Source organism: Streptococcus vulneris, from assembly GCF_019218685.1.
Lineage (GTDB): Bacteria > Bacillota > Bacilli > Lactobacillales > Streptococcaceae > Streptococcus > Streptococcus vulneris.
This window is the reverse complement of record NZ_JAHUZC010000012.1, coordinates 1-57671: the sequence shown is the minus strand read 5'-3', so window position 1 is coordinate 57671 and position 57671 is coordinate 1. Positions and strand designations below refer to the sequence as shown.

General features: G+C 39.3%; 58 protein-coding genes, 3 pseudogenes and 3 riboswitches (1 of these 64 running past the window's edge). Of the genes and pseudogenes, 52 read left to right on the top strand and 9 right to left on the bottom strand.

Annotation, left to right across the window (positions count from 1 at the left end; translation table 11 throughout):
• Positions 1-221, bottom strand: partial view of an amino acid ABC transporter permease gene (locus tag KUA57_RS08310; RefSeq protein ID WP_218494054.1) — the beginning only. Its footprint begins 460 nt before the window's first position; only the first 221 of its 681 coding nucleotides appear in the window; it begins with the start codon at positions 219-221; its stop codon lies off the left edge, out of view.
• A gap of 215 nt (positions 222-436) precedes the next feature.
• On the opposite strand from KUA57_RS08310, the gene lctO reads away from it, so the two are divergent.
• The 11 genes from lctO (at position 437) to thiE (KUA57_RS08255) (ending at position 10054) form a co-directional block, all read left to right on the top strand.
• The gene (lctO, locus tag KUA57_RS08305) at positions 437-1573 is read left to right on the top strand and encodes an L-lactate oxidase (RefSeq protein WP_000120723.1); all 1137 of its coding nucleotides are present in this window, start codon (positions 437-439) and stop codon (positions 1571-1573) included.
• Positions 1574-1720: 147 nt separating this feature from the next.
• A riboswitch (TPP riboswitch) is annotated at positions 1721-1809 on the top strand.
• A gap of 215 nt (positions 1810-2024) precedes the next feature.
• Complete coding sequence (locus KUA57_RS08300) at positions 2025-2693, top strand: TenA family protein (protein WP_218494053.1); 669 nt, start codon at positions 2025-2027, stop codon at positions 2691-2693.
• A gap of 231 nt (positions 2694-2924) precedes the next feature.
• Positions 2925-3707 carry a hydroxyethylthiazole kinase gene (gene thiM / locus KUA57_RS08295; protein ID WP_192855415.1) on the top strand — a complete coding sequence of 261 codons (783 nt, stop codon included), beginning with the start codon at positions 2925-2927 and terminating at the stop codon, positions 3705-3707.
• A 1-nt stretch (position 3708) separates the two neighbouring features.
• Positions 3709-4338, top strand: coding sequence for a thiamine phosphate synthase (gene thiE / locus KUA57_RS08290; protein WP_061864268.1), 630 nt, complete (start codon positions 3709-3711; stop codon positions 4336-4338).
• Between the two features lie 209 nt (positions 4339-4547).
• A riboswitch (TPP riboswitch) is annotated at positions 4548-4636 on the top strand.
• Between the two features lie 159 nt (positions 4637-4795).
• Entirely contained in the window at positions 4796-5356 is a 561-nt protein-coding gene (locus KUA57_RS08285; protein ID WP_049510473.1) for an ECF transporter S component, read from the top strand.
• Positions 5357-6742, top strand: coding sequence for an ATP-binding cassette domain-containing protein (locus tag KUA57_RS08280; RefSeq protein ID WP_218494052.1), 1386 nt, complete (start codon positions 5357-5359; stop codon positions 6740-6742).
• A gap of 1 nt (position 6743) precedes the next feature.
• Positions 6744-7394: an energy-coupling factor transporter transmembrane component T gene (locus tag KUA57_RS08275; RefSeq protein WP_125448129.1), complete on the top strand. Its 651-nt coding sequence runs from the start codon at positions 6744-6746 to the stop codon at positions 7392-7394.
• 10 nt (positions 7395-7404) lie between these two features.
• Positions 7405-8097: a thiaminase II gene (gene tenA / locus KUA57_RS08270; protein ID WP_218494051.1), complete on the top strand. Its 693-nt coding sequence runs from the start codon at positions 7405-7407 to the stop codon at positions 8095-8097.
• Positions 8098-8101: 4 nt separating this feature from the next.
• The gene (gene thiW, locus KUA57_RS08265) at positions 8102-8626 is read left to right on the top strand and encodes an energy coupling factor transporter S component ThiW (RefSeq protein WP_218494050.1); all 525 of its coding nucleotides are present in this window, start codon (positions 8102-8104) and stop codon (positions 8624-8626) included.
• Positions 8626-9429: a hydroxyethylthiazole kinase gene (gene thiM, locus KUA57_RS08260; protein ID WP_218494049.1), complete on the top strand. Its 804-nt coding sequence runs from the start codon at positions 8626-8628 to the stop codon at positions 9427-9429. The genes thiW and thiM (KUA57_RS08260) overlap by 1 nt, the downstream gene beginning before the upstream one ends.
• Positions 9422-10054, top strand: a complete 633-nt coding sequence (gene thiE, locus KUA57_RS08255) for a thiamine phosphate synthase (protein WP_218494048.1) — start codon at positions 9422-9424, stop codon at positions 10052-10054. Before thiM (KUA57_RS08260) ends, thiE (KUA57_RS08255) begins: the two co-directional genes overlap by 8 nt.
• Positions 10055-10213: 159 nt before the next feature.
• Here thiE (KUA57_RS08255) and thiD read toward each other — a convergent pair whose 3' ends face one another.
• Positions 10214-11005: a bifunctional hydroxymethylpyrimidine kinase/phosphomethylpyrimidine kinase gene (thiD, locus tag KUA57_RS08250; protein WP_218494047.1), complete on the bottom strand. Its 792-nt coding sequence runs from the start codon at positions 11003-11005 to the stop codon at positions 10214-10216.
• An 83-nt stretch (positions 11006-11088) separates the two neighbouring features.
• Positions 11089-11186: riboswitch (TPP riboswitch) on the bottom strand.
• Positions 11187-11369: 183 nt separating this feature from the next.
• Between thiD and KUA57_RS08245 the strand changes: the two genes are divergently transcribed.
• From KUA57_RS08245 to KUA57_RS08225, 5 genes are all read left to right on the top strand, one after another.
• A complete protein-coding gene (locus tag KUA57_RS08245; protein WP_125386100.1) occupies positions 11370-11765 on the top strand; it encodes a CopY/TcrY family copper transport repressor in 396 nt (131 codons plus the stop codon).
• 10 nt (positions 11766-11775) lie between these two features.
• Positions 11776-12147, top strand: a complete 372-nt coding sequence (locus KUA57_RS08240) for a cupredoxin domain-containing protein (protein ID WP_125386099.1) — start codon at positions 11776-11778, stop codon at positions 12145-12147.
• 9 nt (positions 12148-12156) lie between these two features.
• A complete protein-coding gene (locus KUA57_RS08235) occupies positions 12157-14400 on the top strand; it encodes a heavy metal translocating P-type ATPase (RefSeq protein ID WP_125386098.1) in 2244 nt (747 codons plus the stop codon).
• A gap of 212 nt (positions 14401-14612) precedes the next feature.
• Entirely contained in the window at positions 14613-16388 is a 1776-nt protein-coding gene (gene spxB, locus KUA57_RS08230) for a pyruvate oxidase (protein WP_000191819.1), read from the top strand.
• Between the two features lie 58 nt (positions 16389-16446).
• Positions 16447-16794 carry a VOC family protein gene (locus tag KUA57_RS08225; RefSeq protein WP_001052638.1) on the top strand — a complete coding sequence of 116 codons (348 nt, stop codon included), beginning with the start codon at positions 16447-16449 and terminating at the stop codon, positions 16792-16794.
• Positions 16795-16959: 165 nt separating this feature from the next.
• Here KUA57_RS08225 and KUA57_RS08220 read toward each other — a convergent pair whose 3' ends face one another.
• Positions 16960-17304 carry a lipopolysaccharide assembly protein LapA domain-containing protein gene (locus KUA57_RS08220; protein WP_000913393.1) on the bottom strand — a complete coding sequence of 115 codons (345 nt, stop codon included), beginning with the start codon at positions 17302-17304 and terminating at the stop codon, positions 16960-16962.
• Positions 17305-17630: 326 nt separating this feature from the next.
• On the opposite strand from KUA57_RS08220, the gene KUA57_RS08215 reads away from it, so the two are divergent.
• From KUA57_RS08215 to manA, 3 genes are all read left to right on the top strand, one after another.
• Positions 17631-17891 (top strand): SemiSWEET family transporter, encoded by a 261-nt coding sequence (locus KUA57_RS08215; RefSeq protein ID WP_001291472.1) that lies wholly within the window; start codon positions 17631-17633, stop codon positions 17889-17891.
• A 208-nt stretch (positions 17892-18099) separates the two neighbouring features.
• On the top strand, positions 18100-19539 hold the full coding sequence (locus tag KUA57_RS08210) for a 6-phospho-beta-glucosidase (protein ID WP_218494046.1): 1440 nt from the start codon (positions 18100-18102) through the stop codon (positions 19537-19539).
• Positions 19540-19659: 120 nt separating this feature from the next.
• Complete coding sequence (manA, locus tag KUA57_RS08205; RefSeq protein ID WP_218494045.1) at positions 19660-20604, top strand: mannose-6-phosphate isomerase, class I; 945 nt, start codon at positions 19660-19662, stop codon at positions 20602-20604.
• A 40-nt stretch (positions 20605-20644) separates the two neighbouring features.
• Here manA and KUA57_RS08200 read toward each other — a convergent pair whose 3' ends face one another.
• Positions 20645-21985, bottom strand: a complete 1341-nt coding sequence (locus tag KUA57_RS08200; RefSeq protein ID WP_218494044.1) for a sodium-dependent transporter — start codon at positions 21983-21985, stop codon at positions 20645-20647.
• Positions 21986-22220: 235 nt separating this feature from the next.
• Between KUA57_RS08200 and KUA57_RS08195 the strand changes: the two genes are divergently transcribed.
• The gene (locus KUA57_RS08195) at positions 22221-22961 is read left to right on the top strand and encodes a MerR family transcriptional regulator (protein ID WP_000274780.1); all 741 of its coding nucleotides are present in this window, start codon (positions 22221-22223) and stop codon (positions 22959-22961) included.
• 41 nt (positions 22962-23002) lie between these two features.
• Here KUA57_RS08195 and KUA57_RS08190 read toward each other — a convergent pair whose 3' ends face one another.
• The 3 genes from KUA57_RS08190 to KUA57_RS08180 are packed head-to-tail and all read right to left on the bottom strand — an operon-like array spanning position 23003 to position 25648.
• A complete protein-coding gene (locus KUA57_RS08190; RefSeq protein ID WP_218494043.1) occupies positions 23003-23524 on the bottom strand; it encodes a DUF1697 domain-containing protein in 522 nt (173 codons plus the stop codon).
• 48 nt (positions 23525-23572) lie between these two features.
• Positions 23573-24745, bottom strand: a complete 1173-nt coding sequence (gene aao / locus KUA57_RS08185) for an aminoacetone oxidase (protein ID WP_218494042.1) — start codon at positions 24743-24745, stop codon at positions 23573-23575.
• Between the two features lie 57 nt (positions 24746-24802).
• A complete protein-coding gene (locus KUA57_RS08180) occupies positions 24803-25648 on the bottom strand; it encodes a DegV family protein (RefSeq protein WP_004256807.1) in 846 nt (281 codons plus the stop codon).
• A 124-nt stretch (positions 25649-25772) separates the two neighbouring features.
• Between KUA57_RS08180 and KUA57_RS08175 the strand changes: the two genes are divergently transcribed.
• The 10 genes from KUA57_RS08175 to KUA57_RS08130 all read left to right on the top strand — a co-directional run bounded on the left by KUA57_RS08175 (position 25773) and on the right by KUA57_RS08130 (position 33311).
• Complete coding sequence (locus KUA57_RS08175) at positions 25773-26330, top strand: TetR/AcrR family transcriptional regulator (protein ID WP_000004136.1); 558 nt, start codon at positions 25773-25775, stop codon at positions 26328-26330.
• Positions 26331-26348: 18 nt separating this feature from the next.
• Entirely contained in the window at positions 26349-26816 is a 468-nt protein-coding gene (locus tag KUA57_RS08170; RefSeq protein ID WP_023947240.1) for a deoxycytidylate deaminase, read from the top strand.
• Positions 26817-26905: 89 nt separating this feature from the next.
• A complete protein-coding gene (upp, locus tag KUA57_RS08165) occupies positions 26906-27535 on the top strand; it encodes a uracil phosphoribosyltransferase (protein ID WP_000515974.1) in 630 nt (209 codons plus the stop codon).
• Positions 27536-27708: 173 nt separating this feature from the next.
• Complete coding sequence (clpP, locus tag KUA57_RS08160; RefSeq protein ID WP_000613475.1) at positions 27709-28299, top strand: ATP-dependent Clp protease proteolytic subunit ClpP; 591 nt, start codon at positions 27709-27711, stop codon at positions 28297-28299.
• A 78-nt stretch (positions 28300-28377) separates the two neighbouring features.
• The gene (locus tag KUA57_RS08155) at positions 28378-28653 is read left to right on the top strand and encodes a YlbG family protein (RefSeq protein ID WP_000462122.1); all 276 of its coding nucleotides are present in this window, start codon (positions 28378-28380) and stop codon (positions 28651-28653) included.
• 77 nt (positions 28654-28730) lie between these two features.
• Positions 28731-29891: an ABC transporter substrate-binding protein gene (locus KUA57_RS08150; RefSeq protein WP_000726117.1), complete on the top strand. Its 1161-nt coding sequence runs from the start codon at positions 28731-28733 to the stop codon at positions 29889-29891.
• A 116-nt stretch (positions 29892-30007) separates the two neighbouring features.
• A complete protein-coding gene (locus KUA57_RS08145) occupies positions 30008-30877 on the top strand; it encodes a branched-chain amino acid ABC transporter permease (protein WP_000941421.1) in 870 nt (289 codons plus the stop codon).
• A gap of 3 nt (positions 30878-30880) precedes the next feature.
• Positions 30881-31837: a branched-chain amino acid ABC transporter permease gene (locus KUA57_RS08140; protein WP_218494041.1), complete on the top strand. Its 957-nt coding sequence runs from the start codon at positions 30881-30883 to the stop codon at positions 31835-31837.
• The gene (locus tag KUA57_RS08135; protein ID WP_001185997.1) at positions 31837-32601 is read left to right on the top strand and encodes an ABC transporter ATP-binding protein; all 765 of its coding nucleotides are present in this window, start codon (positions 31837-31839) and stop codon (positions 32599-32601) included. The genes KUA57_RS08140 and KUA57_RS08135 overlap by 1 nt, the downstream gene beginning before the upstream one ends.
• Positions 32601-33311 carry an ABC transporter ATP-binding protein gene (locus KUA57_RS08130; RefSeq protein WP_000062200.1) on the top strand — a complete coding sequence of 237 codons (711 nt, stop codon included), beginning with the start codon at positions 32601-32603 and terminating at the stop codon, positions 33309-33311. Before KUA57_RS08135 ends, KUA57_RS08130 begins: the two co-directional genes overlap by 1 nt.
• Before the next feature lie 278 nt (positions 33312-33589).
• On the opposite strand, the pseudogene KUA57_RS08125 reads toward KUA57_RS08130, so the two are convergent.
• A pseudogene (locus tag KUA57_RS08125) lies at positions 33590-34777 on the bottom strand (transposase); the annotation flags it as partial.
• Between the two features lie 243 nt (positions 34778-35020).
• Between KUA57_RS08125 and KUA57_RS08120 the strand changes: the two are divergent.
• The 4 genes from KUA57_RS08120 to KUA57_RS08105 all read left to right on the top strand — a co-directional run bounded on the left by KUA57_RS08120 (position 35021) and on the right by KUA57_RS08105 (position 40311).
• Positions 35021-36790: a phosphotransferase gene (locus KUA57_RS08120; RefSeq protein WP_125448115.1), complete on the top strand. Its 1770-nt coding sequence runs from the start codon at positions 35021-35023 to the stop codon at positions 36788-36790.
• Between the two features lie 10 nt (positions 36791-36800).
• A complete protein-coding gene (locus KUA57_RS08115) occupies positions 36801-36986 on the top strand; it encodes a hypothetical protein (RefSeq protein ID WP_004261584.1) in 186 nt (61 codons plus the stop codon).
• Between the two features lies 1 nt (position 36987).
• Complete coding sequence (locus tag KUA57_RS08110; protein ID WP_125448114.1) at positions 36988-38415, top strand: cytosine permease; 1428 nt, start codon at positions 36988-36990, stop codon at positions 38413-38415.
• Positions 38416-38883: 468 nt separating this feature from the next.
• Entirely contained in the window at positions 38884-40311 is a 1428-nt protein-coding gene (locus KUA57_RS08105; RefSeq protein WP_125448113.1) for a cytosine permease, read from the top strand.
• Between the two features lie 47 nt (positions 40312-40358).
• Here the strand turns inward: KUA57_RS08105 and KUA57_RS08100 are convergent.
• Positions 40359-40538 (bottom strand): annotated as a pseudogene (locus KUA57_RS08100) (IS3 family transposase); the annotation flags it as partial.
• Between KUA57_RS08100 and KUA57_RS08095 the strand changes: the two are divergent.
• The 18 genes and pseudogenes from KUA57_RS08095 to KUA57_RS08010 form a co-directional block, all read left to right on the top strand.
• Positions 40530-40988, top strand: a pseudogene (locus KUA57_RS08095) (ABC transporter ATP-binding protein); the annotation flags it as partial. The pseudogenes KUA57_RS08100 and KUA57_RS08095 sit on opposite strands and share 9 nt — an antisense overlap.
• 360 nt (positions 40989-41348) lie before the next feature.
• Positions 41349-42005 (top strand): CBS domain-containing protein, encoded by a 657-nt coding sequence (locus KUA57_RS08090; RefSeq protein WP_218494040.1) that lies wholly within the window; start codon positions 41349-41351, stop codon positions 42003-42005.
• A 312-nt stretch (positions 42006-42317) separates the two neighbouring features.
• Entirely contained in the window at positions 42318-42614 is a 297-nt protein-coding gene (locus KUA57_RS08085; RefSeq protein ID WP_004261570.1) for a WXG100 family type VII secretion target, read from the top strand.
• Positions 42615-42676: 62 nt separating this feature from the next.
• Complete coding sequence (esaA, locus tag KUA57_RS08080) at positions 42677-45916, top strand: type VII secretion protein EsaA (RefSeq protein ID WP_218494039.1); 3240 nt, start codon at positions 42677-42679, stop codon at positions 45914-45916.
• Position 45917: 1 nt separating this feature from the next.
• Entirely contained in the window at positions 45918-46379 is a 462-nt protein-coding gene (gene essA / locus KUA57_RS08075) for a type VII secretion protein EssA (protein ID WP_218494038.1), read from the top strand.
• Positions 46380-46502: 123 nt separating this feature from the next.
• Positions 46503-46745 (top strand): type VII secretion protein, encoded by a 243-nt coding sequence (locus KUA57_RS08070; protein WP_125453220.1) that lies wholly within the window; start codon positions 46503-46505, stop codon positions 46743-46745.
• A 14-nt stretch (positions 46746-46759) separates the two neighbouring features.
• Complete coding sequence (gene essB / locus KUA57_RS08065) at positions 46760-47914, top strand: type VII secretion protein EssB (RefSeq protein WP_125458266.1); 1155 nt, start codon at positions 46760-46762, stop codon at positions 47912-47914.
• A gap of 9 nt (positions 47915-47923) precedes the next feature.
• Positions 47924-52300, top strand: coding sequence for a type VII secretion protein EssC (essC, locus tag KUA57_RS08060; RefSeq protein WP_218494037.1), 4377 nt, complete (start codon positions 47924-47926; stop codon positions 52298-52300).
• Positions 52301-52311: 11 nt separating this feature from the next.
• On the top strand, positions 52312-52641 hold the full coding sequence (locus KUA57_RS08055; RefSeq protein WP_049486988.1) for a DUF4176 domain-containing protein: 330 nt from the start codon (positions 52312-52314) through the stop codon (positions 52639-52641).
• 3 nt (positions 52642-52644) lie between these two features.
• Positions 52645-53079, top strand: coding sequence for a YwqH-like family protein (locus KUA57_RS08050; RefSeq protein WP_125448111.1), 435 nt, complete (start codon positions 52645-52647; stop codon positions 53077-53079).
• Between the two features lie 4 nt (positions 53080-53083).
• Positions 53084-53368 (top strand): TIGR04197 family type VII secretion effector, encoded by a 285-nt coding sequence (locus KUA57_RS08045; RefSeq protein ID WP_218494036.1) that lies wholly within the window; start codon positions 53084-53086, stop codon positions 53366-53368.
• 9 nt (positions 53369-53377) lie between these two features.
• Complete coding sequence (locus KUA57_RS08040; RefSeq protein WP_218494035.1) at positions 53378-55096, top strand: T7SS effector LXG polymorphic toxin; 1719 nt, start codon at positions 53378-53380, stop codon at positions 55094-55096.
• Positions 55096-55413 carry a hypothetical protein gene (locus KUA57_RS08035; protein WP_004264076.1) on the top strand — a complete coding sequence of 106 codons (318 nt, stop codon included), beginning with the start codon at positions 55096-55098 and terminating at the stop codon, positions 55411-55413. Before KUA57_RS08040 ends, KUA57_RS08035 begins: the two co-directional genes overlap by 1 nt.
• An 8-nt stretch (positions 55414-55421) precedes the next feature.
• Positions 55422-56105 (top strand): enhanced serine sensitivity protein SseB C-terminal domain-containing protein, encoded by a 684-nt coding sequence (locus KUA57_RS08030; protein WP_247930842.1) that lies wholly within the window; start codon positions 55422-55424, stop codon positions 56103-56105.
• A gap of 26 nt (positions 56106-56131) precedes the next feature.
• Positions 56132-56398, top strand: coding sequence for a DUF4176 domain-containing protein (locus tag KUA57_RS08025; RefSeq protein ID WP_247930841.1), 267 nt, complete (start codon positions 56132-56134; stop codon positions 56396-56398).
• Positions 56399-56401: 3 nt separating this feature from the next.
• On the top strand, positions 56402-56836 hold the full coding sequence (locus KUA57_RS08020) for a YwqH-like family protein (protein ID WP_120769975.1): 435 nt from the start codon (positions 56402-56404) through the stop codon (positions 56834-56836).
• Between the two features lie 4 nt (positions 56837-56840).
• Positions 56841-57125, top strand: coding sequence for a TIGR04197 family type VII secretion effector (locus tag KUA57_RS08015; protein WP_218494033.1), 285 nt, complete (start codon positions 56841-56843; stop codon positions 57123-57125).
• A gap of 9 nt (positions 57126-57134) precedes the next feature.
• Positions 57135-57671 (top strand): T7SS effector LXG polymorphic toxin (locus KUA57_RS08010; RefSeq protein ID WP_250646344.1); only part of this gene is annotated, 537 nt, incomplete at its 3' end.

Here is a 57671-nt window from a genome sequence, read left to right as displayed (position 1 = left end):
AAATAGAGAAAGAAGAGTTGAATCAAAAGGGGCGTATTACGTGATAATTCAATGTAGGCTGTCGCTACTTGCGTCAAAACAGGGATTCGATAATGTCGGATGATACTAACGATTAAACCGAGCAGAAAGGATCCCAGAATTCCCCAAACTGCAATATGCAAGGTCAGAAAGAATGCCTTTTGATATAGTGGTAGATATTGTTCAACAATGGACCAATCCAAAAATAGAACCTCCCATCTAGAAATAATACAGTTATTGTAGCACTTAAAATCTTCTTTGGATAATATCTATTTTTTATTGCCGTTATAAGGATTTTTTATCATAGACATAAAATTTCTGAAATTTACAAACAAAATATTTGAAAAGTTTTGAAAAAAGAGTTAAGATATTTTTGTAATATACAAAGTAAACGCTTACTTATTAAGGAGGGCATTTTATGTCATACAAAACAAGCAATGCAGAAGGTCATGTAGATTTCATCAATACCTATGATTTGGAGCCAATGGCGCAACAAGTTATCCCTAAAGCCGCATTTGGCTATATCGCTAGTGGGGCGGAAGATACTTTCACTTTGCGTGAGAATATTCGCGCCTTTAACCACAAACTCATCGTTCCGCATACGCTTTGCAATGTAGAAAATCCAAGTACAGAGATTGAATTTGCAGGTGAAAAATTGTCTTCACCAATCATTATGGCACCTGTTGCAGCTCATAAATTGGCAAATGAACAGGGTGAAGTGGCTACTGCGCGTGGTGTGCATGAGTTTGGTTCTCTTTACACAACTAGCTCTTACTCTACTGTAGATCTTCCAGAAATTACAGAAGCCCTTCAAGGGACACCACATTGGTTCCAGTTTTACTTTAGTAAAGATGACGGAATCAATCGCCACATCATGGACCGTGTGAAGGCTGAAGGTTATAAAGCGATTGTCTTGACGGCTGATGCTACGGTAGGGGGCAATCGTGAGGTAGATAAGCGTAATGGTTTTGTCTTCCCAGTTGGCATGCCGATTGTTGAAGAATACCTACCAGAAGGTGCTGGTAAATCAATGGACTTTGTTTACAAATCAGCTAAACAACGCTTGTCTCCACGTGATGTAGAATTTATTGCTGAATACTCAGGACTTCCTGTTTATGTCAAGGGACCACAATGCCGTGAGGACGTTGAACGTTCGCTTGCTGCGGGAGCTTCTGGTATCTGGGTAACCAACCACGGTGGCCGCCAAATCGACGGTGGACCAGCTGCTTTTGACTCACTTCAAGAAGTAGCAGAAGCAGTTGACAAACGTGTGCCAATTGTCTTTGACTCTGGTATTCGTCGTGGTCAACACGTCTTTAAAGCCTTGGCTTCAGGAGCAGACTTGGTAGCTATTGGTCGCCCTGTTATCTATGGTTTGGCTCTCGGTGGTAGTGTCGGTGTGCGTCAAGTCTTTGAACACTTGAATGCAGAATTGAAGACAGTTATGCAATTGTCTGGAACTCAGACTATTGAAGATGTCAAACACTTCAAACTCCGTCACAACCCATACAACCCAACCTTCCCAGTCGATCCTCGTGACTTAAAATTGTATTGATAAAAAGATTGCCTCCACTGAATGTGGAGGTTTTTCTTCGTCTATAGGAAGAATAAATCACCATTGAAATCTATATAAATATATTTTCTAATCAAAAATCTTGCTAGGGCTTTCATTTTTTGCTATACTGGTGCAGTAATTAAATAATAAAGACATTTGGGGTGCTTTAAGCTGAGATGATACCCATTGAACCTGATACAGTTAAGACTGGCGAAGGGAAATGTGAAACGTTTTTTCGTATGTCGAAATGAACGATCTAATCTTGTAAGCTAAACTCTAATTCTTGATTGTAATTGGAGTTTTTTTGTTTATATAAGCCGGATGAAGGTGATACAAAGAATTTAGGTAGCTCTTCTTGAACGCCCTTGATTTTCTTTAAAAAGGTCAAGTAAAACTAGGATTTTCTTGATATTTTGTTGATTACGAACGAGTAAAGAGAGGAAAAGTAAATATGGAAACACAAGACTATGCATTTGAGCCAGGTTTGATTGTTGGAGAATTATTAAAAAGCAGTCATAAGGATTGGCAAGCTGCAATCAATCATCGTTTTGTTAAGGAACTTTTTGCGGGGACAATTGAGAATAAGGTCTTAAAAGAATACCTGATTCAAGATTATCACTTCTTTGATGCCTTCTTATCCATGCTGGGTGCTTGCGTAGCCCACGCAGACCAGCTTGAATCCAAGCTTCGTTTTGCCAAGCAACTAGGCTTTCTTGAAGCAGATGAAGACGGTTATTTCCAAAAGGCTTTCATGGAGTTAAAAGTAGCAGAGCATGACTATCTGGAAGTGACCTTGCATCCTGTAACAAAAGCCTTTCAGCAGCTTATGTATTCTGCTGTGTCATCATCAGATTATGCTCATCTTTTGGTCATGCTAGTCATTGCAGAAGGTCTCTATTTAGACTGGGGTTCTAAAGATTTGGCTCTACCTGAAGCCTATATTCATTCGGAATGGATCAACCTCCACAGAGGTCCTTTCTTTGCAGAGTGGGTTCAATTTCTGGTTGACGAACTCAATCGTGTCGGACAAGATCGAGAAGGTTTGACAGAACTTCAGCAACGCTGGAATCAAGCGGTCGCTTTAGAATTAGCCTTTTTTGATATTGGTTATGACGCCTAGAGAAAGTTTAGGATATTGACAAATTTGATGAGGTAATTCTCTTCGAAAATCAAATTCAAACCACGTCAGCTTCACCTTGCCGTACTCAAGTACAGCCTGCGGCTAGCTTCCTAGTTTGCTCTTTGATTTTCATCGAGCATAAATCATTCAATGTAAAAAAAATTTCTTAACGAAAGATAGAGATAAATTGAAATCAATAGATCGTATAAAGTGAAAAGGAAGGATTTCAATATGACAAGTTTAAAATTATTAAAAGAAAAAGCACCTTTGGTCATTTGCATAACCAATGATGTAGTAAAAAATTTCACAGCAAATGGATTAGTAGCACTGGGTGCATCACCAGCTATGAGTGAGTTTCCTGCAGATTTAGAGGATTTGTTAAAGTATGCTGGAGGTTTATTAATAAACATAGGAACATTGACAGATGAAAATTGGAAATTATACCAAGCTGCTCTGAAAATTGCAGAGAAATATAATGTCCCAGCAGTTTTAGATCCTGTAGCCTGTGGAGCAGGAGAATATAGAAAAAAAGTAGCAGATGATCTAATCAACAATTACAAACTAGCAGCGATTAGAGGAAATGCTGGCGAGATTGCCTCTTTAGTAGGAATAAATGTGGCATCTAAAGGAGTAGATAGTGCGGGCGTAGATAATATTGATGAAATTGCTCTAGCAGCAAATAAGAAGTTCAATATTCCTATAATAGTAACAGGTGAAGTGGATGCCATTGCGGTAAATGGAGAAGTGGTAACGATTCATAATGGTAGTGCCATGATGCCAAAAGTTATTGGAACTGGATGTTTATTAGGTGCTGTAGTAGCAAGCTTTATCGGACTAGAAAAAGGTCAAGAATTGAAATCATTAGAAACAGCAATGTTGGTTTACAATATCGCTGGAGAAATGGCAGAAAAACGTCCAAATGGACATCTTCCTGGAACATTTAAAGTTGAATTTATAAATGCCTTATACGAGATTACAGACGAAGATGTAAAGGAATTCAAAAGAGTGAAGTAAGATGTTTCATAAAGAATTACTAAAACTATATTTTATTTGTGGGACGACTACTTGCCAAGGAAAAGATCTATATAGAGTCGTTGAGGAGGCCTTAAAAGGTGGTATAACCTTATTTCAATTTCGTGAAAAAGGTGAGGGAGCCTTAGAAGGTAAAGAAAAAGTCGAATTAGCAATTAAACTACAGGATCTTTGTAAAAAATACAATGTGCCGTTTATTGTTAATGATGATATTGATTTGGCAATGGAAATTGACGCTGATGGCGTACATGTAGGACAAGATGACCTTGGAGTTGATGAAATTAGAAAATTGATGCCAGATAAAATAATTGGTCTTTCTATAAAAAACGAGAAAGAATTTCAACAATCAAAAGTTGAATATGTAGATTATGTTGGTGTTGGTCCTGTATTTGATACCCAGTCAAAGGATGATGCTGGTGGTGCTATAGGTTATGAAGGTCTTAAATTGATGAGAAAACTATTGCCACAAATGCCCTTAGTTGCAATTGGTGGGATACAGACGAAACATATTAAAGACATTATGAAGACCAATGTTGACGGTGTTTCAATCATTTCAGCAATATCGTATGCAAAAAATATAGAAAAAACTGTTCGGGAAATGAGTGAACAATAGGTATCGATCCTTGGATTCTAAGTAAGTGGAAGTTTTCCTTTTCTAAAAAGATATGTCCTGATTCAGTTTAAATAGCTAATCTATCAAACAAGACATTTGGTTTTTGCAAAAGAAAGATCTGCTGTCTTTTTGAGTACAAGGCTGTATTTCCAGTTCAATTTCTTGAACTAGAATAAATCGTTTGTTATAATATTTATATAATTAAATAATAAAGACATTTGGGGTGCTTTAGGCTGAGATGATACCCATTGAACCTGATACAGTTAAGACTGGCGAAGGGAAATGTGAAATGGTTTTTTTTCGTATGTCGAAAAGAACTGTCTAATCTTGTAAGCTAAACTCTAATTCTTGATTGTAATTGGAGTTTTTTTGTTTATCAAAAGAGGATAGGCTGGACGTTAAGCCTTTCGGTAGCTCACCTTGAATACCCCACTTTTCTTTAAAAAAGGAGTTTTTTATGTTGAAAAAATGGCAGTTAAAAGATGTTATTTTACTTGCTTTCTTGTCTATCTTTTTTGGTGGCGTTTTTGTAGGATCCGGCTATCTGTTTGATGTCCTCACTCTGATTTTAGCCCCTCTTGGCTTGCAGGCCTTTGCCAATGAAATCCTCTTTGGTCTCTGGTGTATGGCTGCGCCCATTGCGGCCATCTTTGTTCCAAGAGTGGGAAGCGCAACGATTGGAGAAGTGCTAGCTGCGCTTGCTGAAGTCCTTTATGGTAGCCAATTCGGTCTAGGTGCCCTTTTGTCTGGCTTGGTTCAAGGTTTGGGAAGTGAACTTGGTTTTATCGTAACCAAGAATCGCTATGAAAGTTGGCTCTCTCTAACTGCCAATAGTATTGGAATTACGCTTGTTAGCTTTGTCTATGAATACATTAAGTTAGGTTACTACGCCTTCTCCCTTCCTTTTGTCCTTTCCTTGCTTGTAGTACGTTTTATTTCCGTCTTTTTCTTCTGTACCATCTTGGTTCGTGCTATTGTCAAACTCTATCATCAGTTTGCAGCTGGAGGCAAGGCATAGATGGGTCTGGAACTACGAGCGATTCAGTCCCCAATCTTCTCTGAGCCACTTGATTTTACTTTTCATGCGCAAGCCTTTACCTTGTTAGTTGGGAGCAGTGGTTCAGGAAAATCTAGCCTCTTTCAAATGATTGCCCAAGTCAGTTCTCTTCCCTATAGCGGTCAAGTCCTGATAAATGGGAGGGAGGTCAGTCAACTTTCTATTATCGAACGTGTCCAGATGATTGGTATTCTCTTTCAAAATCCCAATCATCAATTTACCATGGAGAACTTGTTTGAGGAGCTGGTTTTTACCTTGGAAAATATTGGGCATCCCGTTCAGGAAATTGCTTCTAAAATAGCAGAGGTTGTCCAGCAATGTCGCTGCAAGGCTATCTTGCACCGTCCCATCCATCACTTATCAGGTGGAGAAAAGCAAAAGGCTGCACTGGCAGTTCTCTTTGCTATGAATCCTAGGGTCTATCTCTTGGATGAGCCCTTCTCTTCCATTGACCGCAAGAGTAGGATAGAGATATTGGAGATTCTAAAAGAGTTGGTCTCTGATGGGAAGACAGTTATTTTGTGCGACCATGATTTAACGGACTATGAAGCCTATATCGACCATATGGTGGAGCTAAGAGATGGTCAACTAAGGGAAGTATTTAAAATCCCTACCTCTGAGACGACACAGGTTGCTTCAAAGGAAGTTGCTTCTAGTCCAGAACTATTCCATATGGATGGAACGACTTGTGAGCTGGATAAGCGCCCCCTCTTTTCGATTGCGGATTTCACATTCTATAAAGGAATTTCCTGTATTTTGGGTGATAATGGTGTCGGGAAATCAACCCTCTTTCGGTCTATTCTTCAATTTCAAAAGTATAAAGGACGAATTACTTGGAGGGGGACAGTCCTGAAAAAGAAAAAGAGTTTGTATCGTGACCTGACGGGTGTTGTTCAGGAAGCTGAGAAGCAGTTTATCAGAGTCAGTCTGCGAGAGGAACTTCAATTAGATGGACCTGATTCTGAAAGAAATCAGCGGATTTTTAAAGCTTTACAATATTTTGATTTGGAGCAGGCACTCGATAAGAGTCCCTATCAATTAAGTGGTGGCCAGCAAAAGATTCTTCAGCTCTTGACCATCTTGACCAGTAAAGCTTCCGTGATTTTGCTAGATGAACCTTTTGCTGGTTTGGATGATAGAGCCTGCCATTATTTTTGTCAGTGGATTGTGGAGGACAGAAATCAAGGAAGAAGTTTTTTGATCATTAGCCATCGTTTAGATCCCTTGATATCTGTGGTTGATTATTGGATTGAGATGACTAGTCAAGGTCTCAGTCATGTGAAAGAAGTGACAATTACCAAACCACTCACATCTCAGAGTAGCAATACCCAAGGGGAGGTGGGATAGTATGGTCAAAGTAGCAACCCAGACACCGATTATCAGTCTCTTCTTGCTGATTTTATCCTTGGAAACATCCTTCATTCCTTCGATTGCTCTGAATCTTTCGGTAGTCGCATTTTGTATTCTCTTTATGCTCTATTACCGTCGATTTAAAGTATTGGCTTGGATGATTCTGCTCGCCATTTTGCCATCCTTGGCCAACTACTGGGCAGTTCAGTTACACGGAGATACTTCGCAGGCAGTCATGCTTGGAACGAGAGCCTTTGTGACCGTTTGTATTGGTCTTGTCTTTGTTTCCTCTATTTCCCTAAAAGAGCTTCTCTTGTACTTGGCTCAAAAGGGGTTATCACGCTCTTGGGCCTATGCCTTGATTGTGGTATTCAATTCCTTCCCCCTTATCCAGCAAGAAATCAAGTCCCTCAAGGAAGCTTGCTTATTACGCGGTCAAGAACTGCATTTTTGGTCTCCCTTGATTTACAGCAAGGTTCTGATGACAGTCTTTAGATGGCGCCATCTTTACCTAAGAGCCCTATCGGCGCATGGATATGACGAACATGCACAGGTGGAGAATAGCTATCGGACTTTTTATATTCCTCAAAGGACACTATTCATCTACCTGCTGTTCTTTTTATTGCTTCAAACCAGTCTATTTTTATAAAGGAGTTATTATGGAATTTACAGATATTGCGATGGAATTATCCAAGGAAGCTTGGCAGGCTTCTTTTCATCATCCCTTTATTTTACAGTTGCAAGAGGGGAATTTAGACCCTGCAATTTTCCGCTATTACTTGATTCAGGATGCCTACTATTTGAAGGCCTTCTCAGAAGCCTATCACCTCTTGGCTGATAAGACTTCAAACCAAGAGATGAAAAGACTCTTGAAACAAAATGCTCAGAGTCTAGTGGAAGGTGAGTTATTTATCCGCCAACAATTTTTCAAGGAATTGGAAATCAGCGATCAGGAAATAGAGCAACATCCAATCGCTCCAACCTGCTATCATTATATCTCTCACATTTATCGTCAATTTGCAGAGCCGAACTTGGGCATTGCTTTTGCCAGCTTGCTGCCTTGTCCTTGGCTATATCATGATATAGGCAAATCACTTAATCTTAGACCGTCACCAAATCCTCTCTACCAACAATGGATTGAAACTTATATTACGGATGAGTTAGAGCAACAGATCAGAGAGGAGGGAGCGCTGGTTAATCAACTCTATCGAGAAAGTGATGAGACAGACAGGAAAAAAATGCTAGATGCCTTCCACATTAGTGTTCACATGGAAGCCAAGTTTTGGGAAATGGCCTACCAACACCAGACATGGAAGAGTGATTTACACTCTTTAGAAAAAGGAGAAGAATAGAAATATGAGAAAGAACCAATTGCAAGTTCACAAATTAACCATTTTATCCATGATGATTGCCCTTGATGTAGTCCTTACGCCTATCTTTCGGATTGAGGGAATGGCACCGATGTCCAGTGTAGTTAATATTCTAGCAGGAATCATGATGGGACCTGTTTATGCCTTGGCTATGGCTACAGTGACAGCCTTTATCCGTATGACGACTCAAGGAATTCCGCCTTTAGCTCTAACAGGAGCGACTTTTGGAGCCCTTCTAGCAGGTCTCTTTTATAAGTATGGTCGAAAATTTTACTTTTCTGCCTTGGGAGAAATTTTGGGAACAGGTATTATTGGTTCTATTGTTTCCTATCCTGTTATGGTACTCTTTACAGGATCGGCCGCTAAGCTTAGCTGGTTTATCTACACTCCTCGATTTTTCGGAGCAACCTTGATTGGCACAGCGATTTCCTTTATTGCCTTTCGATTTTTAATCAAGCAGGAATTCTTTAAAAAAGTGCAGGGATATTTCTTTGATGAAAGGATAAACTGATGCAGGAATTGACAAATCCTTTTCCTCTGGGAACGACTTCCCTCATTCACTGTATTACCAATGAAATTTCTTGTGAAATGCTGGCAAATGGGATTTTGGCTCTGGGATGTAAACCTGTCATGGCAGATGACCCTCGTGAGGTTCTCGATTTTACTAAGCAAAGCCAGGCACTCTTCATCAATTTGGGGCACTTGTCAGCTGAGAAGGAAAAAGCAATCCGTATGGCAGCTTCTTATGCAGCTCAAGCTGGTCTCCCAATGGTAGTAGATGCGGTTGGCGTAACGGCTTCATCCATTCGTAAGAGCTTAGTCAGAGATCTTTTAGAATACAAGCCTATGGTCCTTAAAGGAAATATGTCAGAAATCCGAAGTCTTGTTGGTTTAAAGCACCATGGAGTTGGGGTTGATGCGAGTGCTAAAGATCAAGAAACTGAGGATTTACTTCAAGTCTTGAAAGACTGGTGTCAGCTTTATCCAGGTATGTCATTCTTAGTCACAGGCCCCAAGGACCTCATCGTTTCGAAGAATCAGGTCGCTGTACTGGGAAATGGCTGTGCAGAATTAGACTGGATAACAGGGACAGGAGACTTGGTTGGAGCCTTGACCGCCGTTTTTCTCAGCCAAGGAAGGACTGGCTTTATAGCTTCGTGTCTAGCGGTCTCTTATCTTAATATCTCCGCTGAGAGAATAGTTGTTCAAGGAATGGGATTGGAAGATTTTCGTTACCAAGTACTCAATCAGCTTTCGCTCCTCAAAAGAGATGAAAACTGGCTAGATGCTATCAAAGGAGATGTTTATGAATAGAGAGGCGCTTAGACTGTATCTGGTAACCAATCGCTACCAAGATTCCTTGGAAAGCTTTCTTGAAAAGATTGAGAGGGCTTGCCTTTCAGGGGTTACCATAGTCCAATTGCGAGAAAAAAATCTCACAACCAATCAATATTATCAACTGGCAAAACAAGTCAAGGAAATAACAGATGCCTATCAGGTACCCTTGATAATCGATGATCGTTTGGATGTTTGTCTTGCGGTTGATGCTGCTGGTCTGCATATTGGAGACGATGAACTACCAGTTTCGGTTGCCCGCAAAGTCCTAGGTCCTGAAAAAATCCTCGGTGTCACAGCTAAAACTGTAAAAAGAGCCCTCGAGGCAGAAGAAGGGGGAGCAGATTACTTGGGGACAGGAGCCATTTTCCCGACTACGACCAAGGAAAATGCACCCATCACTCTGATTTCAACCTTGAAGACAATTTGCCAAAGGGTTGCCATTCCAGTAGTTGCCATTGGCGGCTTGACATCAGAGAACATTGACCAACTTATCGGCACGGGTATAGCTGGAGTAGCAGTCGTACGCGATCTGATGCAGGCAGAAGATATAGAGGCAAAAACACAAGCTTTTTTAAAAAAGTTGGATGATATTATTTTCTAATTAATACTCAATGAAAATCAAAGAGTAAACTAGGAAGCTAGCCGCAGGTTTCTCAAATCACAGCTTTGAGGTTGCTGATAAAGCTGACCTAGTTTGAAGAGATTTTCGAAGAGTATAAAAACTCTCTAATTCCCTTAAAGTGGGAACTAGAGAGTTTTTTTAATCTTTAAAGCTTGTATGGTTGACTGGGCCAGAACCATGACCGAGTTGAGGGGCATCTTGGATGGCTTTCGTGATAAAGGCCTTGGCTTTATCGACTGCTTGATAGAGGGTTTTCCCCTTGGCTAGTTCAGCAGTAATCACTGCAGCAAAGGTACATCCAGTACCATGTGTATGACAGGTTTGAATTCGTGGACTTTCCCAGACAAATTGGTCCTCCTTGGTAAAGAGGAAATCCTTGGCACCGCCTTCGAGATGCCCACCTTTAATAACAACAGACTGAGGACCAAATTCTTTTAAAATCAGGCGACCAGCACGCTGCATGTCTTCAGGATCATGGATTGAAAAACCAACAATCTCTTCTGCCTCAGGAAGATTCGGAGTGATAATGGTTGCAAGGGGAAGTAGGTTTGTTTTTAGGTAAGTTCTGGCACTGGTATCAATCAGAGTGTCTCCACTAGTAGCGACCATAACAGGGTCAAGAACATAGGGACAATCCAGCTCTTTAAGATAGGGCTGGATGATTTCCATAATTTCAGTAGTCGCCAACATGCCAGTTTTTACAGCCTGAGGCTTGATATCCGAAAAGACACTCTCCAATTGGGATTTCAACATTTGAGGAGAAACGTGCTCGATCAATTGAACGCCTTTGGTATTTTGAGCGACAAGACTGGTCACAACGGCCATTCCATAGACATCTCTAGCTTGGAATGACTTTAAATCAGCCATAATGCCAGCACCGCCACTAGGGTCAGTCCCTGCAATGGTCAAAGCAACGGGTAAATAAGTCATCTAAAACCTCCCAACCAACTGAAGTTTGTATTCTTAAGAACAAGCTAGTCCGTTTCAGGAAGGCAATAGAAGACTGCTAGTCCCCATTATCATTTCCACTTCCATCAGCTAGCATTACCTAGATTGAGTCAAAGGGTCTAACAGTTGTTAATCTCAGCTTTACGCACCCCTAGTGGTTGTTTTCTTTTTTCTTTAGTATAGCATATTTTTATAGTTTATATAGTAAGATTTGACTGAAAATCCTTTATCAAATGGTTAAAATTCAAATTTTCAAAGAAAAGATTAATTTCATAGTTGACAAATGTAGATTTTAGGAGTATACTAACAATTGTAATCGACAAATGTAGATTTAGGAGGTGTGATTATGCAGATTTCAGATGCAGAATGGCAGGTCATGAAGATTATTTGGATGCAAGGAGAGCAGACTAGTACGGATTTGATAAGGGTTCTGGCGGAGCGGTTCGACTGGTCCAAGTCAACCATTCAAACTCTTTTGGCTCGTTTGGTTGAGAAAGAGTGTTTGACAAGGAAAAAAGAAGGCAAGTTCTTTGTTTATTCGGCGCTTTTAACTCTAGACCAAAGCCGAGACTTGCTTGTCCAAGATATCAAGGACAAGGTTTGTTCCCGTAGGATTAAGAACTTGTTGGCTGATTTGATTGCTGAATGTGATTTTACTAAGGATGACTTGGAAGACTTGGAAGCTGTGATTTCTGAGAAGAAATCAAGCGCTGTGACAGAAGTAAAATGTAATTGTATGTAAAGGAGACGTCATGTTAAATAGTATTGTAACCATTGTTTGTATTACCCTTATCGCCTTTATCTTGTTTTGGTTTTTCAAAAAGCCTGAAAAATCTGGACAAAAAGCCCAGCAAAAAAACGGCTACCAAGAGATTCGAGTGGAGGTCATGGGGGGCTATACGCCTGAGTTGATTATCCTCAAGAAATCAGTGCCAGCCCGCATTGTCTTTGACCGCAAGGACCCTTCACCCTGTCTGGACCAAATTGTTTTTCCAGATTTTGGTGTACATGCGAACCTGCCAATGGGTGAAGAGTATGTAGTGGAAATCACGCCTGAGCAGGCTGGAGAGTATGGTTTCTCTTGTGGCATGAATATGATGCACGGCAAGATGATTGTAGAATAGGAGAATGATATGACTGAAATTGTAAAAGCAAGTCTTGAAAATGGTGTTCAAAAAATCCGTATCACGGCAGACAAAGGCTACCATCCAGCTCATATACAGCTTCAAAAAGGGATTCCAGCTGAGATTACCTTTCATCGAGCAACTCCTTCAAACTGTTACAAGGAAATTCTGTTTGAAGAAGAAGGCATCTTAGAGCCAATCGGCGTAGATGAGGAGAAAGTCATTCGTTTTACACCTCAAGAATTAGGTCAACATGAATTTTCTTGTGGTATGAAGATGCAAAAGGGAAGTTATACAGTTGTTGAGAAGACTCGAAAATCTCTATCACTCCTCCAGCGTTTTTGGATTACTAGTATCTTTACTGTGCCTCTTGTGATCCTCATGATTGGGATGTCGACAGGAGGAATTAGTCACCAAGTCATGCGTTGGGGCACCTTTTTAGCCACAACACCGATTATGCTAGTAGCAGGTGGTCCTTATATCCAAAGTGCTTGGGCTAGTTTTAAAAAGCACAATGCCAACATGGATACCTTGGTTGCTCTGGGAACCCTAGTGGCCTATTTCTATAGCTTAGTTGCCCTCTTCGCTGGCCTCCCCGTTTACTTTGAAAGTGCTGCATTTATCTTCTTCTTCGTTCTTATGGGAGCCGTTTTTGAGGAGAAAATGCGGAAAAATACTTCCCAAGCTGTGGAGAAATTACTTGACTTGCAAGCTAAAACTGCAGAAGTCTTGCGTGAGGATAACTATGTTCAAGTCCCTTTGGAGCAAGTCAAGGTAGGTGACCTGATTCGAGTGCGTCCCGGTGAAAAGATTGCGGTTGATGGTGTCGTAGTAGAAGGTATCTCTAGTATTGATGAGTCTATGGTGACAGGTGAGAGTCTGCCTGTGGACAAGACAGTTGGAGATACCGTCATTGGTTCAACCATCAATAATAGTGGAACACTTGTTTTTAGAGCAGAAAAAGTTGGTTCAGAGACTGTTTTGGCTCAGATTGTGGATTTTGTGAAGAAAGCTCAGACAAGTCGTGCGCCGATTCAGGACTTGACGGATAAAATTTCAGGGATTTTTGTCCCAGCAGTTGTCATTTTAGGGATTGTGACCTTTTGGGTTTGGTTCGTCTTGCTCAGGGATAGTGTAGTTGTGCTTGGAGCGAGCTTTGTGTCTTCGCTTCTCTATGGAGTAGCAGTTCTGATTATTGCCTGCCCTTGTGCATTGGGACTTGCAACACCGACAGCCCTTATGGTGGGGACAGGTCGCAGTGCCAAGATGGGAGTTCTCCTCAAAAATGGAACGGTTCTACAGGAAATCCAGAAAGTCCAAACCATTGTCTTTGATAAAACAGGGACTTTAACTGAAGGGAAACCTGTGGTCACAGATATCATCGGTGACGAAGTAGAAGTGCTTGGATTGGCAGCTTCCTTGGAAGAAGCTTCTCAACACCCACTGGCTGAAGCCGTTGTGAAACGAGCGAGTGAAGCTGGACTTGAGCTTCAAACTGTTGAAAATTTCCAAGCCTGGCACGGAAAAGGTGTTTCAGGGCAAATCAATGGAAAACAAGTTCTGCTTGGAAATGCTAAAATGCTGGATGGCATGAACATTTCTAGCACTTATCAAGAAAAACTAGAAGAACTGGAAAAAGAAGCTAAGACAGTTGTGTTTTTGGCTGTGGACAATGAAATCAAAGGCTTGCTTGCTTTGCAAGATATCCCTAAGGAAAATGCTAAGCTAGCCATCAGTCAGTTGAAAAAACGAGGCCTTAAAACAGTCATGCTAACAGGAGACAATGCAGGTGTGGCGCGTGCTATTGCCGATCAGATCGGAATCGAAGAGGTCATTGCAGGTGTCTTACCAGAAGAAAAAGCCCATGAAATCCATAAACTACAAGTGACTGGAAAAGTAGCCTTTGTTGGTGACGGTATCAATGACGCTCCTGCCCTCAGTGTAGCAGATGTGGGGATTGCTATGGGAGCTGGAACAGATATTGCCATCGAGTCAGCAGATTTGGTGTTGACAACTAATAACCTCCTAGGAGTGGTTCGTGCCTTTGACATGAGTAAGAAAACCTTTAATCGAATTCTGCTCAATCTTTTCTGGGCCTTTATCTACAATGTCGCCGGAATTCCGATTGCAGCAGGAGTCTTTTCTGGTGTTGGACTGGCCCTCAATCCAGAACTAGCTGGTCTAGCCATGGCCTTTAGTTCTGTATCTGTTCTGACTAGTTCACTCTTACTAAACTTTAGTAAAATAGACTAAAAGCGGGCTTGCTCGCTTTTTTATTATAAAACAGAAGCTAAAAACGTTTTCAAACTGTACTGTAATAGAGAATAAAAACTTCTGAGCAGATTCTTAGTAAAGTCAAAATAAATGTGATAAATTAGTATTGTAAAAATTTACTGAAACGTTTTCAAAAACTATATGAAACCTTTTTTAGTAGATTTAAAAATATTTGAAGGAGAGTTATCATTATGACTCAAGGGAAAATTACTGCATCTGCAGCAATGCTTAATGTATTGAAAACATGGGGCGTAGACACAATCTACGGTATCCCATCAGGAACACTCAGCTCATTGATGGATGCTTTGGCTGAAGACAAAGATATCCGCTTCTTGCAAGTTCGTCACGAAGAAACAGGTGCTCTTGCAGCGGTTATGCAAGCTAAATTCGGCGGCTCAATCGGGGTTGCAGTTGGTTCAGGTGGTCCAGGTGCGACTCACTTGATTAACGGTGTTTACGATGCAGCTATGGATAACACTCCATTCCTAGCAATCCTTGGATCACGTCCAGTTAACGAACTCAACATGGATGCTTTCCAAGAATTGAACCAAAACCCAATGTACAACGGTATCGCTGTATACAACAAACGTGTAGCTTACGCTGAGCAATTGCCAAAAGTAATCGACGAAGCTTGCCGTGCTGCAGTTTCTAAAAAAGGTCCAGCTGTTGTTGAAATCCCAGTAAACTTCGGTTTCCAAGAAATCGACGAAAATTCATACTACGGTTCAGGTTCATACGAACGTTCATTCATCGCTCCTGCTTTGAACGAAGTTGAAATCGACAAAGCTGTTGAAATCTTGAACAATGCTGAACGTCCAGTTATCTATGCTGGTTACGGTGGTGTTAAAGCTGGTGAAGTGATTACTGAATTGTCACGTAAAATCAAAGCACCAATCATCACAACTGGTAAAAACTTTGAAGCCTTTGAATGGAACTATGAAGGTTTGACAGGTTCTGCTTACCGTGTTGGTTGGAAGCCAGCCAACGAAGTGGTCTTTGAAGCAGACACAGTTCTTTTCCTTGGTTCAAACTTCCCATTTGCTGAAGTTTACCAAGCATTCAAGAATACTGAAAAATTCATCCAAGTGGATATCGACCCTTACAAACTTGGTAAACGTCATGCCCTAGACGCTTCAATCCTTGGTGATGCAGGTCAAGCAGCTAAAGCTATCCTTGACAAAGTGAACCCAGTTGAATCTACTCCATGGTGGCGTGCAAACGTTAAGAACAACCAAAACTGGCGTGATTACATGAACAAAATCGAAGGTAAAACTGAGGGTGAATTGCAATTGTATCAAGTTTACAATGCAATCAACAAACATGCTGATCAAGACGCTATCTACTCAATCGACGTAGGTGACACTACTCAAACATCTACTCGTCACCTTCACATGACACCTAAGAACATGTGGCGTACATCTCCACTCTTTGCGACAATGGGTATTGCCCTTCCTGGTGGTATCGCTGCTAAGAAAGACAATCCAGATCGCCAAGTATGGAACATCATGGGTGACGGTGCATTCAACATGTGCTACCCAGACGTTATCACAAACGTTCAATACGACCTTCCAGTTATCAACGTTGTCTTCTCAAATGGTAAATATGCCTTCATCAAGGACAAATACGAAGACACAAACAAACACTTGTTTGGTTGTGACTTCCCTAATGCTGACTATGCGAAAATCGCTGAAGCTCAAGGTGCTGTAGGATTTACAGTTGACCGTATCGAAGACATCGATGCAGTTGTTGCAGAAGCTGTTAAACTCAACAAAGAAGGTAAAACTGTTGTGATCGATGCTCGCATCACTCCACACCGTCCACTTCCAGTAGAAGTACTTGAATTGGATCCAAAACTTCACTCAGAAGAAGCAATCAAAGACTTCAAGGAAAAATACGAAGCAGAAGAACTCGTACCATTCCGCCTCTTCTTGGAAGAAGAAGGATTGCAATCACGCGCAATTAAATAATTCCTTCGTGGAACTTAAAAAGATCGGAGCAATCCGGTCTTTTTATGGAGGATAGTAAATGAATTTAAATCAATTAGATATTATCGTTTCAGATGTTCCCCAAGTCTGTGCTGACTTGGAGCGTATTTTGGATAAAAAGCCCGATTATGTTGATGACAGTTTTGCTCAGTTTACGATTGGCAGTCACTGTCTGATGTTGTCCCAAAATCATTTGATTCCTTTGGAAGATTTTCAGTCAGGAATCATTCTTCATATCGAGGTTGAGGATGTAGACCAGAATTACCAACGGTTGAAAGAACTTGGTATCCAGGTTTTAAACGGACCAACTGTAACCGATTGGGGAACAGAGTCCTTATTAGTTAAAGGGCCTGCTGGTCTAGTGATTGATTTTTATCGTATGAAGTAGGTAATTCTATTATCAAATTTTTTATCTAAACATTCTTGGAGTGAAACTTAAAAAGATCGGAGCAATTCGATCTTTTTTGTATTTATGCGACTTTCAGTCCGTCTCGCTCCGTTAGGTGCGAGACAAAAAACCACCCGTTTTCACGGGTGGTTATGATTTCTACACTTATTGTTTGGCTTCCTGTTTTAATTGTTGCACCTGTTCCTCGTACTGGACAAGCTCCCTGTCTTTTATATTGATAGTCGCTTCTGCTTCAGCAATGCGGCTTCTCAGATCTTGAGTCTTGTTATGGTGATAGCTAATACCAATAGCACTACCAGCAATGATCCCGATTACTAGACAAGTAAAAATCACCAAAATCAAGGGAGCAGATAGTTGTGTAAAGACAAGACTGACAGTTACTGTTTGACGATTGAGTAGACCAAATGAGATCACAATGACTAATAAGCTCAAACCGCCAATTAGATAAGCCTTATCTTTCAGTGACAATTCATTAAATTTTTTTAGCATAAGTTCCTTTTCTCCTGACTATGTTGATAGAAAACTACACACCATTTAGGTATTAACAAAATTCATTTTACTAGAAAATTTCGATACTGTCAATAATTTCTAACGGCTTATTTACCATCAATCAATCGATTCATTGAAAAGGAGTATTCATTTTCTAATATTTGATTGAGTAAACAGAACGGAGCAATTCGGTCTTTTTTCTGTTCCCTCTTTCTTATAACAAGATTGTGATAGTTTATATCTTTATAACAAAAGTTTTAAAGACTTGATTGTTTTGAAAGAATATTTTAAAATAAGATTCAGTAAAAATGAAAGAGGTTTTGAAAATGTCTGAAAAACAAATGAAAATTTTAGGTTGGGTAGCGACCTTTATGTCTGTTATGATGTATGTGTCTTACTTCCCACAAATCATGAACAATCTGGCTGGTCAAAAAGGAAATTTCATCCAGCCCTTGGTTGCTGCCATCAACTGTAGTCTCTGGGTTTACTACGGTCTTTTCAAAAAAGAAAGAGATATCCCCCTTGCAGCAGCTAATGCACCAGGTATTATTTTTGGCCTAGTGACGGTTATTACAGCTTTGATTTAAAAGGAACAGAGGAGACTAGTTTTCAGTCTTCTTTTTTGTTTCAGGGGAGGCTATTTACTTTTTCTAGAGGATAATTTTTTAAAAAACAATCTGATAAACTTAAATAGTAGAATAGTATCAGTATGTCACAGTATTTTATAAGAAAAGGTTTACAGAATAAGTTATAATATAAGTAAATGAACAAGCAAATAAGAAAGTGAGTAGAGTTATGACCGAAAAACTGACTTTTCCGGATGGTTTCTTGTGGGGCGGAGCGACAGCTGCCAACCAGTGTGAGGGTGCTTATAATTTAGAAGGTCGTGGATTGGCGAATGTGGATGTCGTCCCCATCGGTCCAGATCGTGAAGCCATTATCACAGGTCAGAAAAAGATGTTTTCGTTTGAGGAGGGCTATTTTTACCCAGCCAAGCAAGCTATTGATATGTACCATCATTACAAGGAAGATATTGCCCTTTTTGCGGAAATGGGCTTTAAGACTTATCGTCTATCCATTGCTTGGACTCGGATTTTTCCTAAGGGCGACGAAACAGTGCCAAATGAAGCTGGTCTAGCCTTTTATGAGGATTTATTTAAGGAGTGCCACAAGTATGGTATCCAACCTCTGGTGACTATCACTCATTTCGACTGTCCTATGCACTTGATTACAGAGTACGGTGGTTGGCGCAATCGTCGGATGTTAGACTTCTATGAAAAACTTTGTCGCACACTCTTTACCCGCTATAAGGGTTTGGTCAAATATTGGCTTACCTTCAACGAAATCAACATGATTCTCCATGCCCCCTTTATGGGAGCTGGGCTCTGTTTTGAAGAAGGAGAAAATCAAGAACTGGTTAAATATCAGGCTGCACACTATGAGTTGGTAGCTTCAGCTCTTGCGACAAAGATTGCCCACGAAATTGACCCAGAAAATAAGGTGGGATGTATGTTGGCTGCAGGGCAATACTATCCTAACACAGCCCATCCAAGAGACTACTGGGCAGCCATGGAGGAAGACCGCAAGAGTTACTTCTTCATTGATGTTCAAGCGCGTGGGGAATACCCAAACTACGCAAAGAAGCATTGGGAGCGTGAGGGGATTGAGATTCAAATGACGGCAGAGGATTTGGACTTGTTGAAGAATCACACTGTTGACTTTGTTTCCTTCTCTTACTATGCAAGTCGAGTGGCCTCAGGTGATCCAGAAGTTAAAGAATTAACTGCTGGAAATGTCTTTGCCTCCCTCAAAAATCCCTATCTAGAATCCTCAGAATGGGGATGGCAGATTGACCCACTTGGTCTTCGTATCACCCTCAATGCTATCTGGGATCGTTACCAAAAGCCAATGTTCATCGTGGAAAACGGTCTAGGTGCTATGGATACACCGGATGAGAATGGTTATGTAGCAGATGACTATCGGATTGCTTACTTAGAGGCTCATATCAAGGCTATGCGAGATGCCATTTACCAAGATGGAGTTGACTTGTTTGGGTATACGACTTGGGGCTGTATCGATCTGGTTTCGGCTGGAACAGGCGAAATGAACAAGCGGTATGGCTTTATCTATGTGGATCGTGATAATGAAGGTCATGGAAGTCTCAAACGTAGCAAGAAGAAGTCCTTCTACTGGTACAAGGATGTCATTGCCAGCAATGGTGCAAGCATTGAGTAGAGCACATTTGTTCACTATTTTTATAAAATCTTCTCCCTACTTTATAAGATGTGAAAAAGAGTTCAATTAGATGGAGCTTTTTGCTATAATGAGGGGAGAAAAATCAGACAGGAGAAGAAGATGTCAGAACCATTATTTTTACAATCAGTTATGCAAGAAAAAATCTGGGGTGGAACCAAGCTACGTGATGAGTTTGGCTACGACATCCCAAGTGAAAAAATCGGAGAATACTGGGCCATCTCAGCCCATCCAAATGGTGTCTCTAAAGTTGCCAATGGTCGCTTTGAAGGAACAGACCTAGCTACTTTGTATGCAGAACACCGTGAATTGTTTGGCAATCGTCCTGAGCCTGTATTTCCGCTTTTGACCAAAATCCTCGATGCCAACGACTGGCTCAGCGTCCAAGTCCATCCAGACGATGCATATGGGTTAGAACATGAAGGTGAGCTAGGTAAAACAGAGTGCTGGTACATTATCGCAGCGGACGAAGGTTCAGAAATTATCTACGGTCACAATGCTAAATCAAAAGAAGAACTCCGCCAGCAAATTGAGGACAAGAACTGGGATGCCTTGCTTACCAAAGTACCTGTTAAGGCTGGAGATTTCTTCTATGTTCCAAGTGGCACCATGCATGCTATCGGAGCAGGAATTTTGATTCTTGAAACTCAGCAATCTAGCGATACCACTTACCGTGTCTATGACTTTGACCGTAAGGATGATAATGGCAACTTGCGTGAACTTCACCTTGAAAAATCTATCGATGTCTTGAATATTGGCGAGCCTGCCAATAGCCGTCCTGTAACTATCAAAGCAGATGATTTACGTTCCACTCTCCTTGTATCCAATGATTTCTTTGCAGTTTACAAGTGGGAAATTACTGGAAAAGTTGACTTCGAAAAGACAGCTGACTACAGCTTATTCAGTGTCTTGGCTGGTCAAGGTCAACTAACTGTTGACGGGAAAAATTATCCAATCCAAAAAGGTAGCCACTTTATCCTACCAAGTGATGTTGAAGCTTGGACATTGGAAGGGCAAGGTCTGGAATTGATTGTTAGCCATCCATAAAAAAGAAAGGGCCTGAGTTTACTACTCAAGTCCTTTTTGATTACATAAATTGGGCGATGAAGACCACGATGATGATGATTGGAATGATGAAACGAAGAAGGAAGAGCCAGACTTGGAACAGTCCCTGTTTCCATGCTGTTTCATCAAGATGGAGTTCCTCCATTGCAAGAGCCTTTTTAAAGATATAGCCTGTAAAAAGTGAAAGGCAGAGAGCTCCAAATGGCATAAGGAGATTGGAAACCAAGAAGTCCATAGCATCAAAGAAGGTCTTCCCAAAAATATGAACATCTGCCATAATACTGTAAGATAGGGCTGAAGGGATTCCAAAGACAAAGGTCAAAATTCCTAAAATAACACTCCATTTGGCACGCTTGCTGTTGTCCTGATTGGTGATATTGCCTACATTGATTTCCAACATAACGACAGAAGAAGTGACCGTCGCAAAGAGGAAGAGCATGAGGAAGAGGATGTAGAAAATGGTTCCAAAAGGCATCTTGTCAAAGAGCTGAGGCAAGACGATAAAGAGCAGGCTCGGTCCCCCTTCAGATTGGATATTGAAGGCTGACATGGCTGGGAAAATGGCTAGACCCGCCATGATAGATACTGAAATATTCATGACTACGATGGAAATCCCTGACTGGACTAGATTGGTTTTTTTGTCCAAATAAGAAGCATAGGTCAGCATGGCTGTAACCCCTAGTGAGAGGGCAAAGAAAGATTGTCCCAGAGCATAGAGGAGACCAGCACTTGTCAGCTTAGAGAAGTCTGGTTTTAGGAAGTAAAGAACCCCTTCCATGGCATTTGGCAAACTGAGAGAGCGCCCAATGATGACAACAAAGATGATAAAGAGCAGGGGCATCATGACTTTCGAAGCTCTTTCAATCCCTTTTTGAACCCCACGTGATACAATAAAGATATTCAATAGGATAAAGACCGCTTGTGCCCCTAGGGCAATGGCTGGATTTGAAATGATGGAAGTAAATAACTGAGCATAATCCCCCGTTCCACCAATTTGGAACAATTTTCCAAACTCAATGCCTAGATAGACTAGAATCCATCCTCCAATAACACTGTAGAAAGATAAGAGGATAAAGAGGGCAAAGGCACCAATCCAACCGATAAAGTTGTACTTGCTATTCTTTCCTAGTTTTCCAAAGGTTTTGATAGCTGAGACACCAGCACTTCGGCCGAGGGCAAACTCAGCTAGCAAAAGGGGAAAACCGATTAGAATAGTGGAGATGAGAAAGACTAGTAAAAAGCCTCCTCCACCGTTAGCAGCAGTCATATAAGGAAATTTCCAAACGGCTCCAAGTCCGATGGCTGAACCAGCAGATGCTAGGATAAAGCCCAGTTTAGAACCCCATTGCGATTTTTCAGACATAGTTAAACTCCTAAAATTAGTATTACAAAAGAAAAAGCTACTGCCCTTGGCAAATAGCCTCATAAGTACTCAAAATGAGCCTTTCTTTTGATTGATAGACTTGACTATCCTATCATGTTTTCTAAGGTCTGTCAAGAAAACCATTTTCATGTTATGATAAAGTAAAAAAATTTCGCAAAAACGCTTGACTCTGACCTAAGGGTAGGGGTTATACTATCATTGTAAGGAGGAAATCATGTACCATATAAAAGAAGCTGCGCAGCTTTCGGGTGTCTCTGTCAAGACCCTGCACCACTACGATAAGATAGGGCTTTTGGTTCCTTTAAAGTCGGAAAACGGCTATCGAACATACAGTCAGGAGGATTTGGAGCGACTTCAGGTCATTCTTTATTACAAATATCTAGGTTTTTCTTTAGAAAAAATAGCAGAGCTATTAAAGGAAGAAAGGACAGATTTATTGCCCCATCTGACCAGACAGTTGGACTATTTGACTCGAGAAAGGGAACATCTGGATACCTTGATTTCAACCTTGCAAAAAACCATTAAAGAACAAAAAGGAGAAAGAGAAATGAGCATTCAAGAGAAATTTGCTGGATTTAACTACCAAGACCATCAAAAATACCACCAAGAGGCGGTAGAGAAATATGGACAAGAAGTCATGGACCAAGCGCTGGAGCGCCAAAAAGGTCACGAAGACGAGGCTACAGCTGCCTTCAACCAAGTTTTTCAAGCTTTGGCACAAAATCTTCAAGCTGGTCTACCTGTAACAGCAACCGAAAATCAAGAAGAAGCCACTAAACTCTTGCAAGCCATCCGTACTTATGGATTTGACTGCTCTATTGAGGTATTTGGTTATATCGGTAAAGGCTACGTCTACAACCCAGAATTTAAGGAAAACATTGACAAATTTGGACCTGGAACAGCCCAGTACACATCAGATGTCATTGCCTATTATGTCCAAACTCAGACAAAATAAAATCGGAGGAGCATTCTTCCGATTTTTACTAAATTCAAGCACTATTTGCTTAATAATTTTTCTACCACATTTAGTTTTCGCATGGTCAAATCTACATTAAAAAGCTTTTCAAGATAGTTGGTATGGAGTTTCTTTTGTTTAGCAGTTCTAGGGAGATAGAGGTAAAGACAATGGTTACCGATACAAATTTCTTCTTCACCGTAATCAATTTTCAATTTTTCTAAAGGGAGACTTTGAATAGATTCTTGATAAAAAATCACATGTATACGGTCATAAAGATAGTGTTCTCCAAACGGGTTTTCTTGGACAATTTTTTTAAAATCACTTTTGTTCTTGATAACCATTTTTAAGTCGGCCCCAATTTTTTCCTTTATCAGAGTATGAACACATTCTCGTATTTCTTCTAAATCTAAATCACTTTCAAGAATGATATTACCACTTTGAATATAGGTTCGAATTTGTTGAAAACCGGCTTCTGTTAAGATATCTACTAGATAAGACATTTTAGGGATAGCATTTTTTCCATTAGGAGTAACTCCCCTTAACAAGATAATATGTTCCAAAGGACTTCCTTTCTTTTGGGGCTGATTTAGCCATTAAATAATTCAGATTTAGATTGGGTTTGATCCCGCCACCCAGCCGGTACAGAGGGCAGAAGTGATGTTAAAGCCCCCCGTATGAGCATTGATATCCAGTACCTCGCCCGCAAAGTGGAGGCCAGGGACCAGCTTACTTTCTAGAGTTTTGGGATTGATTTCCTTGAGACTGACGCCCCCTTTGGTAACAAATGACTTGGCAAGAGACATTTTACCAGTTACAGGGATTTTGAGATTTTTGATAGACTGGAGCAGTTGTTCGCGTTCCTTTTCAGTCAGTTGTTTGACTTTGTCAGGATAGCCTTGCACAAAAAATTCTGCCAAGCGTTCTGGAAACAAGTTTTTTGAAGCATTTTTCAAGGATTTTTCCCGATTCTCTTCTAGAAATGCAGCCAAGTCCTTCTCAGAAAGTTGAGGCAAAACATCTAGTGAGAGAACCTCCCCACCCTTGACAAAACTAGACATACGCAGGGCAGCAGGGCCTGACAAACCAAAGTGGGTAAAGAGCAAATCATGAGTGATGACATGCTTACCATAGCTTAGGGTCACATCGTCCAGTGAAATACCCTGCAAGACCTTGTGTGGAAAATCTGTCAACAAAGGACTTTCAGCAGCCTCAAGCTCGGTAATGGTGTGTTTAAAATGACGGGCAATCTCGTGACCAAAACCAGTCGAACCAGTAGAAGGATAGGATTTCCCACCAGTTGTGACAATGAGTTTCTCACAAGTGAATGTTTGGTCTGTGGATTTAAGGATAAACTGATTTTCTACCTTTTTAACCGAAACAATTTCTGTTTGAGTGAGAACTTGTCCGCCTAGCTCAGCGATTTTCTTTTCCAAGGCTTCAATAATGGTCCGAGACTTGTCACTAGCCGGAAAGACGCGGCCGTGGTCTTCGACCTTAAGTTTAACACCATTTTCAGTAAAAAAGTTGATGATATCATGGTTATCAAATTGGGAGAAGACACTGTAGAGAAAGCGCCCATTTCCAGGGATGCCAGCTAGTAGGTCGTCCAAGCTACCATTGTTGGTCACATTGCAGCGTCCCCCACCAGTCCCAGCTAATTTTTTTCCAAGTTTCCGATTTTTTTCGATGAGGAGGGTTTTCTGTCCATAAAAGCTACTGGAAATCGTAGCCATCATACCAGCAGGACCTCCACCAATGACAATAGTATCAAAATGTTTCATAGCTCTATTGTACCACAAAAAACAAGAGATGATGGTCACCTCTTGTCAAGAATGCAATTAATCAATTTCATATCCCATCAGCAAACCGCCATCTTCCGCATAAAAACTGCAGAGACCAGATGTTGGGAGAATTTTAATATCCGCCTGTGGGAAGGTTTCATGGATTCGCTCTGAAAGCTGTTGGCAACATTTCTCGTTATTGCGTTGAGCCATGACAATACGGCCACCAGCATATCCAGCCTTGACTAATTCTTCATAGGCAGCTTGAACTGATTTCTTTGGTCCTCGTGCTTTTTGTAGCAATTCGAGAGTTCCAGTTTCACTAGCTTCTCCGACCATACGGATATTTAGAAGGCCAACGACCGTACCGATAAGCTTGCTCAAACGGCCGTTCTTCACCAAGTTATCGACTTTGGCTAGGACAAAAAGTAACTTGGTTTTTTCTTGATAGGCAGTGATAGCTTCAACCACTTCTTCAAAAGATAAGCCCTGGTCAATCAAGTCATTCAATTTTTCTACGAGCAAGTCAACTTCCCCACCAGCAGACAAACTATCAATCACATGAATCTTAGTGTCAGGATGTTCTTCCAGATAAATATTTTTTGCTAGTTGAGCACTATTGTGGCTGCCAGAAAGAGTACCAGTGATGGTTACTAGGAAAATGTTTTTGGCTCCTTCAAATGCTCGCAAATAATCATCTGGGCTTGGACAAGCTGATTTTGAAGCTTCTGCAGTTGCATACATGGTTTCCATCATTTGGTCAATGTCAAGATTGGCATCATCAACAAAGACCTGATCAGCTACTTGAATGGTTAAGGGGACACTTACAAAGGTCGTGTCAATAGCTGGTGTTGCCAGCTGACGATAATCACAACCAGAGTCAGCAATAATCTTCCAAGTCATAGAAATTCTCCATCTTTGTCAGTTATACATTGACAAAGGTTCTGTCTTTTTTTACAATTATATCATGAAAGCCCTTGAAACAAAAGCCTCATCCGTCTGTTGTGACAAGTAGAAAGAAAATGTTATGTCTGAACGTAGAATCTCTGAAAAATCTCTTGAAAATCTCAGAAAATCAAACCAAGAATCCAATTTATTAACTAGAGAAGCCATCGAAACAGCCCTCTTGCAACTCTTGGAAAAAAAGGACCTGACCAAGATTAGTATTTCTGAATTGGTCAAACGTGCAGGCGTTTCTCGTGCGGCCTTTTATCGCAATTATGATTCCAAAGAGGAGATTTTAGAAAGCGTATTTAAACGAACTGTCCACAATATTATGGAACAGTTGCATCATTATGATTTAAAGACAGACCTTTATCTGGTCTGGGTTCACCTTTTCCGAGAAGCAAGAAAGGAAGCCAGAGTGATTCAACTTGCCTTAGATTACCATCTGGAAAAAATCTTTGTCCAAGCCATGCAGGAGTTTCTGGAAAAATACCATGGAAAATCAAAAGGTGTCAGCTCTTATCTTCATTCCTTCTGGAGTTCAGCCATCGTCTCAGTCCTTTTAAAATGGATCAAGGATGGCATGAAGGTACCTGCTGAAAAGATTGCAGATTTACGGTTACCATTTTTTAAAAAATAGAGAAAAAGGAGAAGAGATATGACTGAAGAAAGACTAGCATGGGATGAGTATTTTGCAGCCCAAGCTCTACTAATTGCCAATCGTTCCACTTGTAAACGTGCCAAAGTGGGCGCAATTCTGGTAAAGGATAATAAGGTTATTTCAACTGGTTACAATGGTTCAGTGTCAGGAACCGAGCATTGTATTGACCACGAATGTCTGGTCATTGAAGGCCACTGTGTTCGCACCCTTCACGCTGAGGTCAATGCTATCCTTCAAGGTGCAGAACGTGGTGTTCCTAAAGGCTTTACAGCCTATGTAACCCATTTTCCTTGTCTGAATTGTACCAAACAATTGCTTCAGGTCGGTTGTAAGCGTGTGGTTTATATCAACCAGTACCGAATGGACGACTACGCCCAATACCTTTATCAAGAAAAGGGAACAGAATTGACTCATTTACCACTTGAGACAGTACAGACAGCTCTTAAAGAGGCTGATTTAATGTGAAAAATTATCAAAAATAAATGGTTTAGAAAGATTTTTAAACCGTTTTTTGGTATAATAAGAAGAATAAATTGAAAGAAGGAATTCCAAAAATGGGAAAAATTGAAGTTATTAATCATCCACTGATTCAACACAAATTGTCAATCTTGCGTCGTACAGATACTTCTACAAAAGCTTTTCGTGAGCTAGTAGATGAGATTGCAATGTTGATGGGGTATGAAGTACTTCGTGATCTTCCACTAGAAGATGTAGAAATCGAAACACCAATCACAAAAACAGTTCAAAAACAATTGGCAGGTAAGAAATTGGCTATCGTTCCAATCTTGCGTGCAGGTATCGGGATGGTGGATGGACTTTTGAGCTTGGTTCCAGCTGCTAAAGTTGGCCACATTGGTATGTACCGTGATGAAGAAACGCTTCAACCAGTTGAGTACTTGGTGAAATTACCTGAAGATATTGACCAACGTCAAATTTTTGTGGTAGACCCAATGTTGGCAACAGGTGGATCAGCAATCTTGGCTGTTGACTCTCTTAAAAAACGTGGTGCATCAAATATCAAATTTGTCTGCCTTGTATCTGCTCCAGAAGGTGTTAAAGCCCTTCAAGAAGCTCATCCAGATGTAGAAATCTTTACAGCAGCCTTGGATGAACGCTTGAACGAACACGGTTATATCGTTCCAGGTCTTGGAGATGCTGGAGACCGCTTGTTCGGTACGAAATAAGATCGAAAAGAAGAATGACTTGGAAAAGAAGCTCCAGTCACGAAAGGAGGTTGAATTTTTGTTTCTGTCTGATGAAAACAGAGCAAAAATTTGACCTTTTTTGACCAAGATATTATAATAGTCTTATCTTCAGTCATTTGACCAACAAAATTAAAACTCAAAAGGAGAAATAAATGATTCCTGTAGTTATTGAACAAACAAGCCGTGGAGAACGTTCTTACGATATTTACTCACGTCTTCTCAAAGACCGCATCATTATGCTGACAGGCCCAGTTGAAGACAATATGGCTAACTCTGTTATTGCCCAATTGCTTTTCTTAGATGCCCAAGATAGTACAAAAGATATTTACCTTTATGTCAATACACCTGGTGGTTCCGTTTCAGCTGGTTTGGCAATCGTTGATACCATGAACTTTATCAAGGCCGATGTCCAAACCATCGTTATGGGTATGGCCGCATCTATGGGGACGGTCATTGCATCAAGTGGAGCAAAAGGCAAACGTTTCATGCTTCCAAATGCAGAGTATATGATCCACCAACCAATGGGTGGTACAGGTGGAGGTACTCAGCAAACCGATATGGCGATCGCTGCAGAACACTTGCTTAAAACTCGTAATACTTTGGAAAAAATCTTGGCTGAAAATTCAGGTCAGTCAATCGAAAAAGTCCATGCAGATGCAGAACGAGATAACTGGATGAGCGCCCAGGAAACACTTGAATATGGCTTTATTGATGAAATCATGGCCAACAATTCATTGAATTAATGGTGATAGAAGGCAAACTCGACTGGGTTTGCTTTTTTTGGTATAATAGGGAGAGATTTCTTAGAAAGAGGATTTATCATGTTTGAAAAAGTCAATCGATCTGGCTTGATTATCTATCTTTACTATAATCGTGATGCCAAAAAACTGCAGGATTATGGAGATATTACCTATCATTCCAAGAAACATCGTTACTTACAGCTTTATGTTCCAACTCAAGAAGTGGAGCAATTGGTCGGGCGCTTGGGCAAGGAAAAATTTATAAAAAAAGTTAGAGTTTGTCATATCCAAGAGTTGGAAACACCCTTTGTGGGCAATCTTTATCGAGAGGAAAACGTTATCATCGAAAAAGTCTAAGAAAAGTGTTGACAATTTTCTGATAATTCGGTATATTCTTAACATGCTATTTATTTAAGAATAAGGAGACAAAAAAGATGAAGAAAAAATTTGCCCTATCGTTTGTGGCGCTTGCAAGTGTAGCACTTCTTGCAGCCTGTGGAGAAGTGAAGTCTGGAGCGTCAAACGCTGCTGGTAATTCAGTAGATGAAAAGACAATCAAAATTGGATTTAACTTTGAAGAAACTGGTGCCGTAGCAGCCTACGGTACATCTGAACAAAAAGGTGCCCAACTTGCCGTTGATGAAATCAATGCTGCAGGTGGTATCGATGGAAAACAAATCGAAGTAGTCGATAAAGATAACAAGTCTGAAACAGCTGAGGCGGCTTCAGTAACAACTAACCTTGTAACCCAATCTAAAGTATCAGCAATCGTAGGACCTGCGACATCTGGTGCAACTGCAGCTGCGGTAGCTAACGCTACAAAAGCAGGTGTTCCATTGATTTCGCCAAGTGCGACTCAAGATGGATTGACTAAAGGTCAAGATTACCTCTTTATCGGAACTTTCCAAGATAGCTTCCAAGGAAAAATTATCTCAAACTATGTTTCTGAAAAATTGCAAGCTAAGAAAGTTGTTCTTTACACTGATAATGCTAGCGACTATGCTAAAGGTATTGCCAAAGCCTTCCGTGAAGCTTACAAAGGTGAAATCGTTGCAGATGAAACTTTCGTAGCAGGTGACACAGACTTCCAAGCAGCCCTTACAAAAATGAAAGGGAAAGATTTTGATGCTATCATCGTTCCTGGTTACTACACTGAAGCTGGTAAAATTGTAAACCAAGCGCGTGGTATGGGAATTGACAAACCAATCGTTGGTGGTGATGGATTCAACGGTGAAGAGTTTGTACAACAAGCAACTCCTGAAAAAGCATCAAACATCTACTTTATCTCAGGCTTCTCAACTACTGTAGAAGTTTCAGCTAAAGCAAAAGCTTTCCTTGATGCTTACCGTGCTAAGTACAACGAAGAGCCTTCAACATTTGCAGCCTTGGCTTATGACTCAGTTCACCTTGTAGCAAACGCAGCAAAAGGTGCTAAAAACTCTGGTGAAATCAAGGATAACCTTGCTAAAACAAAAGATTTTGAAGGTGTGACTGGTCAAACAAGCTTTGATGCAGACCACAACACAGTCAAAACTGCTTACATGATGACCATGAACAATGGTAAGGTTGAAGCAGCAGAAGTTGTAAAACCATAATAGAAAAATGTTGAAATAGGGAATGAGCCTCTGACTCACTCCCTGTTTCGATGTTTAAGAACCTATCAAAAAGTGAGGGGAAACCCTCAAAATTATAAATAGAAAGAGTGAATCTTATGCTCCAACAACTAGTAAATGGTTTGATTCTAGGTAGTGTTTATGCGCTGTTAGCCCTAGGATATACCATGGTTTACGGAATTATCAAGCTCATCAACTTCGCCCACGGTGATATTTATATGATGGGAGCCTTTATCGGTTATTTCTTGATTAATTCTTTCCAAATGAATTTCTTTGTAGCTCTTATTGTAGCTATGTTAGCGACAGCCATTCTTGGTGTCGTGATTGAGTTCCTTGCTTACCGACCTTTGCGTCACTCTACTCGTATTGCTGTTTTGATTACGGCTATTGGGGTTTCTTTCCTATTGGAGTATGGGATGGTCTATCTGGTTGGTGCCAATACCCGTGCCTTCCCTCAAGCGATTCAAACAGTTCGCTATGATTTGGGACCAATCAGCTTAACAAATGTGCAGTTAATGATCTTGGCCATTTCCTTGATTTTGATGATTTTGTTACAAGTCATTGTCCAAAAAACAAAGATGGGGAAAGCCATGCGTGCTGTATCTGTAGATAGCGATGCGGCACAATTGATGGGGATCAATGTAAACCGTACTATCAGCTTTACCTTTGCTTTGGGTTCAGCTCTTGCTGGTGCAGCTGGTGTTCTGATTGCCCTCTATTATAACTCTCTTGAGCCTTTGATGGGGGTTACTCCAGGTCTTAAGTCTTTCGTTGCCGCAGTACTTGGTGGTATCGGGATTATTCCTGGTGCGGCTCTTGGTGGTTTTGTGATTGGTTTATTGGAAACTTTTGCGACAGCCTTTGGAATGTCAGACTTCCGTGATGCCATTGTTTATGGAATCCTGTTGTTGATCTTGATTGTCCGCCCAGCAGGTATTCTTGGTAAAAATGTGAAAGAGAAGGTGTAAACGATGAAGGAAAATTTAAAAGTTAATATTCTATGGTTACTCCTTTTATTAGCTGGCTATGGCTTGATTAGTGTACTGGTTTCAGTCGGAGTACTCAACCTATTCTATGTACAGATTTTACAACAAATTGGAATTAATATTATTTTGGCTGTTGGTCTCAACTTAATCGTTGGTTTTTCAGGACAATTTTCACTTGGGCATGCTGGTTTCATGGCGATTGGTGCCTATGCCGCTGCTATTATTGGATCTAAATCACCAACCTACGGTGCCTTCTTTGGAGCTATGCTGATAGGGGCTTTGCTTTCAGGAGCAGTTGCCTTGCTTGTCGGAATTCCAACCTTGCGCTTGAAGGGGGATTACCTTGCGGTGGCGACTCTAGGTGTTTCTGAAATTATCCGTATCTTTATCATCAATGGTGGAAGCATTACAAATGGTGCGGCAGGTATCTTGGGAATTCCAAACTTTACAACTTGGCCAATGGTATACTTCTTTGTCGTGATTACAACCATTGCAACCTTGAACTTCTTGCGTAGTCCAATTGGACGTTCAACCCTATCTGTTCGTGAGGATGAAATCGCTGCTGAGTCAGTTGGGGTTAATACGACTAAAATTAAAATCATCGCCTTTGTATTTGGTGCTATTACTGCAAGTATTGCAGGGTCACTTCAGGCAGGATTTATTGGATCTGTTGTACCGAAAGATTACACATTCATCAACTCAATCAACGTTTTAATTATTGTTGTATTTGGTGGACTTGGTTCCATTACAGGTGCAATCGTTTCAGCTATTGTCCTTGGAATTTTGAATATGCTTCTCCAAGACGTTGCTAGCGTGCGTATGATTATTTACGCTTTGGCCTTGGTATTGGTAATGATTTTCAGACCAGGTGGACTCCTTGGAACATGGGAATTGAGCCTATCACGTTTCTTTAAAAAATCTAAGAAGGAGGAACAAAACTAATGGCATTACTTGAAGTAAAACAGTTAACCAAACATTTTGGCGGTCTAACAGCTGTTGGAGATGTGACTCTTGAATTGAACGAAGGGGAACTGGTTGGACTAATCGGTCCAAACGGAGCTGGGAAAACCACCCTTTTTAACCTCTTGACTGGTGTTTATGAACCAAGCGAGGGAACAGTAACCCTAGATGGCCACCTTTTGAATGGAAAGTCACCTTATAAGATTGCTTCTTTGGGACTTGGACGTACATTCCAAAATATCCGTCTCTTTAAAGATTTAACAGTTTTAGACAATGTTTTGATTGCCTTTGGCAACCATCACAAACAACATGTTTTTGCTAGTTTCTTACGCTTACCAGCTTTTTACAAGAGTGAAAAAGAATTAAAGGCTAAAGCTTTGGAATTGCTGAAAATCTTTGATTTGGATGGTGATGCAGAGACTCTTGCTAAAAATCTTGCCTACGGACAACAACGTCGTTTGGAAATTGTTCGTGCCCTCGCTACGGAACCTAAAATTCTCTTTTTAGATGAACCAGCAGCAGGTATGAACCCACAGGAAACAGCCGAATTGACTGAGTTAATTCGTCGCATCAAAGATGAATTTAAGATTACAATCATGTTGATTGAACATGATATGAATCTGGTTATGGAGGTTACAGAACGTATCTACGTACTTGAATACGGTCGTTTGATTGCTCAGGGAACTCCAGACGAAATTAAGACCAATAAACGCGTTATCGAAGCTTATCTAGGAGGTGAAGCCTAATGTCTATGTTAAAAGTTGATAATCTTTCTGTGCATTACGGCATGATCCAAGCGGTCCGTGATGTAAGCTTTGAAGTGAATGAAGGAGAAGTTGTTTCCCTTATCGGTGCCAATGGTGCAGGTAAGACAACCATTCTCCGTACCTTGTCTGGTTTGGTTAGACCGAGTTCAGGAAAGATTGAATTTTTAGGTCAAGAAATCCAAAAAATGCCGGCTCAGAAAATCGTGGCAGGTGGTCTTTCACAAGTACCAGAAGGACGCCACGTCTTCCCTGGCTTGACTGTTATGGAAAATCTAGAAATGGGAGCTTTCTTAAAGAAAAATCGTGAAGAAAATCAAGCTAATTTGAAGAAAGTTTTCTCACGCTTCCCACGTCTTGAAGAACGGAAGAACCAGGATGCAGCCACTCTTTCAGGGGGGGAACAACAAATGCTTGCCATGGGACGCGCCCTTATGTCAACACCAAAACTTCTTCTTTTAGATGAACCATCAATGGGACTTGCCCCAATCTTTATCCAAGAGATTTTTGATATCATTCAAGATATCCAGAAGCAAGGGACAACTGTCCTCTTGATCGAACAAAACGCTAATAAAGCACTCGCAATCTCTGACCGAGGATATGTACTGGAAACAGGGAAAATCGTTCTATCAGGAACAGGAAAAGAACTCGCTTCATCAGAAGAAGTCAGAAAAGCATATCTAGGTGGCTAAAACAATCCAGTGGATTGTTTTAGTCGGCAGATGAAGATTACGAAGTAATCATCATTATAGTCCGGGGGACCTTTTTAGTCGGTGAATAGAGATTGCGAAGCAGTCATCAAATCCAGGGGATTATTTTAGTCTGCATATAGAGATTGCAAAGCAATTCTCATCTGCACTGGAAGGTTAGCTTCTAATCATTGAAATGGAACAGAATGAAGTGTGTCTACCCTTCATTCACAGAGCTCGATTTCAGAGCTCATTGTCAACTGTAGTGGTTTGAAGAAAAGCTAAGATCTAGAAAGGACACGTTTCGTCCTTTCTTTTTTGATGTTCAGAGCGATAAAAATCCTTTTTTTGAAGTTTTCAAAGTTCCGAAAACCAAAGGCATTGCGCTTGATAAGTTTGATGAGATTATTCGTTGCTTCCAGTTTGGCGTTGGAATAGGGTAGTTGAAGGGCGTTGGCAATTTTCTCTTTATCCTTGAGGAAGGTTTTAAAGACAGTCTGAAAAAGAGGATGAACCTGCTTTAGATTGTCCTCAATGAGTCCGAAAAATTTGTCTGCCTCCTTGTTCTGAAAGTGAAAAAGCAGGAGTTGGTAGAGATGATAGTGGTGTTTCAAGTCTTCCGAATAGCTCAAAAGCTTATCTAGAATCTCTTTATTGGTCAAGTACATACGAAAAGTAGGGCGATAAAAACGTTTATCGCTGAGTTTTCGACTATCTTGTTGAATGAGTTTCCAGTAACGCTTGATAACCTTGTATTCATGAGATTTTTGATGAAACTGATTCATGACTTGAACACGGACACGACTCATAGCACGGCTAAGATGTTGTACAATGTGAAAGCGATCCAACACGATTTTAGCGTTTGGGAGTGAAACAGTCTGGGAGACTGTTTCAGCCTGAGCCTAGAAATTAGAAAGCGAATCTGTTTAGCTAAGGCATAGTAGGGACTAAACATATCCATAGTAATGATTTTCACCTGACATAGGACTGCTCTATCGTAGCGCAGAAAATGATTTCGGATGATAGGCTGTGTTCTTCCCTCAAGAACAGTGATGATATTGAGATTGTCAAAATCTTGCGTAATGAAACTCATCTTTCCCTTGGTAAAGGAGTACTCATCCCAAGACATAGTCTTTGGAAGCCGAGAAAAATCATGCTTAAAGTGAAAGTCATTGAGATTGCGAATGACAGTTGAAGTTGAAATGGCCTGCTGGTGGGCAATATCGGTCATAGAAGTCTTTTCAATCAACTTTTGCTCAATTTTTATTGATGAGAGAAGTTTTAGAGAGAGTCATTTTCGAGAAATGATAGCACTTGAAACAGCTTTTCTAAGAAGGGGTTCTATTGGGGATACCAATTGTTTCAAGGTAAGGAATTTTAGACAATTTTTGAAAATCATATTTCTTCATTTGGCTAGCGTAATCAGGACGAGATAGAGCATCATAATCCAGTTTAGCGATGATTTCCTGTGGATATTCCTGTTAATTTAATTGTTCCATACGATTCTTTCTAATGATGGTTTGGTCATTTTTCATTCTAGATATTACGGAACTTTTTCTACAACAAAATAGGCTTCATAATATCTATAGGGAATTTACCCACTACAAATATTATAGTTCCCTGTTTTCTTACTATAGAATCTAACTTGACAAAAGCAAATGTTCATTGTATAATCGAATAGATAAAAACATTGAACAAAAGAGGTTGAGGATATGCTATCAAAAAAACAATTTAAACTTTTACATTTTTTGTTGACTCACAAAGACGAAAACTTTACGCAGAGACAATTGGCTGAACAGCTAGATATCGCTTTGGGGACGGTAAATAATCTTCTCAAGGAATGTAAAGAAGAGAAGTGGATCAGTGAGGAAAATCACTTAACTGACTTAGGTGAGGATGCTTTGGCTCCGTATCAGGTGAAGAATGCCATTATCATGGCTGCAGGTATGAGTAGCCGCTTTGCCCCTTTGTCTTATGAGCTACCTAAAGGATTGCTTCAAGTCAAAGGTGAGCGTTTGATTGAGAGAGAAATCAAGCAATTGCAAGAAGCTGGGATAGAGGATATTACAGTCATTGTAGGTTATCTGCAAGAAAAAATGTTCTATCTGGCAGAAAAGTTTGGCGTTAAAATCGTTGTGAATAATGATTACTACAAATACAATAACTGTTCTTCTCTCATGCTAGTCAGAGATCAACTTTCCAACACTTATATCTGTTCATCGGATAATTATTTTGTAGAAAATCCGTTTGAACGATACATTTACAGGGGTTATTATTCGACTATATTTGCAGAAGGAGACACAGACGAATACTGCTCTAAGGAAGACTCCAATCACACGATTATCGATATTCAAATCGGTGGGACGAATACTTGGGCTATGGTGGGGCACGTTTATTTTGATCGTGCATTTAGTGAAAAGTTTGTAGATATTTTAGAAACTGAATTTAAGCACGAACCATATCGCGAACAACTCTGGGAAGATTATTATAGTCGTCACGTCAAGGAGCTTCCTTTAGAAGCTCGGCATTATTCAGCAGACATTGTTAAGGAGTTTGATTCACTAGATGAGTTGCGTCAGTTTGATGAACACTATTTGGTGAATACGAATTCGGAAATCATTGATAACATCTGTAAGACATTAGGATGTATAGCTTCAGATATTGTCAATATCAAACCTCTAAAAGATGGTCTAACCAACACTTCGTTTTCATTTGACTGCCTAGGGAAGAAATATGTTTACCGTCATCCGGGTAGAGGAACGGAGAATTATATCGATCGTGCTAGTGAAGCGGCTTCCATGGAAATTGCTGCAAAATTAAAGATTGACCGTACTTTTGTTGCCATGAACAAGAATGAGGGCTGGAAAATTTCAGAATTTATCCCTAATGCCAAGCAACTAGATTATGATAATTGGGATGATGTAGCAAAAGCAATGGAGCTCTTGAGACGCTTGCACCAATCTGGAGAAAAAACAGATCATTCTTTTGATCAATTTGAGGGAATTGATGATTTTAGACAAAAATTAAAAGCTAGCAATCGTTTTGAATTTGATGGACTTGAAGAGTTGGATAAGAATGTCTCAGTTCTCGAGAAGCTTTTACAAGAAGATAAAGCGAAAAAGGTTCTCTGCCACGGAGATTCTTATAGCCCAAATTTTTTGTTGAATGAAGCTGGAGAAATGAGCTTGATTGATTGGGAATATTCTGGTATGGGAGATCCAGCAGGAGATTTAGGAACCTTTATCGGGTGTTCAAATTATACAGTAGAAGAAGCTGAAAAGGTACTTGAAATCTATTTAAAAGAAGTTCCAGACAAGAGAACCAAACGTCACTATTTTGCCTATGTCTCAGTGACTTCATATTATTGGTTTTTGTGGGCCTTGTTCCAAGAAAGCGTTGGAAAACCAGTAGGTGAATTTCTTTATATCTGGTATCGTTATACCAAGCAGTATGGAAAACTTGCATTAGATTTATACTTATAGGAGAATTGAGATGAAACCGACATCTGAAATTGAAGAATTAGTAGCAAATGAAACGAAAAGAAGGCTAGAAGAAATGGAATCACCAAACTATGTGTTTGCTCAGCCATTTTTAAAAAGTGATTTTACTATAGTCATCGCCCTAGTCATAGTCAACCTCATTTTGATTATCCTAGCCATGACAGGAGGTATTCAATAAAATGTCTAAGATGAATGACTTTATTCAACAGGAGACGATAACGGGAATTGTTCCCATGACCAACAAGGATCGTCAGTATTCTTTCTGGGATCTCTTCTTATCGACAAGTGGTTTTGCTATTGCAACTTGGTGTTATACCCAAGGAGCTTATGTGGCTCAATATTTGACCTTTAATCAAATGTTGATTAATATTTTTAGCTTTAACATTATCTGGGTTTTTATCGAATGTCTCCCAATCTTGTTTGCGGTTAAATATGGAATTGATTTGTGGATTTGGTTGAGGGCTGTCTTAGGAAAAAAAGGGGTAGCCTTGCTATCAACCATTATTAGCTTAGCTAACTTTGGCTGGTACGCCGTTGCGGCTAATCTTTTTGCCAATTCTATGATCCACTTGGGAAATAATTTTGGGCTTGGTTTAGACAAGGGAGTATGGGCACCGATTTTAGGTACTCTCTGTGTTCTCCTTGGAACGCTGATTGCCCTTGGAGGTCCAGAAGTGATCAAATGGACCAATAGATTCTTGGTCATTGCCTTGTTGATTGTCGGTCTCATTATCGTTGGAATCTGTTTTGTAGCTGTGCCTATCACTGACATTATGAATATTCAACCAGCTACCCAAGGAGATTTAACGCCATTAGAACGCTTCATGCTTTCTGGGGAAGGAAATGTTGCTTTTGCCTTCTCTTGGTCTACACAAGCATTGGTCTTGCCACGTTTGGCAAAATCAGAACGTAGTGGCTATTGGGCTACAGCTTTATCATACGGGGTTGTCGCTCCATTCTTCGTTGCGACAGGTGGAGTCATGGCTCTAGCCATGTTTGTCAAAACAGGTGTTTATGAAAGTGATCCAACGACGATGCTTTCCACTCTAAGCACACCTGCTTTTGCCCTTTTAAGTTTACTATTAGTAGCCTTTGCCAATATTGGAACCCAAGGTACAGGATCTTATGTGAACTGTATGATTGTAAAAAGTGGGATGCCCAAAGTAAGCTATAAACTAATGGTTTGGATTGCCATGGTTTACGTGAGCCTACTCACCATCTGGGGAGGAGTAGAAGAGTATTTCGGCTCTTTCATCTCCCTAGCCGCCTATATTCAGGGACCCATTATCGGAATGATCGTTGTCGACTACTTTATCTTGAGAAAACGAAAACTTGACTTGCGTTCAGCTTATTTCCTTGAAGGACACGATGCTTACGAGTTTACCAAAGGATTTAACTTAGTTGGCTTATCTTGCGTATTTATCTCCTTGTTGGTTGCAGTACTATTTGTTTATAACCCTGTAACAGCACAGATTCAAAGCCCAATCTTTTTAATCACAACGGGTAGTGGCTTTACTGCGATTTTTGGTGGTTTATTGTACTGGTTAGCTAGCTTAACTCCTTTAAAACGCTATATGATCAAGGATCGAGATTCCGTTACGATTTAAGAATAGAGGATTGATTAGAAACGTCCCTCTTACTAGAGAATTTAGAAAATCTTTATTGATACGGTAGAATAGGCTGAACAGGTATTTGAAATTTCTGTAGAAGAAATTCCAAACGTGAAAACGAAATACAGCTATCTAGCTCAGGTGTTTGGAACATCATACTATCACTCTTTTGTGAGGATTATTTTAAGTGAATCCATTAGGAAAGTTTCTCTGTATTTGGTACCATTATAGTGGGCAGTATGGTCAACTAAAATTAATTTTTAGTCGGAGGAATGACAAAATAAGAATTGGTATTGAACTTGAACAATTAGTTGTAGGAGAAACTAAAAAATGACTATAAAAATGAAAGCCTTAATCTATGTGTATTTATCTCCCCTTTCTTAAAAGTTTATTTTACATAAGTAATTGATATGATAGTCAATCATATTCTGATTATCTTAGCCATGACAGGAGGTATTCAATAAAATGTCCAAGATGAATGACTTCATTCAACAGGAGACCATAACGGGAATCGTTCCCATGACCAACAAGGATCGTCAGTATTCTTTCTGGGATCTCTTCCTATCGACAAGTGGTTTTGCCATCGCAACCTGGTGTTATACCCAAGGAGCCTATGTGGCTCAATATTTAACCTTTAATCAAATGTTGATTAATATTTTTAGTTTTAACATTATCTGGGTCTTTATTGAATGTCTCCCTATTTTGTTTGCTGTTAAATATGGAATTGATTTATGGATTTGGTTGAGAGCCGTTCTAGGTAAAAAAGGGGTGGCCATTCTATCAACCGTGATTAGTCTGGCGAATTTTGGTTGGTACGCCGTTACCGCTGATCTTTTTGCCAGCTCCATGATTCATTTGGCAAATAATTTTGGGCTTGGTTTAGACAAGGGAGTATGGGCACCGATTCTAGGCACCCTCTGTGTTCTCCTTGGAACGCTGATTGCTCTTGGGGGCCCAGATGTGATTAAAGGTACTAATCGCTTTCTGGTGGTTGCCTTGTTATTTGTTGGGCTAATCATCGTTGGAATCTGTTTTGTTGCGGTTCCGATTAGCGATATTATGAATGTCCAACCTGCCATCCAAGAAAATTTGACACCGATTGAACGTTTTATGATGTCAGGGGAAGGAAATGTGGCCGTAGCCTTTTCTTGGTCTACACAAGCCTTTGTCTTACCACGTTTGGCAAAATCAGAACGCAGTGGCTATTGGGCTACAGCCTTGTCATATGGGGTTGTTGCTCCATTCTTTGCTGCGACAGGTGGAGTCATGGCTCTAGCCATGTTTGTCAAAACAGGTGTTTATGAAAGTGATCCAACAACCATGCTATCAACTCTAAGCACACCTACCTTTGCCCTTTTAAGTTTACTACTAGTAGCCTTTGCAAATATTGGAACCCAAGGGACAGGATCATACGTGAACTGTATGATTGTAAAAAGTGGGATGCCCAAAGTAAGCTATAAACTAATGGTTTGGATTGCCATGGTATACGTGAGCCTACTTACAATTTGGGGAGGAGTGGAAGAGTACTTCGGTTCCTTCATCTCACTAGCCGCTTATATTCAAGGACCCATTATCGGAATGATCGTTGTCGACTACTTTATCTTGAGAAAACGAAAACTCGATTTGCGTTCAGCCTATTTCCTTGAGGGACATAAAGCTTATGAGTTTACAAATGGCTTTAATCTGGTAGGATTATCTTGTGTAATCATTTCCTTGTTAGTTGCGGTACTATTTGTTTATAACCCTGTAACAAAGCACATCCAGAGTCCTATGTTCCTGCTCACAACTGGTAGTGGCTTCACTGCAATTTTTGGAGGTCTATTGTACTGGTTAGCTAGCTTAACTCGTTTAAAACGCTATATGCTCAAGGATAAAGATTCCGTTAAGATTTAAGTTTAAGAGAGAACGTTGTGTACTACCCCAAAAAGTTGGAAAAATAATTATTGAAAGGATTTAGTTCTGTATTGCACAGGACTAAGTCCTTTTAGTTTTACATTAATTCGTTTATTATTGTAGTAATCAATGTAGTCTACAATAGCTTGTTCTAATTGCTTAAGAGACGTAAACGTCTTCTTATAGCCATAAAATATTTCCGATTTCAAAATGCCGAAGAAGGAAGCCACGTCTTTCCTGGCTTGACTGTTATGGAAAATCTAGAAATGGGAGCTTTCTTAAAGAAAAACCGTGAAGAAAATCAAGCTAACTTGAAGAAGGTCTTTTCACGCTTCCCACGTCTTGAAGAACGCAAGAACCAGGACGCAGCCACTCTTTCAGGAGGAGAACAACAAATGCTTGCCATGGGACGCGCTCTTATGTCAACACCAAAACTTCTTCTTTTAGATGAACCATCAATAGGACTTGCCCCAATCTTTATCCAAGAGATTTTTGATATCATTCAAGATATCCAGAAGCAAGGAACAACTGTCCTCTTGATTGAACAAAATGCTAATAAAGCACTCGCTATCTCTGACCGAGGCTATGTACTGGAAACAGGGAAAATCGTTCTATCAGGAACAGGAAAAGAACTCGCTTCATCAGAAGAAGTCAGAAAAGCATATCTGGGTGGCTAAACTAGTCTGGGAGACTAGTTTAGGTTGCAAATGAAGATTGCGAAGCAATCATCATTATAGTCCGGGGGACCTTTTTAGTCGGTGAATAGAGATTGCGAAGCAGTCATCAAATCCAGGGGATTATTTTAGTCTGCATATTGAGATTGCAAAGCAATTCTCATCTGCACTGGAAGGTTAGCTTCTAATCATTGAAATGGAACAGAATGAAGTGTGTCTACCCTTCATTCACAGAGCTCGATTTCAGAGCTCTTTTTGCTAGCTTATTCATACTTTTCTGAATTTTGAAAAAGAAATGTAAGCGTTTGATAGATTTACAAAAAGATTGTATAATAGGGATAAGAACAGAAAAGGAGAAGTCTCATGGCAGTTAAAGATTTTATGACCCGTAAGGTAGTGTATATTAGTCCAGATACAACAGTATCTCATGCAGCAGATTTGATGAGAGAGCAAGGGTTGCATCGCTTGCCTGTTATCGAAAATGATCAATTAGTTGGTTTGGTAACTGAAGGAACCATTGCGCAAGCTAGTCCATCCAAAGCAACCAGTCTTTCTATCTATGAGATGAACTATCTTCTAAATAAGACAAAAGTAAAAGATGTGATGATTCGCGAAGTTGTCACTGTTTCAGGCTATGCGAGTCTAGAGGATGCAACTTATCTGATGTTGAAAAATAAGATTGGTATTCTTCCTGTAGTAGATAACCATCAAGTCTATGGGGTTATTACGGACCGTGATGTTTTCCAAGCCTTTCTTGAAATTGCTGGTTATGGTGAGGAAGGAATTCGTGTGCGCTTTGTTACGGAAAACGAAATTGGCGTTCTTGGAAAAATTATTTCTTTGATTGTAGAAGAAAAGTTGAATATCTCGCATACAGTCAATATTCCGCGTAAAGATGGTAAGGTGATTATAGAAGTTCAAATCGATGGATCAATTGATTTACCAGCCTTGAAAGAAAAATTTGAATCAGAGAATATTCAAGTAGAAGAAATTATTCGTACTTCAGCAAAAGTCTTGTAAGAAAGGAAGCCGAAAGGCTTCTTTTTACGTGTAATAAGGGATTAGAGCAAAAGATGGAAAGAAATGAATGAAAATCTGAAATATTACCTTTTGATTTAGAGTAAAGGTAATTTAAAATTTAAAGATTTTTAAATTTTCTAAATATTGACAGAAGTAATAAATCGAAAAAATTATGCTGTATTTTATAAGTAACTATTTATTGTATTCTATATGACTTTAATTATGGATTAATACTATAAATTTTTTTCCAAAAATCCTTGATTCATATATGAAATAATGTTATAATAAAACAAAAAACATAGGAGTAAAAATATGTCAGGACAAATTCGTGTATCTCCAGAAACCCTCCAATCACGTGCACGTGAATATGGAAAAGCTGCAAACGATATCAGAGTTATTTTGAGCAATCTTCAACGCTTGCAAGATACCTTGCGTTCGGAATGGGAAGGTGCTGCGTTCCAAGGCTTTGATCAACAATTCTCTGAATTGAAACCAAAGGTTGAAAACTTTGCTGATTTAATGCAACAAATCAATACACAACTTGATAAGACTGCTCAAGCGATGCAACAAAATGACCAAGACTTATCTAGAAACTTTGGTCTTCAATAATCTAAAGTTGAGGTTGAGGAGAAATCCTCAACTTTTTTACTATATTTAATTAAGGAGAAAATGTGAGAAAGAAAGTTTTATTTAGCTTAGGGATGCTACTGTTATTTGTGACAATGATAGTATCCTTCTTTGCAATTGTAAAACCAACACCTATCAGCCGAACGAACTCAGATTCCTCGGTGCAACAAGCCCCTATTAAAGTAGCTATTGTTAATGAAGATACGGGTAAGGTATATAATGGACAACCGATTAACATTGCGAATACTTTAGTAAATTCGTTCATAGCTAAAAATAATTACAAAGTGGAAGTTGTTTCTAGGTCAATCGCTGAAAGCGGTCTAAAAAATGAGACTTATCAGTTGATGATAGTCTTGCCAAGTAAATTTTCAGAAGAAGCTTTAGCAATCGAATCAACTTCCCCTGTTCAGGCGAAGTTTCAATATCAAATTCAATCAAGTGACCAACTGACTGTCAAACAGGCTGAACAAGCTGTAGTAGCTTTCAAAGAGCTCTTTAATAAGGATTTGATTAATATTTATTTCACTAGTATTATCGGGAATTTGAAAACAGCACAAGGCCAGGTTGCAGATGTAGTTACAAATGAACATGAGTCACTGACTTCTTTTAATAATAAGTTAGTGGATCCTCTTGCTCAATATGGTCAACAGTTTAATGGGTTGGGTTCATCACCGAATAATCTCTTATCATCGTATTCGTCATTTAACAAGACCCTGTTAAATACAAATGATGCCTTTAAATCAATTGATTCTGTTAATAAGACATATGAGGAAACAATAAATGGAATAGATAAGCAACAAAAAAAATGGGATAATTCCTTGAATACTAGAGAACAGGCTTTGTCCAACTATGATAAAGACTTTTCCAAATTATCAGTTGAGAAACAATTATCTCAATTGGCTGCTATAAACACTCAATTTAATAATAATTTTTCAGAGCCAGCTATTTGGAAAGAAACCACTGATAAGGCTTCTTCCTATAACAAAGATATCGCAAAACTTCTAGAAAGTTTGAAGAAGAATAATAAGGAAATTGATGATACCTTATCAAATTATGATACAAAGATTAGAGAAGCAGTAGAGTCTTCCTTGGCTAAAAACCCATCAGCGGTAGATGGAGCTAATAAAACTCTTGGAAGTTATATCAAGTCGTTAAATACTAGTATGCAAAATCAAATTACTAGTAAATGGCCAAGTGTATACTACGATGATACAACTATAAATAATCTCTCTTTGTCAGATACTGATAAACAACATTTGAAAAATATTAGTGCTTTTATACGGTGGTATAGTAAGAAGATAGGGAAAGATTTGCCAACTTTGCAATCTACAACACTTGAAAATGAAGAATTCTCTCAGTTAAAGAATGACATTAAGTCTAAGAGCACAACAAAACGTGAGCTAACTTTACCTTCGTTTGAAGGAAAAATTTCAAAATTAAAGATAACAGTACCAAGCGGATACTATCTTAAAGAATCAAATTTTGGATTTTCTGATCTTGGAGGAGGTAGTTATCAGGTATCTTTCCCTGGTGAAGTATCTCCAGGTATGACTATTTCATACACACTAGGAATCAAGAATGAAAATGATCTCAATGTCTTGTCACCTGTGCTTGTTAAGTATCAATTAGATACGACAGAAGATGTAAAAGTTATAAAGGAAGATGCCCCTTATGTAGAAAAAGATAAAATAGAGAATGAGACAGTTCATGCTGCGCCTGTTAGTCCAGCTACTTCTGTAGCTTCAGGTTCCTCTACGCCTGATGTGCAGAAACCAACAGAAATTATTACAATTACGAAGACCATCACGACTACTAAGATAAATCAAACAGAAAAAAAAGTTTTGAATCGTCATTATGAGATGCAAGACATTATTTCTAACTGGGAGTACAATCCTACCAAGCTAACTCAAGCGGTTTATAAAGATGTTGAGGCGTATCTACAGTTATCAGGACTTGTTACTGCGTATTACGGCTTAGATTTATCTAAAAATACGTACACAGACACTACGTTTGTTCCAGCAGAAGGTTCTCTTGCTGCCTTAGCAAATAATGATGACCTCAAGACCATTGTGACCAATCTAATCAAAGCAACTACAGTAGAAGCTCTAAAATCAGATTTGAAGATTTCTGATAAAAAATTGACGGATATTCAGTCACGATTAGCCAATGCTGAGAAATTAACATCTAACATCGAACAGCTGAGAACAACAACCAATGATCTAATAACTCAGTTAAGACAGTTAATTGAACAGACCAAATTAGTGGATACAACGATTAAAGGTAAACCTAGTTTTGTTGCAACAGAAAAAGTAGATAATACTAGTATGGTTAATGTTAGTATGGATATGAACAGGGACCTAGGTACACTGATTTCAGCTAGTAAAACCTTGATGGACAATACAAAAGCAAACCAAGCTGTTTCTGAGACGATACAAGCTACTATGACTCAGTTGACGAATGATGTTAATACATTGGAAAAAGACGGAAAATCATTAAGTGCACGCGTTTCTGAATTGAAAAATATCATGTCTAGTGAATATGGTTCAAACGAAGAATTCCTTAAAAACTTTTCTACTGTTTTGAGCAATACTAGAACGGGTAATACGAAAAATGATGCAGTCTATGAATATTTGTCAAATCCTGTTGATGCTTCTAAAATTGGGAATGTTGTATCAGCTGCGACCAATAGACCGTCACAGACGAATCGTCAAGATGAGAGATCAGGACTCCTTGTTATCTTAATCAGCTATCTTGTTAGCCTAGTTGTTGTCTATCTTTTCCAACATGCAGATAAAGAAGAATTGCAAAGGTTAATCAGTTTGAAGGACCGTTTGTCATGGAGAAATTCTTCTGGACCAATGTTCTTCCTAAGTGTGATTTCAGTAGCTGTTGGTTCTATAATTGCGATTGTTTCTGGAGTTAAACTTGCTTTCTCTGTAGGTCAATTGAGCTGGTTTGTAATGCTTCTTGTCTTGGTGAGTCTAATGATGACATATAGTCTGAATATCCTTCTTGATAAACTAAAAAGTCTTGGATTTTTGATAAGCATAAGTCTATTACTGCTTTATATCATTTCAGCAACTCAATTATTTGATGAATATTATGTGAATCCAGCTCCTATTTTAACAACTCTTTCTCCGTTAACATATCTTGAAGGTGTAGTGAGATTATTCATTAATCAGCAAAACGGAGTTGTTCAGTCAGTAATGGTAATTGTTGTTCTAACAATTGCTTTGGGACTTGTAAATATTTTCTTGTATCGCCAAGTTAAGGATAGCAAGTAATATGAAAAAAAAGATTGTCTTTATCTTTCTATTGTTTTCAATTTTTACAAAAGGTAGTGTTGCTTTTGCAAACGATGGATCTTTGCAAATAGATACGTCTTTAGATAAGAATACCAAGAAAACAGAGATTCAGTACTTTGAACAGGAGAGTAATTTGACAAAGTTATTTCATCCTGAGACATATAAATTGATTGATACAACTAAAAAATTGGATAAAGAAAAGTATCAATTAGTTAAAACAAACTTATTTAGCACTAAAGTGGAATCGGAGAATATCGTTAATGAGTATCAGTCTGCTTTATTTACCAATCAGATTCAAATCAACCACAGTGATAAAAAGACTGTTTCACTTAAAAACGTAAAGTCTCCTGTTTCTTGGACTGCAATTTTATTGTTTATACTAGGGATGATTGTCACAATTTACTCGCTCTTTTATAAAAAGTTACATATAGCTAAACAATAAAGTCGATAGAAAAATACATAAAGGGAGATACAAAATGTATCTCTTTTTATAAATAGAAAGTTCTTTAATATTCATGTTTTGCGTGATATAATAGGCATAGCATAATAGATTTAGGAGTTTTATATGGAAGAGTACATCAATATTAGTCTGGATTGTTCGCCTTTTTTATCTAAAATATTAGATTTAAGGGTCCCTACTGAGTTAACGATTAAAGAATTGATACAAATCGTCTCAGATACTTATGGTATTGGAATTAAGGTAATGAATCCAAGTGTAAGAAATCAACAGTCAGGAGAAATTCTTGCTAGTACGAGCAGTCTAGTATTAGTGAAAGACGGAGTTTTATTAAACCTGGAAAGAATATAGTAAGGGAGTCAGGTATGGAAGTTCAAAAAATTGAATTAGTAGTTGGAGATATCAAGGGAAATCGTGAAATAGCTTATGCTTTATTAACAGCAATACAACCTTATTTTGTGAATCAAAATGTTATTGAGGAAGAAGGTAAACTAACGATTGAAAGTCTATTGACTGATGAATATTATTCTTGGGATAAGCTGACTACGATGATTGAGGAAGAAAAATTACGTCATCTGATCAATGTTGGTCAATTATTTAACTCGCTGAAGGATTCAATTTATACTTATGAATTATCACCTAGTAATTTAGTGTTTTCACGAAATGGGAACCCTCTATTCATTTTTCGTGGTGTTAAAGGGCAAGTGCCTCCCTATGATGCATTGAAGCTGGAGGCGTTTACAGTTAACTTTAAAGCTATGATAGTATCTCTATTAGATAAAAAGGTAAGTTATGAAAAATTAGTGGAGGGACAGTCGCCATTTTATAAAGGAAAACTGTTTTGTGAGACTATCATGAAGTCTGAAAACTTGGATGAAATTATAGCATTACTACTAGAAAAATACTTAGAAGAAAAGGAACAAAATAAAGAAAAATTCTCACGTGTTCCTAATAAACTTGTGTCGCGGTTGAAGTGGACTACCATTATTGCATCATTTATTGGAGTGCTATCAATTGTTGGAGTGTTTTACTTTGCATTGTTCGCTATGCCTAATCAACAAATGATTTCAGGTTTACGTTTGGCTTTTGTAAACCAAGATTATTCATCGGTTGTATCTACTGTTAAAAATACAGATTCTAAATCACTTAGTCAAGATGATGCTTATATGGTGGCTTATTCCGTCATTAAAACAGAGCCTTTAACAGAAACGCAAAAGACAGAGCTATCCAAAATATCAACTCAATCAAGTACAGACTATCTTCGTTACTGGGTTTTAATTGGGCAGTCGAAAGTTGATGAAGCTATAGATATTGCAAGTTACTTAGATGACCCACAATTATTGATGTATGGTCTTACCAAAAAGGTTGATGAAGTTCAGAGAAACCCTAACCTCACATCTGAACAACGTACTGAGCAACTAAACAATTATAAGAGTAAATTGGAAGAATTGAAGAAAAACTACCTAACACCAGAGACGAATAAGTCGAATACGACTTCAACTTCAACAGAGTCAAGATAGGAGTGGTCTATGAATTATTTATTTTTTGAAGACAATGTTTATCCACTCTATACAGGGAATACCTATCAACTGGGGCCTTCTATAGCTTCTAATATCTATCTTCCTATTCTTGAAAATGTGGTGTTGGAAGTCAAGGAAACGGGAGTTGAACTGCTCGGAGAGACTTATTCTTATGGGTATCATTTGGTTTCCATAGCTGAAGATATAAGTGTATCCTTATTGATTATTAAAAACACCGAGTATTACCTTCTTCCCGAAAAAATACTATATTTATCAGATAAGAAAGAAGCGACTATTCGCTTAGTTGATTTTCCTATAGAAATCATTTTGAGCTTTGATGGGACAAATAAGACGATTTATAGTGCTAGTCCATATTATCTTAATGGTGAAAGAAGAACAGGGACGCAAAATATTCAAGATATGGACCAACTTGTTTTTGAACAAGGTCTAGCTTTATCCGTTCAAAAACAAATCTTATCGATTCATTCACTATTTTCTATTGAGACGAGCTTACTGCCTTTTTCTGAAGTAATGGTCGAAGATCGTTCAAAAGAATTTCATCGCTCTCCACGGATTATTCTGAGAGAACCCGAGGATAAAGTAACGATTGCTTCGGCACCAACAGATGATGAAGGCAACAAACAATCGTTACTAAGATTGATTATTACCCCTTTGGCGATGATTGTCTTTACGATACTAACGGTTTACTTCACACGTAGTGGTGGCATGATGTTCATGATGATGGGGATGTCTGTCATTACTATTGGGACTTCCATTCATACTTATTTTTCTGATAAAAAATCACATAAGGAACTTCAAGAACAGAAAATTATTGAGTATATGAAATACTTGGAAACCAAGTATTCACAATTAGCTAACCTACGTAAAGAACAAGTTAAGGCTTTGGTGTATCATTTCCCTGGCATGGATCAGATTTTAGAAATGGTAGAAAAAACGGATAGACGTATTTACGAAAAGACACTTTATCATTTTGATTTTCTGTCTTATCGTTTGGGTTTGGGTGAAGTTAATTCTAGTTTTTCTATTGAGTATTCAGATTCTGAATTAACAAAATATAATGTAGCTGCTAACCAAAAAATTCAAGAACTACTTTCCTACTATCGTGTGACTAAGCAGGTACCTATTACACATACATTAACAAATCCTACGGGCTATATCGGAACACGGCAAATAGTGATTGAACAAGTTCAACAGATGATGATGCAATTAGCGACTTTTCAAAGTTACCATGATTTACAGTTTATTCCAATTTTCCGAGAGGAAGAGTTTGAGTTATGGAATTGGAGCCGATGGCTACCTCATACGAAAATAAAAGCACTAAATAGCCGTGGTTTTGTTTACAATCAACGTACTCGAGATCAACTATTAACGTCGCTCTATCAAGTTATTAAAGATAGAAAGTTAGATAGTGAGCAGGATAAAGGGAAAGAAAAGCAATACACCCCTCATTATATTCTCTTTCTTACAGATTTAAGCCTGATGTTGGATCACAACATTATGGAGTACATCAATGAAGATTTATCCCATTTAGGGATTCATTATGTTTTCGTAGAAGAAGTACTTGAGAGTCTACCAGAACACGTTAAGACAGTTGTTGACTATCGAGGAGATAAAAAAGGTACAGTATTACTTCAGGATGGCAATTATACAAATAAAGAAATTACGCCTCTTCCTCCTGTAAGTTTATCGGAAAAGGAAAATTTTGCGAGAAATCTTGCGGGTATTCATCATGTTCAGACTTTGCGTAATTCGATTCCGAATAGTATTACCTTCCTAGAGATGTATGGAGTCAATAAGGTAGAGGAACTAGAACTTTTAAAACGATGGCAAGACAATGAAACTTTCCAAACAATGGCTGTTCCTCTAGGAGTTCGAGGTAGAGATGATATTCTTTATCTAAACATCCATGAGAAGGCGCATGGGCCTCATGGATTGATTGCTGGTACTACGGGATCAGGGAAGTCTGAGCTTATTCAGTCCTACATTCTATCTTTAGCTGTGAACTACCATCCGTATGAGGTTGCTTTCCTCTTGATTGACTATAAAGGTGGAGGGATGGCTAATCTCTTTGCAGATCTCCCTCACGTCGTTGGTACGATTACAAACTTGGATGGCAACCAGGCTAATCGAGCTCTGGTATCTATCCAGGCTGAACTGAAGAAACGTCAGCGTATTTTTGCAGAAAATGATGTTAATCATATCAACCAGTATATGAAACTCTTCAAGGAAGGGAAGGTCAAAGAACCATTACCACATCTATTAATCATTAGTGATGAGTTTGCAGAGTTGAAGGCGAATCAACCTGATTTCATGGATGAATTAGTCTCTACAGCTCGTATTGGTCGATCATTGGGGGTTAAATTAATTTTAGCAACCCAAAAACCTAGTGGGGTTGTCAACGATCAAATTTGGTCGAACTCTAAGTTTAAAATAGCTCTTAAAGTACAGGATGCTGCAGATTCTAGAGAAGTAATCAAAACACCTGATGCCGCAGAAATTACCCAGACAGGTAGAGCCTATCTTCAAGTCGGAAACAATGAAATCTATGAGTTATTCCAAAGCGCTTGGTCAGGTGCGGATTATAATCCAGAAGGACGAAATCATGTTCAAAAAAACACAACTGTGTATGAGATTACAAGTAATGGTCAATACAATGCCATTAATAAAGATTTGAGTGGTTTAGTCAATAAAAAAGAAGCAAAGGCTGTTCCAACAGAATTAGACGCCATTGTAGAAAAAGCCCGTGAAGTCTTTGATGGTCTTCATATTCATCAGGTAGCCAGTCCTTGGTTGCCACCACTTGAAGAGAAGATATATGCTAAAGATACACAATCGACTAACTACAAGGATTATTGGGGACGTTCAGAGGCATTGCAACCTATTTTAATTGGGTATCAAGATATTCCAGAAAGACAGGAACAATCTCCCCTTTACTTCAATATGGAACAAAGAGGTCATATTTTGTTGGTTTCTAGTCCAGGATTCGGTAAGTCCACTTTTCTACAGAACTTTGCGATGGATGTGATTCGTAAGCACACACCAGAACAGGTCCATTTCTACCTCTATGATTTTGGTACCAGTGGCTTAATCTCTATTTCAGATTTTCCTCATGTTGCAGATTATTTCACCTTGGATGAAACTGAGAAAATCATGAAATCTCTTCGATTCTTGAATAGAGAGATAAAAACTCGGAAACATGCTCTTTCGCAAGCAAGAGCCACAAATCTAAGGCAATACAATCAGTTGTCAGATGAGAGTTTTCCAACTATTTTCATAGAGATAGATGGTTTTGATAGTGTGATGGATGCCCCATTTGTCGATGCCTTTTATGATACTTTAAATGTCATTTCTCGAGATGGTGCCTCTCTAGGAATCTATCTGGTTGTGACACTTTCCCGTCTCAATGCGATGCGTCTACAGCTACAATCGAACTTTAAGACCAAGATTTCTCTCTTCTTATTTGATACCAGTGACTTATCAAGTGTAGTAGGACGTTCAAATATTCCACTCGATGAAATCAAAGGCCGTGCCATAGCTAAATTTGATGATATTGTCCAATTCCAAGTGATGTTGCCATACAGCAGTGAACATTATACGGACTACATAAAGGAAGTTCGTGCAGAACAAGAAGCAATGGCTGTGGCATACGATGGACCGCTTCCTGCAGGTATCCCAATGTTACCAGAAAAGGTAACCAAAGAAATCATGGCAGAAATCTTAGAAAGCAGTCAAGACTTTATCTTGGGACTCGAAAGAGAAGCCGTTGTTCCAGCAATCTTTAGTTTCGAGCGACCTATGCTTATAGCCTCAGACAGTCCTGCTTTTGTAACGAATTACTATAAATTACTAGAATATCACCTAAACCGTTTATCAGGAGTGTATAATACTGTTATTTTAGATCCTAGTCAGCGTATTAACAGTCAGTTCTTTGATGGTATTCAACGATTTGATACTTCTTTAGAGGTTGATAATGTCATGAAGACGATATTAGAAGACTTTAAGAAACGGGTTGCGTCTCCAAATCAGGACTATCCAAAATGGTTAATTTTGATACCTGATATTGCTGCGACGGCTATGGCGGCTGGAGTGAGTGAACTGGACTTCAAGCAACTCCTTAGTGAAGGAGCTCAGTATGGAGTAACCTTGCTCTTTATAGGCGCCTACCAAGATCTAGTAGCGAACAATTACGATAATTTTGTCAAACTAGTTAATCAGCTAGTAGAACAAGTTTTTCTTGGTGTACGTATCAGTGATCAAGATCATACTCGCTATCCTTACATCACAAATGAGCCGGCACTGAAACCGAACCAGGGTTATATTCTTTATCCAGATCATTATGAATCCGTTCAATTATTAGAAATTTAGAGAGGTTATTTATGTCAGATACTAAATTATTACCACTAGGCAGTGTTATTGTTTTAAAGGGAAGTACTAAAAAGATGCTCATCATTGCTCGAGTGATTGCAGCACCCGTCAAAGGAGATCTCTACCGTTTTGATTACGGAGCCTGTCTCTATCCAGAAGGAATGGTAGGAGATAGCCTTATCTACTTTAATCATGAAGATGTTTTTAAGGTTGTTCAAGAGGGCTATAGCGATGATGATAATGAGCTTATGTTAGAACATATTGCTTCGGTTGTCTCTACAACAGATATTCCTAAAGGGAATGTTGCTGAGTTGAATGAAGTAAATGAACTAGGAGGCTAATACATGGGGCAAATAGACTATGATCAAATCTATTATCTTCAAGGTATAGTGAATCAACACTCCGCCAGCATCTCCTCTGCCCAATCACGGATTACTTCCATCGATGAAAAATTGGAACGTCTTCGTACGGCCAAGAAGTCTGTAGGGGAAATCCAACAAAATGTTCACAATATCAAGTATCCCATCATGCACCGAAATATTCAGCCTGAATGGCAAGGCAAACAAAAGGATGATTTCACCAAGCAGTGGGAAACCTTCTCCAGTGACTACACGAGTTTTCAAACGGAGATGAATACCTTCTATGATGCCATCTGTGATGAAATCACTAGGTTGGAAAATCAAAAGAACGAAGAACATGGCATTATTGGTTGGTGCCAAAGTCAGATTAACAATCTGGGAAATTTCATCGAGAAGCTACTACATACAAGGGAGGGGTAAGGTCATGTATGGAACGATTCAATTATCTGAGGTTCTGTTTAACGCGCATATCAGTAGTTTGAGCAAGGCTCAGGCTAGTTTGGCTGGAGTGAGTAAGCCAAACTTTAACACGACATCGGAATCCAAGGTGCTCGATTTGTATCAGGAACAATTCAATGAGCTCTATCAGTTGATGACGAGCTATACGTCCTTATTGGGAACAGACATCGCCTTGATGTCCGCTACAGGAAAAGAGTTGGCCCGTACAGATACTGTATTGGGACAAACACTGTTTTCTGGCTTGCAGTAGGGAGGTTCTATGAGTTACAAGATAAAATTTGATGATATTACCTCTGTTCAAGTGGAAAGTCAAAAGACGATGAATGCTTGGGAAGAGGCCATCGCTAGTCTAAATAAGGCTATGAGCGACTTCATCAACAATCAAAATCTCCAAGGTCAGGCCATCTCGAGTATGCGCCGTTACCTAGTAGAGGTGCATGGGACTCTTCTTCAAACTCTGGTCAATCTGATGAATGACTACTCAACTAATCTCCTACTGTACAAGGATGGTTACTACCAGATTGATTCAAGCAATCATGCAAAGTTACCGGGTCAGGTGTTTACAACCCTTCATAGTGATTTAAAGAGTTCACGGGACAATCTAAAGAGTGAGATTGAGCTCTTGAACACGACCAAGGACAAGGTTTCAGACTTGGTGAGCTATTCAGGAAGCAGTCATACCAGTACAGTCATGAACTATAACTTCCTCATGAACCAGCTCAAGAACTTGGACAACTCGATCATCCAGTATGAAAGTAATCATGCGAGTCAGGATTTGGTTGCCTTTAAGGAACTCTTGTCGGCGACCAAGGCCTTGATCGCAGAGCATGCAGGGAAGACACGGACTGTAGGGACTTATCAGTCGGGTGATTTTGCCAAACTCCAGTCTGTTCAACGCTTTGCGATGGCCTACCAACAGGCGAGTAAGCAGATGGAGAGTCGTGTTGAACGCGTACAAGCTGCTCAGGAGCGGGACAAGGTTCGTTTTGAGGCCTTGGCTGCAGAGGATCGAGCCAAGAACGGTTGGAAAGACCTAGCTATTGGTGTGGTGACCGTTGCGATTGGTGCTTTAGCAATTTGGGCAACTATGGGGGCAGCGACACCCTTGGTTGTTGGGGCTGGCTTAACCGCAGGAATTGGAACAGCGGCTTATGGGGCGTCTAATGCAGGGGAAGGGATTCATAACATCCAACTTGGAAATGCAGGGGATACCCATACGAAATCCTATAATCTCATCCGAGATACGCTTTTCATGGGGAATGACAAGCTGTATCATGATGTTGGGAATGTCTTTGTGACGGCGAGTGCTATCATGATTCCCATAGGGCAGACTCAGAGCGTTGTCAAGGGCTTGACCCAGTTTGCGATAGGGGAAGCCGGTGCCTATACAGCGGGTCAGGTTGCCTATCATGGGACTAAGCTCCTAGGTGGAAGTGAGGAAGATGCCCAAACCGCAAACTTTATCGGGAATATCGTAGGAGGTTATGCGGTCTCCTCAGCAGCCAGCAAGTTTAGTTTGAACAAGGTGTCCACCAATCCAAGAGAATATAGTTACAATATGATTGAAAATCCTGGGCCACTACTAGAAATTAATGAAACTGCAGCTAAAAGTTTCGCTAGCGGTAAATATAATGTGAAAATATTAGAAGAGGATACGGTCTTTTTTAGAGCAGGAAATTCTGACAGTCCTTTAGGACAATATTATACAAGGGATATCCCTGAGTCAGTAATAAAAGTTAGGATAGAGTCCGCAGTTAAACCTCAGTGGATTGATAGGGATACAGGAGTTTTAACAGGTACATCAGAATTGACTGATATCTATGCTACTAAGTTCCCAAAAGGTACCGTCTATTATGAAGGTCCTACAGGATCTCAAGGAGGAGTATATATTGGTGGCAAAGAACAGATATTTATCAATAAACCCTGGACTATTGATGGAATTCTTAATAATACAACACATCTAGGAGGAATAAGGTGATGGTAAATTTCAAAGAAGAACTAATAGAATTGTTAATTGACTTATTAGGGATTCTATCAGAACATAAGCAGCGTCATAATGTTAATTATTTTATAGGGACGCTTAAAAATATGATAGCAATCATACAAAATATAGAAAATCCTGAACTCCCAAATGAATGTATAGAGAAACTTCGAAAAATGTACAAAAGTATGTTTTTCCCAAGAGATGGTTTATCGGATTTTTATATTCTTGATTCTGATGCTACATATATGACAAAATGTAATACTCAATTTTCGTCATTATTAAATAGAATTGATGCTTTATTAGAAGAATGAGGAAGTTAATGTTAGATTTGAATCTTTTATATAATATATATAAAGAAAATAACAGGGAGTCAGACTGGAAGAAATTTGCTATTGCTCTTTCAAAATCATATTTGTTGGTACCTTTTACTACAAGTGATAGCTCTGATATTCTAATCACATTAAATGGTAGCGATGGTAGACAGTATTTGCCTATATTTACTGATTTTGAATCTATCAATTTATCTAGTTCATTATTTAATAAAAGTGTTAAGTTCGCCAAAGTGGATATAGTATATATTTATAAATTTCTAGAACGTAATTCACCTGTAAAATATGTTGTATTGAATCCTTGTGAAATCAGTGTTTTTATGGACAAAGATTATATAGAATCGATATTATCTTTAATCAATTCACGTAAAATACTTTTTGGAAAGCCAATTGAGGATACAACGTTGATTGAAAACAAGCTTTCAAATATTTTTAAGGAAATTCCTTCAGTTAATAATGTCTTTTTCGTAAAGATACTAGTGAAAGAAGAAAGTAGTTACTTACTAGTCATAGATTATGATGACTCTCAAAATGAGCTACTTCTTTTTGAGAAGATTTCTAAAAAAATTGCGAGTCATAAAATAGACTCTGATTGTCCTTTTGATTTGATATCAAGCAATACAGAGTTAGGAGAAGAAATAATGAAGGATAATCCTCCCATTTACACTCGCTAATATTTTTAAAGGGAAGTACTAAAAAGATGCTCATCATTGCTCGTGTGATTGCAGCATCCGTCAAAGGAGATCTCTACCGTTTTGATTACGGAGCCTGTCTCTATCCAGAAGGAATGGTAGGAGATAGCCTTATCTACTTTAATCATGAAGATGTTTTTAAGGTTGTTCAAGAGGGCTATAGCGATGATGATAATGAGCTTATGTTAGAACATATTGCTTCGGTTGTCTCTACAACAGATATTCCTAAAGGGAATGTTGCTGAGTTGAATGAAGTAAATGAACTAGGAGGCTAATACATGGGGCAAATAGACTATGATCAAATCTATTATCTTCAAGGTAGAGTGAATGCCTACTCCGCCAGCATCTCCTCTGCCCAATCACGGATTACTTCCATCGATGAAAAATTGGAACGTCTTCGTACGGCCAAGAAGTCTGTAGGGGAAATCCAACAAAATGTTCACAATATCAAGTATCCCATCATGCACCGAAATATTCAGCCAGAATGGCAAGGCAAACAAAAGGATGATTTTACCAAGCAGTGGGAAACCTTCTCTAGTGACTACACGAGTTTTCAAACGGAGATGAATACCTTCTATGATGCCATCTGTGATGAAATCACTAGGTTGGAAAATCAAAAGAATGAAGAACATGGTATTATTGGTTGGTGCCAAAGTCAGATTAACAATCTGGGAAATTTCATCGAGAAGCTACTACATACGAAGGAGGGGTAAGGTCATGTATGGAACGATTCAATTATCTGAGGTTCTATTTAACGCGCACATCAGTAGTTTGACCAAGGCTCAGGCTAGTTTGGCTGGAGTGAGTAAGCCAAACTTCAACACGACATCGGAATCCAAGGTGCTCGATTTGTATCAGGAACAATTCAATGAGCTCTATCAGTTGATGACGAGCTATACGTCCTTATTGGGAACAGACATCGCCTTGATGGCAGCTACAGGAAAAGAGTTGGCCCGTACAGATACAGCATTGGGACAAACACTGTTTTCTGGCTTGCAGTAGGGAGGTTCTATGAGTTACAAGATAAAATTTGATGATATTACCTCTGTTCAAGTGGAAAGTCAAAAGACGATGAATGCTTGGGAAGAGTCCGTTGCGAGCCTAAACAAGGCCATGACAGACTTCATCAACAATCAAAATCTCCAAGGTCAGGCCATCTCGAGTATGCGCAATTACCTAGTAGAGGTGCATGGGACTCTTCTTCAAACTCTGGTCAACCTGATGAATGACTACTCAACTAACCTCCTACTGTACAAGGATGGTTACTACCAGATTGATTCAAGCAATCATGCAAAGTTACCGGGTCAGGTGTTTACAACCCTTCATAGTGATTTAAAGAGTTCACGGGACAATCTAAAGAGTGAGATTGAGCTCTTGAACACGACCAAGGACAAGGTTTCAGACTTGGTGAGCTATTCAGGAAGCAGTCATACCAGTACAGTCATGAACTATAACTTCCTCATGAACCAGCTCAAGAACTTGGACAACTCGATCATCCAGTATGAAAGTAATCATGCGAGTCAGGATTTGGTTGCCTTTAAGGAACTC

What these genes read in the sequence shown, in the direction of transcription:
- lctO (WP_000120723.1), top strand. Translation starts at nt 437, where the DNA reads ATGTCATACAAAACAAGCAATGCAGAAGGTCATGTAGATTTCATCAAT.
- KUA57_RS08300 (WP_218494053.1), top strand. Translation starts at nt 2,025, where the DNA reads ATGGAAACACAAGACTATGCATTTGAGCCAGGTTTGATTGTTGGAGAA.
- thiM (WP_192855415.1), top strand. Translation starts at nt 2,925, where the DNA reads ATGACAAGTTTAAAATTATTAAAAGAAAAAGCACCTTTGGTCATTTGC.
- thiE (WP_061864268.1), top strand. Translation starts at nt 3,709, where the DNA reads ATGTTTCATAAAGAATTACTAAAACTATATTTTATTTGTGGGACGACT.
- KUA57_RS08285 (WP_049510473.1), top strand. Translation starts at nt 4,796, where the DNA reads ATGTTGAAAAAATGGCAGTTAAAAGATGTTATTTTACTTGCTTTCTTG.
- KUA57_RS08280 (WP_218494052.1), top strand. Translation starts at nt 5,357, where the DNA reads ATGGGTCTGGAACTACGAGCGATTCAGTCCCCAATCTTCTCTGAGCCA.
- KUA57_RS08275 (WP_125448129.1), top strand. Translation starts at nt 6,744, where the DNA reads ATGGTCAAAGTAGCAACCCAGACACCGATTATCAGTCTCTTCTTGCTG.
- tenA (WP_218494051.1), top strand. Translation starts at nt 7,405, where the DNA reads ATGGAATTTACAGATATTGCGATGGAATTATCCAAGGAAGCTTGGCAG.
- thiW (WP_218494050.1), top strand. Translation starts at nt 8,102, where the DNA reads ATGAGAAAGAACCAATTGCAAGTTCACAAATTAACCATTTTATCCATG.
- thiM (WP_218494049.1), top strand. Translation starts at nt 8,626, where the DNA reads ATGCAGGAATTGACAAATCCTTTTCCTCTGGGAACGACTTCCCTCATT.
- thiE (WP_218494048.1), top strand. Translation starts at nt 9,422, where the DNA reads ATGAATAGAGAGGCGCTTAGACTGTATCTGGTAACCAATCGCTACCAA.
- thiD (WP_218494047.1), bottom strand. Translation starts at nt 11,005, where the DNA reads ATGACTTATTTACCCGTTGCTTTGACCATTGCAGGGACTGACCCTAGT.
- KUA57_RS08245 (WP_125386100.1), top strand. Translation starts at nt 11,370, where the DNA reads ATGCAGATTTCAGATGCAGAATGGCAGGTCATGAAGATTATTTGGATG.
- KUA57_RS08240 (WP_125386099.1), top strand. Translation starts at nt 11,776, where the DNA reads ATGTTAAATAGTATTGTAACCATTGTTTGTATTACCCTTATCGCCTTT.
- KUA57_RS08235 (WP_125386098.1), top strand. Translation starts at nt 12,157, where the DNA reads ATGACTGAAATTGTAAAAGCAAGTCTTGAAAATGGTGTTCAAAAAATC.
- spxB (WP_000191819.1), top strand. Translation starts at nt 14,613, where the DNA reads ATGACTCAAGGGAAAATTACTGCATCTGCAGCAATGCTTAATGTATTG.
- KUA57_RS08225 (WP_001052638.1), top strand. Translation starts at nt 16,447, where the DNA reads ATGAATTTAAATCAATTAGATATTATCGTTTCAGATGTTCCCCAAGTC.
- KUA57_RS08220 (WP_000913393.1), bottom strand. Translation starts at nt 17,304, where the DNA reads ATGCTAAAAAAATTTAATGAATTGTCACTGAAAGATAAGGCTTATCTA.
- KUA57_RS08215 (WP_001291472.1), top strand. Translation starts at nt 17,631, where the DNA reads ATGTCTGAAAAACAAATGAAAATTTTAGGTTGGGTAGCGACCTTTATG.
- KUA57_RS08210 (WP_218494046.1), top strand. Translation starts at nt 18,100, where the DNA reads ATGACCGAAAAACTGACTTTTCCGGATGGTTTCTTGTGGGGCGGAGCG.
- manA (WP_218494045.1), top strand. Translation starts at nt 19,660, where the DNA reads ATGTCAGAACCATTATTTTTACAATCAGTTATGCAAGAAAAAATCTGG.
- KUA57_RS08200 (WP_218494044.1), bottom strand. Translation starts at nt 21,985, where the DNA reads ATGTCTGAAAAATCGCAATGGGGTTCTAAACTGGGCTTTATCCTAGCA.
- KUA57_RS08195 (WP_000274780.1), top strand. Translation starts at nt 22,221, where the DNA reads ATGTACCATATAAAAGAAGCTGCGCAGCTTTCGGGTGTCTCTGTCAAG.
- aao (WP_218494042.1), bottom strand. Translation starts at nt 24,745, where the DNA reads ATGAAACATTTTGATACTATTGTCATTGGTGGAGGTCCTGCTGGTATG.
- KUA57_RS08180 (WP_004256807.1), bottom strand. Translation starts at nt 25,648, where the DNA reads ATGACTTGGAAGATTATTGCTGACTCTGGTTGTGATTATCGTCAGCTG.
- KUA57_RS08175 (WP_000004136.1), top strand. Translation starts at nt 25,773, where the DNA reads ATGTCTGAACGTAGAATCTCTGAAAAATCTCTTGAAAATCTCAGAAAA.
- KUA57_RS08170 (WP_023947240.1), top strand. Translation starts at nt 26,349, where the DNA reads ATGACTGAAGAAAGACTAGCATGGGATGAGTATTTTGCAGCCCAAGCT.
- upp (WP_000515974.1), top strand. Translation starts at nt 26,906, where the DNA reads ATGGGAAAAATTGAAGTTATTAATCATCCACTGATTCAACACAAATTG.
- clpP (WP_000613475.1), top strand. Translation starts at nt 27,709, where the DNA reads ATGATTCCTGTAGTTATTGAACAAACAAGCCGTGGAGAACGTTCTTAC.
- KUA57_RS08155 (WP_000462122.1), top strand. Translation starts at nt 28,378, where the DNA reads ATGTTTGAAAAAGTCAATCGATCTGGCTTGATTATCTATCTTTACTAT.
- KUA57_RS08150 (WP_000726117.1), top strand. Translation starts at nt 28,731, where the DNA reads ATGAAGAAAAAATTTGCCCTATCGTTTGTGGCGCTTGCAAGTGTAGCA.
- KUA57_RS08145 (WP_000941421.1), top strand. Translation starts at nt 30,008, where the DNA reads ATGCTCCAACAACTAGTAAATGGTTTGATTCTAGGTAGTGTTTATGCG.
- KUA57_RS08140 (WP_218494041.1), top strand. Translation starts at nt 30,881, where the DNA reads ATGAAGGAAAATTTAAAAGTTAATATTCTATGGTTACTCCTTTTATTA.
- KUA57_RS08135 (WP_001185997.1), top strand. Translation starts at nt 31,837, where the DNA reads ATGGCATTACTTGAAGTAAAACAGTTAACCAAACATTTTGGCGGTCTA.
- KUA57_RS08130 (WP_000062200.1), top strand. Translation starts at nt 32,601, where the DNA reads ATGTCTATGTTAAAAGTTGATAATCTTTCTGTGCATTACGGCATGATC.
- KUA57_RS08120 (WP_125448115.1), top strand. Translation starts at nt 35,021, where the DNA reads ATGCTATCAAAAAAACAATTTAAACTTTTACATTTTTTGTTGACTCAC.
- KUA57_RS08115 (WP_004261584.1), top strand. Translation starts at nt 36,801, where the DNA reads ATGAAACCGACATCTGAAATTGAAGAATTAGTAGCAAATGAAACGAAA.
- KUA57_RS08110 (WP_125448114.1), top strand. Translation starts at nt 36,988, where the DNA reads ATGTCTAAGATGAATGACTTTATTCAACAGGAGACGATAACGGGAATT.
- KUA57_RS08105 (WP_125448113.1), top strand. Translation starts at nt 38,884, where the DNA reads ATGTCCAAGATGAATGACTTCATTCAACAGGAGACCATAACGGGAATC.
- KUA57_RS08090 (WP_218494040.1), top strand. Translation starts at nt 41,349, where the DNA reads ATGGCAGTTAAAGATTTTATGACCCGTAAGGTAGTGTATATTAGTCCA.
- KUA57_RS08085 (WP_004261570.1), top strand. Translation starts at nt 42,318, where the DNA reads ATGTCAGGACAAATTCGTGTATCTCCAGAAACCCTCCAATCACGTGCA.
- essA (WP_218494038.1), top strand. Translation starts at nt 45,918, where the DNA reads ATGAAAAAAAAGATTGTCTTTATCTTTCTATTGTTTTCAATTTTTACA.
- KUA57_RS08070 (WP_125453220.1), top strand. Translation starts at nt 46,503, where the DNA reads ATGGAAGAGTACATCAATATTAGTCTGGATTGTTCGCCTTTTTTATCT.
- essB (WP_125458266.1), top strand. Translation starts at nt 46,760, where the DNA reads ATGGAAGTTCAAAAAATTGAATTAGTAGTTGGAGATATCAAGGGAAAT.
- essC (WP_218494037.1), top strand. Translation starts at nt 47,924, where the DNA reads ATGAATTATTTATTTTTTGAAGACAATGTTTATCCACTCTATACAGGG.
- KUA57_RS08055 (WP_049486988.1), top strand. Translation starts at nt 52,312, where the DNA reads ATGTCAGATACTAAATTATTACCACTAGGCAGTGTTATTGTTTTAAAG.
- KUA57_RS08050 (WP_125448111.1), top strand. Translation starts at nt 52,645, where the DNA reads ATGGGGCAAATAGACTATGATCAAATCTATTATCTTCAAGGTATAGTG.
- KUA57_RS08045 (WP_218494036.1), top strand. Translation starts at nt 53,084, where the DNA reads ATGTATGGAACGATTCAATTATCTGAGGTTCTGTTTAACGCGCATATC.
- KUA57_RS08040 (WP_218494035.1), top strand. Translation starts at nt 53,378, where the DNA reads ATGAGTTACAAGATAAAATTTGATGATATTACCTCTGTTCAAGTGGAA.
- KUA57_RS08035 (WP_004264076.1), top strand. Translation starts at nt 55,096, where the DNA reads ATGGTAAATTTCAAAGAAGAACTAATAGAATTGTTAATTGACTTATTA.
- KUA57_RS08030 (WP_247930842.1), top strand. Translation starts at nt 55,422, where the DNA reads ATGTTAGATTTGAATCTTTTATATAATATATATAAAGAAAATAACAGG.
- KUA57_RS08025 (WP_247930841.1), top strand. Translation starts at nt 56,132, where the DNA reads ATGCTCATCATTGCTCGTGTGATTGCAGCATCCGTCAAAGGAGATCTC.
- KUA57_RS08020 (WP_120769975.1), top strand. Translation starts at nt 56,402, where the DNA reads ATGGGGCAAATAGACTATGATCAAATCTATTATCTTCAAGGTAGAGTG.
- KUA57_RS08015 (WP_218494033.1), top strand. Translation starts at nt 56,841, where the DNA reads ATGTATGGAACGATTCAATTATCTGAGGTTCTATTTAACGCGCACATC.